This window comes from SAR86 cluster bacterium, assembly GCA_023703575.1.
Lineage (GTDB): Bacteria > Pseudomonadota > Gammaproteobacteria > Magnimaribacterales > Magnimaribacteraceae > Magnimaribacter.
The window spans coordinates 57,672-115,342 of sequence record CP097969.1; the positions used below are offsets into that span (position 1 = coordinate 57,672).

The window sequence follows — 57,671 nt, forward strand, 5'->3', positions numbered from 1 at the left end:
GATTAGCAATAGTTTTGGAGGCACCTCCTCTAATCAGTTCTGCCATATCAGGATTCTTTTTTTGAGGCATTATCGAAGAGCCTGTGCACACTTCGTCAGATAAATAGATATAACTATATTGGCTTGAAGACCAGATTATTATCTCCTCACAAATTCTTGAAAGATGAATTCCTACTATTGATAAACAAGAGGCTAACTCGAGAACAAAGTCTCTGTCACTCACTGCATCCATTGAATTTCTACTTATCTCTCCAAAGCCCAGCTTCTTAGCAAGAAACTTTCTATCTATATTGAATCTTGTTCCAGATAACGCAGCTGAACCTAATGGCATGACATCCATTCTTTTTTTTGCATCTTCTAACCTCGAATAATCTCTAGATAGCATTTCGAACCAGGCCATTAGGTGATGCCCAAAAGTCACAGGCTGTGCAATTTGAAGATGAGTTAGACCAGGCATCAAAGTATCGGTATTTTCGTCAGCTTTTTTTAATAAAGATTTTTGAAGTAAGATAGTTAAATTTAGGATCTCGTCTATTTGGTTCTTTAGAAATAGCCTTAAGTCTGTTGCTACTTGATCATTTCTAGATCTGCCCGTATGAATTTTTTTTGCGGCTGTACCAGCAATTTTTACAAGCTTTGCCTCAATATTCATATGAACATCTTCTAGGCTTGAATCCCAATCAAATTTATCGCGCTTTATCTCATCTAAAATCTTATTGAGACCTTTTTTTATTTTTTTAAGTTCAGAGGAATTTATTAAATTTGCCACATTTAGTATCTCGGCATATGCAATTGAACCTTGGATATCGACTTCAAAGAGTCTTTTGTCTATATCGATAGATGTAGAAAATGACTGAGCGAGATCATCAGTCCCAGATTTAAATCTACCTCCCCATAGAGGATTTATTTCTTTTTCTTTTTTTGCCATAACATTATTTTTTCAGTTTAATAACTGTGCATCACTAATATGTAATGCTTAGTATAAAGCGGAGAAAACTCCAAAACTAAACATTTCGAGTTTTAACTTTGAATTATCAGATTAGTATTTATATATTTCTGACTTGAAAGGCCCCTCTTCGGGTACATTGATATATTCGGCTTGATCAGAAGATAGTTTCGTCATGACTCCGCCAAATCCTTCTACCATATAAGAAGCTACCTCTTCATCCAATTTCTTAGGCAATACTTCAACTCGGATAAGCTCTTGTTTCTTTTCTTCATCATTAATTTGAGCAAATTTCTTTTCGTATAAATACATTTGAGCAAGTACTTGATTTGCAAAAGAGCCATCCATGATCCTTGACGGGTGCCCTGTTGCATTGCCTAGGTTAACAAGTCGTCCTTCTGACAGAAGAATAATGTAGTCTTCGCTATCCATATCAGGCATTTCTCCAGCTTTAGTATCTCTAAAGATCTTATGAACTTGCGGTTTTACCTCTTCCCACTGCCATTCATCACGCATGTATTGTGTATCTATCTCAGTATCAAAATGACCTATATTGCAAACCACTGCTCCATTTTTCAAAGCTTTAAGCATATGTTTATCACAAACTTTGTAGTTACCAGTTGTTGTGACAATTAGATCAGTATCCTCCAATAAAGCTTTATTTATTGAATCTTCAGAGTCATTATTAATTCCATCTATGTAAGGTGAAACAACCTCATAACCATCCATACAAGCTTGCATGGCACAAATTGGATCTATTTCAGTGACTCTAACCACCATCCCTTCTTGTTTAAGACTTTGTGCAGATCCTTTACCTACATCGCCATATCCAATTACCAGGGCTTTTCTACCAGCAAGAAACATATCTGTTCCTCTTTTTATACCATCATTTAAGCTATGCCTTGTACCATATTTATTGTCAGCCTTTGATTTGGTTACTGAGTCATTCACATTGATTGCAGGTACTTTCAACTCGCCTTTGTCGATCATCTCATTAAGTCTTAAGACGCCAGTAGTTGTCTCCTCTGTAATGCCATGGATATTTTCAAGAATTTCAGGATATTTATTATGAGCCATAGAAGTCAGGTCACCTCCATCATCAAGAATCATGTTTGCATCCCAAGGCTTTCCATCAGACAAAATTGTTTGTTCTATACACCAGTTAAACTCCTCTTCGGTTTGACCTTTCCAGGCAAATACTGGCACACCTGATTTAGCTATCGCTGCCGCCGCATGATCTTGAGTAGAAAAAATGTTACATCCAGACCATCTTACTTCTGCACCCAGTGCGGTTAAGGTTTCTATCAAAACGGCCGTCTGTATAGTCATATGGATGCACCCAAGAATTTTAGCGCCCTTGAGAGGTTGCTCATTTCCATATCTTTCTCTTAATTTCATTAAGGCAGGCATCTCAGACTGGGCTATGACTATCTCTTTTCTTCCCCAATCTGCTAATTCCATATCAGCTACTTTATAATCTTTATTACTCATAATATTTATCCTTTTAATGCTTCAACTTTATCTGTTTTTTCCCAAGTAAATGCAGCCTCTTCTCTTCCAAAGTGACCATAGGCTGCAGTGGATTGGTAAATCGGTCTTTTAAGATCAAGCATATTGATTAATTGCATAGGCCTCAGATCAAAATGTTCTCTAATTAGGTCAGAAATTTTTTCTTCATCAATTTTACTTGTTCCAAATGTGTTAACACTAATAGAGGTTGGTTCAGCAACGCCGATTGCATACGATACCTGAATCTCACATCTATCAGCCAAGCCAGCAGCTACGATGTTTTTTGCTACGTATCTTCCGGCATAAGCAGCAGATCTGTCTACTTTAGAAGGATCCTTTCCTGAAAAAGCGCCACCTCCGTGTCTGGCCATGCCTCCATAGGTATCAACGATTATTTTTCTTCCAGTGAGTCCACAGTCACCTACTGGACCACCTATTTCAAACCTTCCTGTAGGATTGATGAAATATTTTGTATCTTCATTTAACCAATTAGAAGGAAGAATTGGTTTGATGATTTCTTCCATGACACCTTCTTTTAGATCTTCTTGAGAAACGTTAGGATCATGCTGTGTTGAGAATACAACAGCAGAAATAGATTGAGGTTTGCCATCTTCACCGTAAACGAAACTAACTTGGCTTTTAGCGTCTGGTCTTAGCCAGGATAATTTATTACTTTTTCTAATAAAGGCTTGTTGCTCAACAAGTCTATGTGAGTAAGTAATTGGAGCTGGCATTAATACTTCTGTTTCATTTGTAGCATATCCAAACATTAAGCCTTGATCTCCAGCACCTTGCTCTAAATCCTCACCCTCACCTTCATTAACACCCTGGGCAATATCCTGAGATTGCTTACCGATGGCATTAACTACTTCACATGTGTTTCCATCACATCCAACATCTATGCTGTCATAGCCTATATCAAGAATGACTTTTCTTGTCAGAGCTTCTAGGTCTGGTTCAGATCTGCTTGTTATTTCTCCAGCGAGAACAACCAAGTTATCTTTGACTAAGGTTTCGCAGGCTACCCTTGATTCAGGATCATCTTTGAGCATTGCATCAAGAACAGCATCAGAAATTTGATCTGCCATTTTATCTGGATGTCCTTCTGAAACAGATTCAGAAGTAAATATTTTATATTCAGACATATTGTCTCCATTTACAAGGAGCGAGTATTTTACACAAAACCATTTTTTTTACTGAAAAAAACTGTGTTTTTATTAGTATTTCTATATACATAAAAAAATATTTCAGCGACAATAAGTTGCCCAAAAAAATGAGTAATATTTCAAGCTCCCAATCAGCAAATGCCCTTAGAATTTTGGCATTAGACTCTGTGAAACAGGCGAATTCTGGTCATTCCGGCATGCCTATGGGTATGGCAGATATCGCCGAAGTACTTTGGCAAAATCATTTAGTACATAATCCTACAAATCCTGACTGGTTTAATAGAGATAGATTTGTTTTGTCGAATGGTCACGGATCTATGCTTATATACGGACTTTTGCACCTTACAGGTTATGATATATCTATCCAGGATTTAAAAGATTTTAGACAGTTGCATTCAAAAACAGCAGGTCATCCGGAATTTGGAATAACTCCAGGCATAGAAACTACTACTGGTCCATTAGGACAAGGTATTTCTAATGCAGTAGGAATGGCCATAGCTGAAAAAACTCTTGCATCTAAATTCAACACTGAAAAACATAAAATCATTGATCATATGACTTATGTATTTACTGGAGACGGTTGTTTAATGGAAGGTATATCTCATGAAGCTTGTTCTTTAGCTGGAACTCTCGGACTTGGAAACTTAGTAATTTTATATGACGATAATGATATTTCCATAGATGGAAATGTAGAAGGATGGTTCACAGAGGATATCCCAAGGAGGTTTGAATCCTATGGATGGGAAGTTATACCGAATATCGACGGACATAATTTCGAAGAAATAGATCAGGCTATCATTAAAGCAAAATCTAATGATGAAAAGCCTACTCTGATATGTTGCAAGACGGTTATTGGAAAAGGATCGCCAAATATTTCAGGCACAGCGGCCGCACATGGAGCCATTTTAGACCCTGATGAGATTGATTTAACTAGAAAAGAATTAAATTGGCTCAGTGATCCTTTTGATATACCAAAAGAAGTGTATGAGGACTGGGACGCAAGAAATGCAGGAAATCAGAAAGAGGAAGACTGGAATAAAATATTTGAAGAATATGCTTCAGAAAATCCAGAATTATCTAGTGAATTAAAAAGGTTGATCGCAGGTGATTTACCAGATCGAATCGAGAATAGTATCTATACTTTCATTGAAGAAGTTCAAAAGGATCTACCCAAGATGGCAACAAGAGTTTCTTCTCAAAAAGTCTTGAATATTCTGGGTCCTCTCATTCCAGAATTATTAGGCGGATCAGCAGACCTTACAGGCTCAAATAATACAAATTGGGATGGAACTAAAGAAATTAGAGCGAATGATTTTTCTGGAAACTATATTAACTATGGCGTCAGAGAGTTCGGAATGACCGGTATTATGAATGGTTTAGTTTTGCATGGTGGTATAAAAGCCTACGGGGGAACTTTTTTAACATTCTTAGATTATGCTAGAAACGCAGTAAGAATGGCTGCTTTAATGAAGATACAGACAATACTTGTCTATTCTCATGATTCAATAGGAGTTGGAGAAGATGGCCCTACCCATCAACCTATTGAACATTTAACAAGCTTAAGGACTACTCCTAATCTAGAGACATGGAGGCCTTGCGATACTTCTGAAACAGCTATTTCTTGGCTAGCTGCTCTGGAAAATACTGATAAACCCACGGCACTAATACTGTCTAGACAAGGGCTTCCAAACTTCGAAAGAAGTAAAGAGCAAGTTGATTCTATTAAGAAAGGTGCCTACATAATTTGGGAGCCTGAAGTAGAACCTGAACTAATTTTCATCGCTACTGGTTCAGAAGTAGAGCTTGCAATGTCAGTGGCCGAGGAAGTGAAAGACAGGACTTCAGTTAGAGTTGTTTCGATGCCCTGTACAGAAAGATTTGATTCTCAATCGGAAGATTACAAAGAATCTATTCTTGGTAAAGGGATTAAAAGAGTTGCTATTGAGGCTTCACAATCTGACTGGTGGAGAAAATATGTTGGACTTGAAGGGGATGTTATAGGAATGGATTCCTTCGGTGAATCAGCTCCAGGAAATATACTTTTTGAGCATTTTGGATTTACGAAAGAACAAATTATTTCAAAACTCGGTCTGTAGAAATGCAATATAAAAGTCTTAACGAGGTAGACTTAAGCAACAAGACTGTTTTATTACGATCAGATCTTAATACTCCCATTGAAAATGGTTTAGTTACTAATAATGAACGGATCCTCAGATCACTACCGACCCTAAATTTTATTATTGATGCTGGTGCTAGATTAGTAATCATGAGTCATTTAGGCAGGCCAGAAGAGAATGACAAATTTCAAGAGGAATTTTCTCTATTACCGGTCGTTAATGAAATAGAGAACTTATTAAATAAAAAAATTATGTTTTATAACTTAGGTGAGTTCGAAAAATTAGATAAAATCCCAAAAATTTCAGTTATTGAAAATACTCGATTTTGTATTGGTGAGAAGTCTAATGATATAGATTTATCAAAGAGATTGGCCGGACTAGGAGATTTAATTGTAATGGATGCATTTGCCACTTCACATAGAGCTCATGCCTCTACTGCAGGTGTAATAACTTTTTCTAATGATGCATGTGCAGGTTTATTGTTAGATGAGGAATTAAATGCTTTATCGAGAGTAAAAGAAAACTCGAAAAATTCAGTAGCAATTCTTGGCGGTGCAAAAATATCTACTAAACTTACTCTTATAGATTCCCTATCTAAATCCATGGATAAGATTATCTTAGGAGGAGGAATAGCTAACACCCTCATAGCAGCAAAGGGCAATGAAGTTGGTAAGTCTTTAGTTGAAGAGTCGATGCTACCAGAAGCAGCAAAACTGTTAAAAAATCCTAAAATAATAGTTCCTCATCTCGTTATAGTTTCGGATAATCCTGACAACCCTGGCAGACTTACCTCTATAGATTCTATAGAAAAAAACGAAGCAATTTTTGATGTTTCACCTGAATCGTATGCGGATTTGGAGACAATTTTAATGAATGCGGGAACTATTCTGTGGAATGGCCCGCTTGGATTCTTTGAAAAGGAAAATTTTGATAAGGGTACAATAAAAATAGCTAAAATGATTTGTTCCTCAAAGGCCTTTTCAGTTGCCGGAGGAGGCGATACCATCGCTGCTGCACAAAAGGCTGGAGTCTTGGGCAAACTGGATTATGTTTCTACAGCAGGTGGGGCATTCTTAGAATTTATGGAAGGAAAAAAACTTCCTGGAGTTGAGGCTTTGATAAATAAAGTAAATTAAACTTATAAGTGGAGAGAAAAATGAATTTTAGTAGTTTAAGTGAAATAGCAAGTTACATAGTTTCAGATGGAAAAGGGATACTTGCTGCTGATGAAAGCAATCCTACGTGCACCAAACGATTTGATTCAATAGGAGTAGAGTCAACCGAGGATAATAGAAGAGACTATAGAGAGTTACTTTTTAGATCTGAAGGCATGAAAGGAAACATAGGAGGAGTAATATTATTTGATGAGACTATACGTCAAAATGCCGCTGATGGTACTTCATTGGTAGATATTATAACTAGCCAAGGTTCCATACCAGGTATCAAGGTTGATAAAGGTCTGCAACAAATAGGTGATACCGAGGAGAGTCTTACACAGGGATTAGAGGGTCTTGATGAAAGACTAAAAGAATACTATGAAATTGGTGCTAAGTTTACTAAGTGGAGAGCAGTTATTAGCATTGGAAAAGGCATGCCCTCCTCTGAGGCTATTTCGGCTAATATGGAAGCTCTTGCTGAATATGCAAAAATTGTTCAAAACAATAATATGGTTCCAATGGTAGAGCCTGAAGTATTGATGGATGGAAACCATTCAATAGATGATTGTTTCGAGGCAACTTCCCGTTGCTTAGATACTCTATTTGCTTGCCTTTTGGATAAAGAAGTAGATATAAAAGGAACTATTTTAAAACCTAATATGGTTACATCTGGATCTAATAATTCTGATAAGGCCAATGTTGAGAAGGTTGCACAAAAGACTATTGATTGTCTGAAGGCTTACGTACCTGATGACTTACCAGGCGTTACATTTTTATCAGGTGGACAGTCTGATATAGACGCCACCGCCCACTTGGATGCAATGAACAAGATCGGAGGATTTAATTGGAAACTAAGTTTCTCTTATGGGAGGGCACTTCAACAACCTGCACTAAAGGCCTGGATGGGTAAGAAAGAAAATGCAATTCTGGCTCAACAGGCCCTATCTCACAGAGCGTTGATGAATAAGCTTGCTTCTGAAGGCAAGTGGGATATTTCTCTAGAAAACTAATTGAAACTTCTCATTCAAAGAGTTTCAACTGCATCAGTTGAAGTTGATAATCAAATTGTCAGTTCAATTCAGCAAGGAGTTATGGCACTTGTAGGTTTTGATAAACACGATAACACGGAGAGTTTAGTATCTATGGCCGATAAGCTATTAAATTTTAAAATCTTCAATGATCATAATGGAAAAATATCTAGAAGTATCTTAGAGACAAATCATCAGTTATTAGTTGTTCCTCAAGTAACTTTGTCTGTTGCAACAAATAAGGGAAGCAAACCTAGTTTTTCAAAAGCAGCAGACCCCAAAAGAAGCTTTCATTTCTTTCAAGAGTTTATTGACATAATAAGAAGAAAGAAAATTGAATGTGAGATAGGTAGCTTTGGTTCAGACATGTCAGTACGGTTAGTAAATGACGGACCAGTTACATTTTGGTTTGAAAATTAATTCCAATTATTAACTCATTCTATCAAGTACCCTCGGTAGAGCTCTAATGTATTGTTTTACATCTGCTATTTTGCCAGTACTTACTCGAGACCAATTTACATAGTCTTGATATATTCCTCTAATAAGCACTTTTTCCTTTTCCATTTCTTTTCTAAATTCTTCTGCGTTCAAAGATCCAAGATCTACGTACATGAAATTGGTGCTTGTTGATAAGGGTTTCAGGCCATTTTCTTTAACAGCATCTTGCAGCATATCTCTCGCTTCGACGATTTTTTCCTTTGAGTATTTTAAAAATTTCTCATCATTATATGAAGCTATAGCGGCAGCTACTCCCGCCTGATTTAAGGAGTAATCACCTAAACCGAAAGAGGATATCTTCTCTATCATTTCCGGATCTGCAATCAAATAACCTACCCTCATTCCGGCAAGTCCGTAGATTTTAGAGAAAGTTCTTGCAACTACTACGTTGTAACCTTCTTTTATCAAAGGAATCATAGTATTTGCATCAGGATCATCTGTTAACTCGTTATAAGCCTCATCAATTAATACAATCGTTTTCTTTGATGCTTTTTTACAGAAAGACTTAAGTGCTTTTGGAGAGAGGGGAAGACCCGTAGGATTATTTGGATTCGTAACCTGAACCATCCCAGTAGTTGAAGTAATATTGTTATACATATTATCGAGGTCAATTGCTAAATCAGATGTTTTATCTAATCTTTTAATCCCATACTCACTATTCATACTCCCCATCTTTGATGTTGTGTCCCAAAAAAGGTCGGGACCTAATATATGTCCTTCTTGAGTAACTTTTGTTGCTAGCCATTGTAAAGGTGCACTAGAACCGGAGCCTATGATTATATGCTCTGGTGTAACATTATTCCTTTCGGCGATCATCTCCTTAAGTCTTGGTACTTCTTGCACATAGTAAGAGCCCATTTTTATGGCCTCTTCCATAGCTCTCAGAGCTAACGGACTTGGACCATATGGATTCTCATTAGCATTCAATTTCGCTACTCCAAATGCAGGACCATAACTAATATTTGATGCATTACTGGGTACTATCCTTGGAATACTGCCTATTACACTATTCGTTTTTGAACTCTGACCTATTACTGGTGAAGCTATAACTGAGCCAGCTGTAAATAAAGCTCCTTTCAATAATGTTCTTCTCGATATTGCATTATTTTTCATATTTTCTCCTGTTAAATTATTGACGAGGAAAGACTTGCTTTCCAAAACATTCCTGACGAGACAAAAAGCAAATAAAGACCAAAAAGTCTTTTTAATTTATTCTCTTCAAGATTATGAGCCCATTCGACTCCTATCGGTGCAGTTAAAATAGACACTAGACTTATTATCAATACAGCTGGAATATTAATAAAGCCCAGTGACCCAAAAGGGAGGTCTGTTTTGTTGAAGCCTAAAACGAGAAAACCTAAAGCACCAACTAAACCAATGATTAAACCAACACCTGAAGCGGTTGCGACTGCTTGATAAATTGGTCTTTTACAGATAGACATTGTTATTACGGTTATTGTACCGCCAGCAATTCCAAGTAGTGCAGAAAAACCTCCGAGGAATGAAACTAGACCGGCACGGGCAAACCCAACAGGCATATCTCTTTGTTTCATAGCAGTTTGGTCCAATATTTTGGGGAAGAGGAAGTAGATTCCATAGAATAGTACTCCCCAAGCAAATATTAAATATAATTCTTCAGCTTGAGAGTATGAAGCAATAAAAATTCCAATAACAACACCTACAACGAGCCATGGTGCCCATTCCTTCAAAACTGAAAAATCAACGGCACCTTTTTTATTGTGAGATATAAGTGCTCTTGCTGATGAAAATATAATACAAGCAAGAGAAGTTCCTACAGCCACAAATATTAGATTTTCAGATTCGATATCTAGTATCGTAAAAAGTAAGACAAGAGCAGGGACTACTGCAAATCCGCCGCCATTTCCAAAAAGGCCTGCTGTCAGCCCAGCCACGGCACCGGCAGTTATAAGTAAAACTATTAATCCAAAAATTTCCAAAGGTTGCTCCAAACACGCTTATATTGATGCAATCTACATGCCATAAATCTTTCTCTATATGAATTATTTAGGGTCATAAGAGTACCTTCTCGAAAAGAATGACCTTTTATGAGGCTATTTTGCAATCTATTCTCCTTCTTTTTTATCTTCTGTAACTGTTCTGCTTTCTAAAATTAATTTAGATATTAACAGGCCTAATTCAAAAAGAAGCCAAGCCGGCACTGCAAGCAAAGTTTGAGAAATTACATCTGGAGGAGTTATTAGCATTCCAACTACAAAGCATCCTACTATTATGTAAGGTCTTTTTTTAGATAAGCTTGCTGATGTAGATACGCCACTCCAAATTAAAAGAAATATTAAAATAGGGATTTCGAATGCAATCGCAAAAGCTAACATCATTCCTAGAACGAAACCTAGGTAACTATTAATATCTGTCATAACCAAAACACCTTCTGGAGCTGACGAAGTAAAGAAGCTAAAGACAATTGGTAAAATTAGAAAATAGGTAAAGACAATACCTAAATAGAAAAGTACGACACTTGAAAATAACAAAGAGAAGCTCAGATTCTTTTCTTGTTTGTACAAAGCTGGCGCTATGAACCCCCATATTTGAGAAAAAAAATAAGGCATGGAAATCATCAGTGAAACAAATAGAGTTAATTTTAGAGGCGCAAGGAATGGAGATGCTACTTCAGTTGCAATCATGGAAGAATTAGAAGGTAAGAATTTTTGTAAAGGCTCTGCCAAGAACTGATAAATGTCATTAGAAAAATAAATGAGTAAAATAAAACAACTAGCTATAGCTGCTATCGACTTAACAAGTCTGACTCTTAGTTCTGTTAGATGATCAACAAGAGAGGCTTCTTCCATAAGATTATCTTTCTTTAAGATCTTCTAATATTTCTTTATTTTTTTCATCAAGGAGGGCTTCTTCTAGGTTAAGAGTCTTTGATACTTCTTCCTTAGCATCGTTAAATTGATCTTTTATCTTTCTTACTGTAACAAATATATATTTTAAGACTTCGGGCAATTTTTCTGGACCTATTAGAATAATTCCAACAATGAAAATTATTAAAATTTCAAAAAAACCAACGTCGAACATTATTTTTTATCGTCTTCTTCATCAAGAGTTTTCCTAAAGCTTTTAATTGTGTTGGCTAAGTCCGAACCCAAATTTTTAATCCTTTTAGTGCCTCCAAATAGAAGTAACACGATTACCAAAATTATCAGTAATTGCCATATGCTAATTCCGCCTATACCCATTTATTTCTCCTTGTTTTTCTTTCTGGAACTCTTTTCTTTATGCCCTGATGTGCCAAGCCTATTATTTAGTTCCTCTAGAACATCGTCTATATGAATACCTTCATTTAAAAGTAAGACCATAGTATGAAACCATAAATCTGCGGTTTCATGAATTATTTTTTTATTCTTGTCGACCGTCACGTCATTTGTTGCTTCTAGCAGTTCGAGTGCCTCTTCGAGCACCTTTTCGTTAATTTTTACCTTGCCTTGATCCAAAAGAGATTTTACATACGAGTCTTTAGATATTGAGCCAACCCTTTTCTCCATTAAATTGAAGAGCTTTTTGAGTAAGTCTTGTTCGGTCATTTTAGGTAGCTATAAATAAGAATAAACAAATGATTAAAACTATCAGGATAATGCCATTATTTCTTCCTTGTATATAGATTTTTTGCATAAGCTGATTATGTCGTTCTTCATTTGCATTTTGATATTCTTCTAATTTTGAAACCTGTTCTATAGCCGTATCTGCTATTTCAGGAAATTTCCTAGCTTTCTCAAACCAACTTAAGGAATTTCTTTTAGCCCACTCAGTTAATTTCTTAGGGTTATACCTATCTGAAATCCAATTTTTTAAGAAAGGATTTGCTATAGACCAGAAATCTAAGGCTGGATAAAGTTGTTTACCTAAACCTTCAATATTCACTAATGTTTTCTGGAGAAGCATCAAGGATGGTTGCATCCTTAAATCAAATCTTCTGGCTGAATCAAATAAAAATAGAAGCATCTCACCAAAGTTTATTTTTTCCATCGGCTGATCAAAAATAGGTTCACATGCTGCCCTTATAGTATTTTCTAGGTCACTTAATCTCGTATTTGGATTCACCCATTTTGATTCAATTAATATGTTTGCAACTTCTTTAAAATCTCTTCCTATAACAGCAACTAACATTCTACCTATTTGATATTGCTCTTCTTCGCTTAGTGAACCAACAATTGCGTAGTCAACCGCAACATATGCGGGGTCAGACGGATTTTTGGCGTCAATGAATATATTGCCAGGATGCATATCAGCGTGGAAGAAGTTATCAATAAATACTTGTTTTAGAAAGATCTCAACACCTCTTTCTGCTACTAATCTTAAATCTACACCAAGATCATTAAGGATCTCTATACGATCCACAGGAATACCCTCAATTTTTTCCATGACCAGTAAATTCTCAGTGCAATAATCAAGATACACTTCAGGCACATAAAGGAGATTATTGCCCTCAAAGTTTCTTCTGGTTTGTTTTATATTCGATGACTCTAATCTCATATCAAGCTCTGCTAGAATTACAGCTTCGTATTCGTCCACTAATCTTGAAAGTTGCAATCTTTTCGCATCTTCAAATCGCCGCTCTGAAAATGCCGCAATTCTTTTCATAAGAGATACATCTGTTTGAATAGTTTTTTTTATTCCCGGTCTAACAACTTTAATCACAACTTCTTTGTTATTTTCTTTTAGTATTGCCGAATAAACCTGTGCTATTGATGCACCCGCTAAAGGTGTGGGGTTAAAGTCCTTAAAAATTGAAATAATTTCACAATTCATCTCTTTTTCAATAATCTCTATGGCCTGCTTATCAGAGAAGTGAGGCAGATCGTCTTGAAGGATTTTTAGACTCTTTGCAATTTCTCCTGGAACTACGTCTGGTCTTGTAGATAAAAGTTGACCAAACTTTATAAAGATAGGGCCTAATTCTTCTAATGCAAAGCGAAGTCTTTCTCCGGGCTCTTTTTTGGATTGATACAGACGCCAGGGAGATATAAAGAGAAGAAATGAAACGATTTTTGGTTTTGAGAATGTATCAACTTCCTTGTCTAGGCGAGCTTTTAGCAAAGTATGAATGATTTTAAAAAGTCTGAGAGAATCTCTAAACATCCAACATTCCTTTTTGGCCAGAATGAATTGCCACTATCCCATTAGTTAAATTTTCATATCTACATTTTGAAAAACCTGTCTCTTCCAACATTTTTTTTAATTCTTCTTGGGTAGGATGCATCCTTATTGATTCGGCTAGATATCTATAGCTTTCTTCAGTCTGTGCAATAATTTCTCCAATTTTTGGTATAACTTCGAAAGAGAAAAGATCGTATATTTCTCTAAAAACTTCATTTTGTGGTTTTGAGAATTCTAGGATAATTAGTTTCCCGCCTGGTTTTAATGCCTTGTAAATAGATCCAAGAGCAGTTTCTTTGTCAGTAACATTTCTAAGCCCAAATGCTATTGTGATTAGATCAAATGTATTGTCTTTAAATGGAAGAAATTGAGCATCTATTTGTGCAGGATGTACATCCTCTATCCCTTCATCAATTAATCGATTTCTTCCTTCATTTAGCATTGAAGCATTGATATCACTGAGAATTAAAGTGCCTTTCTCAGAAATCTTATCTCGCATAAGCTTAACCATATCTCCCGTGCCACCAGCAAGATCCAATACTACAAAGTGATCTTTGATCCCAGACGTCTCAATAGTTACTTTCTTCCAAAGTCTATGTATTCCAAAAGACATAAGATCATTCATAAGGTCATAGTTCTTTGAAACCGTATCAAAAACACTACCCACAAGATCTGCCTTCTTATCAGAATCAACTTCTTTAAAACCGAAGCTTGTTTTATTTTTACTCTTATCTTTCATGAAATATTTGTGTATTTTAGCTCACGCTGAACTAATTAACCTCTCTCCTAGACAATATTCGGTTTATAGACTTTATGTAAATATCTAGGCTTCTATTGAAATTTTCTATTTGTTTTTCATCGCTTGATTTAAAGACAAAACTAATGATTTCTTGAGCAAGTAATTCATTCTTATCAATCTTTTCTCTAAACTTTTCCTCTCCTAGTTCTTCTAGAGAATCTAGGTACGCCGACATTTTTGTTTCGTAATCGGGAGACTGATTATTTTTCAAAAGTTGAATAAACTCCTCTATCCATTCTTCTTGAAGATTAGACCATTCTTCTCTTACTTCGATGTGATTTTCCAATTTCAATTTTATTTTATCAATCTGATCATCTCTAAGTTTGATACCTACTCGATCAAATCCAGAAATATAGTTATCTATTAAGCTATAACCATTCTCTGATCTCTCTTTTTCCCTTTTCTCTCTTAGCTCTCTGAAATGAGATCCTATTTCATCTATTTGTACTTCATTTATTTCCTTCGTAAAGCTAATTATGGGTAATTTGAAATAGAAATTTGATCTTCTAAAAATTCCCTCTGCATCCCTATAGATAGAAACAATTTCTTTCTCGGGATTTTGTAAATTTATACTTTTTAATTTTTCTAGAATAACTTTTACTTTGCTGAGTTCATTTTCACTAAACCAATTTATAAATTCTGTTGATATAATTTCTATTTCTTCATCTTGCTCTCGTGAGAAATCAGCAAATTCCTTGAAATAATCAGCTAAATAGTTATCTAATCTCTCATAGACCCATGATCCTGCAATCGAGCATGAACTCATTGAGAAGATCGTCAGGAAAAGTAAACAATACTTGTAAATATTTCGAACCATCACTAGGGGTTATTGTAAATTGCAGTTAAAATTCTGTGGGAAATGACAGATAAAAAGAAATATCCTACCCTAGTTTGGCTAGATTTAGAAATGACGGGTTTAGACCCAGATTCGGAAAGAGTTATTGAAATTGCCACAGCGATTACTAGTCATGACCTATCAGAAATAATTGAAGGACCAAACCTCGTGATCCAGCAACCAATGGAGTTCATTGACAATATGGATGACTGGAATACTAATCAGCATACAAAATCTGGACTAGTTGAAAGCTTAAAAGTCACAAATATAACTATCGAAGAGGCACAGAAACAAACACTTGAATTTTTATCTATGCATGCCGAGAAAGGAAGATCGCCATTATGTGGCAACTCTATTTCTCATGATAGGCGTTTTTTAAGAAGATATATGCCAGAGCTAGATGCTTTTTTTCATTACAGAAACGTTGACGTTAGCTCAATAAAAGAACTCATTAAGAGATGGAATCCCGAGCTACTTGATGGTTTTAAGAAAAGTGGCGGACATCGAGCTATGGAAGATGTTCTTGAGTCCATTCAAGAGTTGAAGTTTTACCGAGATAAATTCTTTGTTCGATAAATTTATTTATCAGGCCCTTGAAAAGCAGGATTGGAAATAGGCATAATTTTTGCTGAATCACTCGAAGTTATTTTTGCTGTTCCCTTCTTATCCACTTCATCAATTCTCATTATACAATTTATAGGTATATAACTTCTTTGAACACCTTTGAATTCGTTTTTTAGTTTTTCTTCACTTGTATCCACAACTATTTGCGACTTTTGATCGAATATATATTCCTCGACTTCTATGAATCCATACATGTCACTTTGGTAAATGGCCTCAGCATAAACCTCATAGATTTCACCCAATTGAACAAATACTATTTTGTAGATTCCTTTTTTTGCCATTACAATCCCTGCCTTTTATAGATTTAAACTATAGTACTCTTTAAAGTTATTAAATATATATGGCCAAGAAACTTTTTATCAAGACCCACGGATGTCAAATGAATGAATATGACTCCGCAAGGATGCAAGATTTACTTGGTGATAGTCATGGATTTGAAACTACACAAAACGAGGACGAAGCAGACCTGATACTCTTAAATACCTGTTCAATTCGTGAAAAAGCACAAGAAAAAGTTTTTCATCAGTTAGGCAGATGGAAAAAATTAAAAGAAAAAAATCCCAATTTAAAAATAGGAGTTGGAGGTTGTGTAGCAAGCCAGGAAGGAGAGAACATAATAAAGAGAGCGCCCCAAGTTGATTTAGTTTTCGGTCCTCAAACAATCCACAGAGTTCCAGATCTTTATAAAAATATCACCGAAGCTAAGCCTGCTTCTGTGGATATAGCCTTTCCAAGGACAGAAAAATTTGATTATTTTCCAGAACAGAAAATTGATGGACCAACCGCATTTGTTTCAATCATGGAAGGCTGCAATAAATATTGTTCATTTTGTGTAGTACCTCACACAAGAGGTCATGAAATAAGTAGACCTATAGATGACATCCTCAAAGAAATTAGAGGATTGTCCTTGCAAGGTGTCAAAGAGATAAACTTACTTGGCCAAAATGTAAATTCATATCGAGATTCAAAGCTAAAGACAAAAGGACTGGGATTAACAAATTTAATCAGAGCCTCAGCTAAAATAGAAGGAATTCAAAGAATTCAATTTACAACTTCTCATCCTTTTGAGTTTGGTCAAGATCTAATTGATATTTATCTAGAAGTGCCAGAGTTAATTAGTTATGTTCATCTGCCTGTCCAAAGTGGGTCAAACTCTATTCTAGAAAAGATGAGACGCAGACACACCAGAGACGAATACTTGGAGATTATTGAAAAATTAAAAACCGTAAGAGAAGGCATTAGCATATCTTCTGACTTCATAGTTGGATTTCCTGGAGAAACAGAAAACGACTTCTTGGACACTTTGGATCTCGTTGATCGGGTTGGTTACGATGAATCTTTTAGTTTTATTTATAGCCCACGGCCTAATACAACAGCAAAAGATTTGGAGGATGATGTGCCTCTTGAAGAGAAGAAGAACAGGCTTTCAGTTCTACAGCATAAATTAGAAAACTCAGCATTGAATATAAGTAGAAAAATGGTCGGTGAGACAAGAAAATGTCTCGTCACAGGAGTTTCTAAAAAGAATCCTGGAGAGTTTCAGGCTCGTACTGAAAATAATAAAGTGGTTATCTTTTCATGCTCAGATCAATCAATGATTGGTAAAATAGTCGATATAGAAATCGTAGAAGCAAAAAATAAATCTTTACGAGGTGTAGCTGCATAGCTTTATCAAACTATTTAATGAAATTTCACTTAGAGCCTGTAAATCACGACAAAATAAGTGACTTATGTGGGCCTACTAATTCAATTCTTAAGCAAATAGAAGAAGAACTGGGAATAAAAATCTTAAACAGAGGTGCAAGCTTTAGAATCAAAGGAGAAACTTCAAACGCGCAGATAGCTAAAAACATCATTCTAAGAATTTATGATGATCTTGAAGAAAATAAAACTATTAGTTCAGAAGAAGTTCACTTATATTTAAGGAAAGGAATGAATGATTTAAAAAATATTAAAAAAGACACTTCGGCTAGACAGATAATTAAAACACCTAACCTGATAGTTGCAGCTAATTATGGTAGCCAAGAGCATTATGTTGAGACCATTAGAAAAAAGGTATTAACTTTTGGTATAGGACCCGCTGGTACAGGAAAGACATTTTTAGCCGTTGCTCTAGCCGTGGAGCAATTTACAAGAGGAGAAGTTGAAAAGATTTTGTTAGTGCGTCCTGCAGTGGAGGCCGGAGAAAAGCTTGGTTTTTTACCGGGTGACTTAAGCCAAAAAGTTGATCCTTACTTGAGACCTCTTTATGACGCGTTATTTCAGATGTTGGGCTACAAAGAAACTACTCAGCTAATAGAGCGGAATATAATTGAAGTTGTACCTTTGGCTTTTATGAGAGGTAGAACATTAAATAATTCCTTTATTATTCTTGATGAAAGTCAAAACGCAACAGTAGAGCAAATGAAAATGTTTCTTACAAGATTTGGTTTTGGTTCGAAAGTAGTTATCACGGGAGACATAACTCAAATAGACTTACCTAAAAACACACTCTCTGGTTTGGTCCATTCTTTAGAAGTATTAAAATCTGTCGATGATATTGGATTAGTAGAATTTGAATCAAAAGATGTTGTACGTCATGGTCTTGTTCAAAAAATTGTTGAGGCTTACGCTAAGTTTGCTAATTAAGTGATACCTTCCAGTTCCAATATTTTTATTTCTGGAGATCTTGAGGGACTGTCTTGCACCGAAGAGGATATATCAAGTTTAATTCAACTTTTAATCGACACAGAACCAAGCTTAGAAAGTTTATTTTTAAAAAAATCCGTAAATATTAGATTCATATCCAAAACTGAGATCAAGGAATTGAATTTTAGATTTCTTAATAAAGACAGGCCAACAAATGTTCTATCTTTCCCCACCCAAGAATCTAACCTCGATGATGAATTATTAGGAGATATTGCCATATGTCCTGAAATTATAAAAAGTGAAGCTATTGATCAAAATAAAGAAAACCAAAGTCATTTATCCCACATCATTCTTCACTCTTTACTTCATCTAACAGGACATGATCACTCAGATGACGGCTCTGCTGAGATTATGGAAAATATTGAAGTAGAAGCTTTAAAAAAAATAGGTATTGCGAATCCCTATTGAAACAAATTAAGATGTGAGTGTGTTTATGAAGTGAGGCGTTGATGAACGACGAACCCCCAAGTATTTTAGCTGAGTCTAGTGAGCTCGGCCTTAGGAAAAAAATAAAAGACAGAATAAAAGAAATTTATCAAAATTTCTCCTATAAACCCCAGAATAAACAAGAACTTGCCGGATCCATAAGAGATTCAAGCGAGAGAGGTGTACTTGAGAAAGGTACTTTGAATATGATCGAGGGAGCCCTTAGAGTCTCTACAGATCAAGTAAGGGACGTAATGATTCCCAGACCACAAGTAGTTTTTGTTGAAAGAAATGAGAAGCCGCAAGACTTCTTGCCTAGAGTTATTAAATCGAGTCACTCTAGATTTCCAGTTATAAACTCAGAAAATGACAAAATTGAAGGTATTTTATTAGCAAAAGACCTTCTTCCCTTCTTATCTTCTGAAGATTTAGATAACTTTGAACTTTCCAAGCTTATCAGACCTGCAATATTGATCCCTGAGAGCAAAAAATTGAATATATTACTTGATGAATTAAGAGCGGGAAGAAATCATATGGCCATTGTGCTTGACGAATATGGAGATATTACTGGAATTGTAACAATCGAAGATGTTTTAGAAGAAATTGTTGGTGAAATAGAAGACGAGCATGATAAAGACGCAGGAACTTTAATAAAAGAAATTGGTCAAGATGAATATCTTGTATCTGCACTCACTCCAATAGATGTTTTCAATGAAAATTTTGGTTCTTCTCTGAGTGACAAAGATTTTGATACTTTAGGCGGCATAGTGATGCATCATTTTGCGAGGTTTCCCAAGCCAAACGATGCTATCAATATAGAAGGTTGGCGGTTTATAATAAATTCACTGGAAAGAAGAAGGATCAAGAGAATTAAAGTCTCCAAAATAACTTAAATCTTCTTTCGCAAAAATTTCTCTGTATTAAAATATCGCTGATGCTCAAGAAGAGATTTCTTGCCCTTATTTGTGGTGTAATTTTTTCATTTGGTTTTGCACCATTTGACCTCTGGTTAATATCTGTTCTTTCAGTTGCAGTACTAGTTGGATTATTAAATAAATCTTCAAATAAAGAAGCATTCCTTCTCGGATATACATTTGGATTTGGTATGTGGTTATCTGGAATTTCCTGGTTGTATGTGAGTATTCACTATCATGGAAATATAGGAATTATAGGTTCATCTTTAATCATTCTTATTTTTATTTCTATCCTATCTTTATACTCAGGTTTTTTGTTTCTACTCAATAATGTGTTGGAATCATTAAGTCCAAAAAAAATAATTTTTCTCACTCTACCAATTGCATGGACTCTTTTGGAGTTCCTCAGATCCTACCTCTTCACAGGTTTTCCATGGTTGATTTCTGGCACAATGTTGGCAGATACCTTTATAGATGGTTACACACCAATTATTGGTGCTCAAGGTAATAGTTTCTTTCTTATTCTTCTATCAGTTTTGGTTTATAAACTTTATGAAAATATAACAGAAAATAGATCTGCCCTACTCCTTTCTACATTTTCGTTATTGATCCTCATGCCCTCTTATTTTCTTAAAACAGTTGAGTGGACTTCAGCTGAAAACAAGATTCAGGTAAGTCTTTATCAACCAAATTTAACCTTAGAGGATAAGTGGAGTCAGTTTGGAATCATTAAATCTCAAGGAATGATTGAAAAATCTATAGAAGATGCAAATGATGGTGATCTTATAGTCTTTCCTGAGACAGCATTGATATTATCTGAAAAAGATAATCAACCTTTTATGAATCGCATTAAAAGCAAAAGTTCTGAAAAAAATATAACACTTATAACTGGGATACTTGAAAGAGAGGATAATTATAGAGTTAGAAACAGGTTGCAAACACTTGGTACTATGGAAGACGTCTACGACAAGGTTAAACTAGTACCATTTGGCGAATTTATACCTCTAGAAAAGTATTTGGGAAGTTTTTTAGATATTATTGGCTTAAATTTAACAAATACATTACCTGGAGAAGCTGTTAGATCAATAGAAACTGGAAAATTAAGGATTTCACCAAGTATTTGTTATGAAATAGCTTTTGACGAACACATAAGGAAAACTGCTAAAGATAGCAACATTTTGCTGACAGTGAGCAATGATACCTGGTTTGGTAAATCGATTGGCCCTATTCAGCATCTAGAAATAGCTCAAAATAGAGCTTTAGAACATAAAAAACCTTTAATTAGGGCTACAAACAGCGGAATTAGTGCTTATGTATCAAAAAATGGAGAAATTATTGAGAGTCAAACTTATTTTGAAGATAAAACTTTGACCAGAAATATAACCCTCTATTCTGGACATACTTTTTACTCTAAGTATGGTAATTTACCTTTGTTAATATTTCTCATTTTATATGTGAGTTTTATGTCGTTTAAGAAACTTTTTAATACTAATATTAAATAAAAAGAACATATGTCACGTTATATTGTAATAAATCCTATAAAAATAATCTTTCTGTTAATCATAGCAGCATCATGTTCAACATTAGTGGAAGATAAAAACCTCAATAAAAACATAATCATGAAAAAAATACAATCCATAGACTCAAATTTTTCTAATTTAGACACCTTGCTATTTGTTGACATTGATACACAATCTCTTCTACATATAAAAAAAGGTACAGTTTTTAAAAAATATAGCATCTCTTCCTCTTATTATGGTACAGGTAGTACAGAGAACAGTTTAAAAACTCCTCTTGGAAGACATGAAATCTATAAGAAGATAGGTGATGGTCTGCCGAATAACGCTATTCTAAAAGGACGGGTCTGGAATGGAGCGATTGCAGATATTATTACAGAGCCTATAGATACTGATTTTGACCACGTTACTTCTAGGATCTTATGGTTAGATGGTCTTGAGCTTGGAAAAAATAAAGGAGAAGGTATAGATTCTAGAAATAGGTATATTTACATCCATGGAACAGCTGAAGAGGGATTAATAGGAAAACCTGCTTCTGATGGCTGCATAAGGATGTATAATGACGATGTAATAGAGCTTTTTGATCTAGTTGATGAAAAGGCACAAGTCTGGATTTATTAGATATTTAACTATGAAGAAATTTTTATTGTTCTCTCTCGTATTTTTTGGGTCTTATGCATTTTCATGTTCCAAAGTTTTGGATCATGAGATGAGGATTTTAGATTCGAACGAAACTTTGAATCTTTGCCAATATGAAAATAAAGTGGTTCTCGCTGTTAATGTTGCTAGTCGATGTGGTTTTACATATCAGTACGAAGCTCTTCAAAATCTATATACGAAGTATGGTAAGGATGAATTTGTAATATTGGGATTTCCATCAAGAGATTTCATGTATCAAGAATACAGCGATGAGTCCAAAGTAAAAGAGTTTTGTAGTACAGAATATGGTGTTACCTTTCCAATGTTTGCAACATCCCCCGTTAAAGGAAAAAAAGCAAATTCTTTTTTCAAAACTTTAGCTGACATTACAGGACAAACTCCTGGTTGGAATTTTCACAAGTATCTTATTTCAAAAGAAGGCGAAGTGTTAAGCTTTGATACTAAAGTAGAGCCTGATAGCCAGGAGCTAACATCTCAGATTTCTAAGCTCCTATAAATAAAGTAAGTATTTACTATCACTTAAATATAAGATTCTACTGAATTATTTCGATAGAAGAATCTGTCGAGCAAATGATGACATCTGCCTTTCTGTTTGCAAATATTCCGTTCTCCACGACGCCAGGAATATTATTTAATTCGGCCTCTAGATCATAAGGTATGTCTATAGGCAAGTTATGGATATCTATTATTTTATTTCCATTATCTGAAATAAAACCATTTCTAAAAATAGGCTTCCCCCCCATTTTCATGAGCTCTCTTGAAATAGCACTTCTTGCAATCTCTATTACTTCAATTGGCAGAGGAAATTTACCTAATAAATCTGTATATTTTGATTCGTCTACGATACAAACAAAGATGTCTGATGAATATGCAAGTATTTTTTCTCTTGTAAGAGCTCCACCACCCCCTTTTATCAATTCCTTTCTATCATTGTATTCATCTGCTCCATCAATATAAAAATCGATAGAGTGAACTTCATTTAGTGACAAGACTTCGTAAGAGCTATCTATTAATTTTTCCGAAGCATCTGAGCTGCACACAACACCTTTTATGTGCAATCTGGCTTTATTTAGTTCTTCTATGAAGAAATTAGTTGTAGTTCCCGTTCCAATTCCAATAACTGAGTCTTTCTTTATATCTTTCTCGATAAAACTAAAAGCTTCCTTTGCTGATTTTTCCTTTTTTAGGTCTTGATTCATATTATTGTAGATGTAATGAATATTATCACTGACTCAGTATAATAGCCTCCTTTTATAAAGCTTATCAAAGCAAAATTAATGAATTCTTCTAATTTAAAAAAGTATGTAGGTTTGATTGAGTCCTCAAACGTTTATGATGTGGCTCAAATTACTCCTGTAACAAAAGCAAATCAGCTCTCGAAGTTACTCAAAAATGAAGTTTTGCTTAAAAGAGAAGATCTTCAGCCTATTTTCTCTTTTAAAATCAGAGGAGCTTACAATAAATTATCAAAATTAAAGCAAAAAGGCATAAAAGGTCCCTTTATTGCAGCTTCAGCAGGAAATCATGCTCAAGGTGTTGCGTTTGGCGCTAAAAGCTTAGGATTAAAGGCATATATTGTCATGCCTATCACTACACCATCTATTAAAGTGAATTCAGTAAAAAACTACGGAGGTAAGGTTGTTTTGTATGGCGATAATTTCGACGAAGCTTTCCAACATGCGAAATTTCTAGCTAAAGAACAAGGATATATCTTCATACATCCATACGATGATAAAGATGTAATTGCTGGCCAAGGTACCATAGGTAAAGAGTTGATCGAACAGGTAGATAGTGAGATTGATGCTATTTTCGTCCCGGTTGGTGGCGGAGGACTGCTTGCCGGTCTTGGCACCTATGTTAAATCTGTCAGTCCTAAAACCAAGATTATAGGTGTTGAGCCAGAAGATGCTGCTTGTTTGAAGTTAGCTCTAGATAATAATAAGAGATTATCTTTACCTGAGGTTGGTTTATTTGCAGATGGCGTTGCAGTTAAACAAATAGGAAAGGAAACATTTTCTTTAATAAGAGACTGGATCGATGATATTGTGACCATCACAGTAGATGAGATGTGCGCATCTGTTCAAGATACTTTTCAAGAGACAAGAACAATCTCAGAGCCTGCGGGCGCTCTGGCTTTGGCAGGATTAAAAAAATATAGCCTTTCGAGAGGATTAAAGAATAAGACCCTAATTGCAATTAATTCTGGTTCAAATTTAAATTTTGATCGTTTGGGTCATATTGTAGAAAGAGTCCAATTTGGAGAGAGTAAAGAAGCACTCCTAAGTGTAAAGATACCAGAGGAGAAGGGGAGCTTCAGAAAATTTTGTAATCACCTGGGTAAAAGAAGTATTTCTGAATTTAATTACAGAGCAGAAGAAAGTGAAGAAGCTAATATATTTGTAGCATGCAGATTTAATGATAAGGAAGGTAAATTAAAGTTGGTAAAACATTTAAAGTCTAAAGGGTTTTCACCTAAGGATCTTTCAGAGAATGAAGTTGCAAAACTTCATATAAAGCATATGGTAGGTGGAAGGGCACCAAAAGAAGTTTTCAGTAAGGGTGAATATATCTTTAGAGTTCAATTCCCTGAACGTCCAGGAGCTTTGATAGATTTTTTGGATAAGTTGAGCGACAGATTCAATATAACATTATTCCATTATAGGAATCAGGGTGCAGCATATGGAAGAGTTCTAGTTGGCTTTGAGTCTAAGGAAAAGAATTATCCCAAATTATTAAAATATTTAAGTAATACCGGATTTAGATTTTGGGATGAAACACAAAATTCAGCCTACAAATCATTTTTAAAGTAGATTTCATTTAAATTTGTATATTGTCTTTTCCGTGATACACATATGCGCTTTTATATCATGATCTTCAGGAAGGCAATTTTCAATTTTCTGGAATTCATGCGCCAATATTATTAGTTCAATACTGGAAGAATCTATATCAGCTAACGAATAATCATAATAGCCTTTTCCCATGCCAATCCTATATCCTTTTTCGTCAAAACAAACGCAAGGGAGAAATATTATGTCTAGCTCATTTGGGTCAATTTCTGTATTCCCTATTGGTTCAGAAATCCCTAAATTGTTCTTTCTTAAACTAAGCTGACCATCTGTCTTAACGAATTTAAGCTTTTTAGAATTATCAATCATCTTGGGCAAATAGACTTCTGATCCAATGTCAGAAAGCATTAAAACTAGTTCATGAGTTGGGAGTTCTTTGCCAATTGACCAATAGCAAGACACTTTTTTATTTGCGTATAATTCTGAATTATTTCTTACTATAGATAATAAATTGATTTCAGCATTATGGACTTCATCAAAAGTAATACCATTTCTCAGTTCGATATATTCTTTTCTCAAATAGGATTTTTTGGTCATGGACAGTATTTCCCAGATTACCGTTGTTGATTACTGCCCTGAACCGTGAAGTTCAAGGCGGTGACTCCGTCAATTTATTAGGCTTCCCAATGTATGGGTATGCACAACAAAACCTTTCAGAATCTCCTATTATTTTTTTATCGGCTCGAGAGTAGTAATAACTATCGAATAATCCAGGAAACTGAAAAATTATAACTTACTTACTGAGCTTTAAAAGATAAACTTTTTAACTGTTTTTTAACCTCTAAGGTTAAATTATCAAGACCTTGATTAACGGATTCATCTTTACTCACATCAGACAAGTTTTTGAGGTATTCATTACTTATATTTAGTGCGGTTATAATTGCCGCTCTCTTCTCATCAAGACCAGATGATTCTTTTACCTCATTCAGTTTATTATCTAAAAATATTGCAGCTTTTTTTACTTCTTCTGATTCTTCTGGAGGACAGGCTATTTTATAACTTGCTCCTAGAATTTTTACAGTTGTAGTTTCTTTACTCATTAGCTTTTGTAGGACTGAATTATTTTCTTTATACCTTTCTTTGCTATATCTAGATTTTTTGAAAGCTTGTTATTCTCTTTTGATAACTCCAGATTCTTTTTAGATAGATGATCATTTACTTCTTTAAGTTGCTGACTAAGCTTAATAAGCTCGTTAACTTCTTTTTCTAAATTATCAAATTTATTTTCAGACATTTTCTAGTTTAAGTTTAACTTTGAACGTAATTTCTTGCTACCATGTTTCTTCATAAAATTGTTTATTGCTTGTTAATGCCATGAAAAATAACTTTTCTGAAAGAAGATCGAACCTAGCTCATAAAGTTTTGGATGATTCTGCAATTATCATTGCATCTGCCTCTGTAAAATCGAGAATCTCAGATACCGACTATGCTTACAGACAAGATAGCAATTTTTACTACTTATCTGGTTATGAAGAACCTGAATCCTTGATCTTGATAAGACCTAATCATGATAATGAGAAATTTATTATCTTTTGTAGAGATAGAGATCCACTAAGAGAGCAATGGGATGGCTTTCGAACTGGACAAGAAGGAGCAATATCAGAATATGGAGCTGATGCGTCCTATAGTATTAATTCTGTAGATCAATTGATGCCTGAACTTCTAAAGGGGTCTAAGAATATCTATTTCTCCATGAGTTCACCTTGTGGTATAGATTCTAAGATTAATCATTGGATTGAAGATATCAGAAAGAATATGAGAGCGGGGGCTGAACCTCCAGAAAATCTATTGTCATTAGATTCCATCCTGCATGAAATGAGACTTATCAAAGAAGATCATGAGTTGGATATCATGAAGCATGCTGCCGATATAACTACGGAAGCTCATATCAGAGCTATGCAAGCAGTAACTCCAGGTATGTTTGAGTACCAATTAGAAGCTGAGTATCTGTATGCATTTAATAAAAATGGTGCAAGATCTCCTGCTTATAATTCAATTGTTGGCGGAGGAAATAATTCTTGTATTTTGCATTATGTTGAAAATAATGCGGAATTGAAGGACGGAGATTTAGTTCTTGTTGATGCCGGATGTGAGTATCAGTATTACGCCTCGGATGTAACAAGAACATTCCCTGTAAATGGAAAATTTTCTCCCGAGCAAAAAGAGATCTATACGATAGTACTTGAGGCACATAAACAGTCTATAGAGCAAGCTCAACCTGGTAACAAGTGGAATTTGATGCATGAAAAATCAGTAGAAGTTCTTGTTGAAGGACTTTTGTCTCTAGGTTTATTGAATGGTTCTAAAGAAGAAAATATTGAAAAAGGTCTTTATTCAAAATTCTATATGCATCGAATTGGTCACTGGCTTGGTATGGATGTTCATGATGTAGGTGCTTATAAAAAAGATGGCGACTGGAGAGAACTAGAAAAAGGGATGGTTATGACAATAGAACCCGGAATTTATATTTTAGATTCTCTTGAAGATGTTGATGATAAGTGGAAGGGAATTGGTGTAAGGATAGAGGACAATATTGTAATTAATGATTCTGGCAATGAATTTCTCACACCTGATGTTCCGAGGACTATTGAAGAAGTTGAACAAACTGTTCAAGGTTAAGTGGACTATCAAGTATCTGTTGTAGGAGGAGGTATTTCTGGTGCCTTAGCGGCATTATATTTGGGTAAATCAAGGGTTAAGACTTGCTTAATTGATCGAGGAAAACCATCTCAAAGATTATCTAATCCATATATAGGAAAAACTACTTCTCTAAATCTATCTTCAATAGCATCGCTTAGAGATGTTGGGATATGGGAGGATATTAAGAAAAATGCTCAAGAATTTAATGAAATATATGTTTGGGATGCAGAGGGCTCATCTTCTGTTCAATTTAATGCAGAGGAAATTTCAAGAAATGACCTTGGTGTCATAGTCCATAATAATATTATCCTTGAGTCAATTTACAGCAAGTTAGAACAAATCTCCGAAGTCACACTAATTGAAGAAGAGTCTCTAAAAGAAATTAGTCAAGATCAGAATAAAATAGAATTAATATCTGATTCAGGTTTAAGGATTGTTTCTGAACTTCTTATAGGAGCGGATGGTTCACTTTCAAAAGTTAGAGATTTTAGCAGGATACCTATAAGAACATGGAGCTATGAACAGCTTGCGATTGTATCCTCAGTAACTACAGAAGTTCCGCTAGATAAGACAGCTTTTCAAATATTTACTGATACAGGCCCGATTGCTTTGTTGCCATTAATGGTTGGAGAAAATGTTGCCTCATTAATCTGGTCTACTGACGAAGCTTATGGAAAGAAACTCCTCGAATTAGATAATGATGAATTATGTAAAGAATTAAGATTAAAAACAGAGGGCAAATTTGGTGATATTTCTTTTAATGAAACGATCAATTCATTCCCATTGCATCAACTACATGCTAAAAAATTCTATAAAGGTAGAGCGGTCTTGATAGGAGATTCAGCTCATACGATCCATCCCTTGGCAGGTCAGGGTTTAAATTTGGGGATTGCAGATGCACAAGAGATCACTGAATTAGTCATATCAGCTAATAGATCTGGCAAGATTTTATATGATGAGGAGATGCTTAGATCTTATAGCAGAAGAAGGGAAACTGAAAGTTATAAGATGATAGCTCTGATGGAAGCCTTTAAGAGAGGTTTTGGATCTGAAAATCTCTTAGTAAAGCTGGGAAGAAGTTTTGCTTTTGATTTTGCTAATAAAACTAAGCCACTGAAACAGCGTTTAATAAAGGAAGCTGCAGGAATTATTTAATTTTTGCTTCTGTATAAATAACGTGTTTTCTGATGACTGGATCGAATTTTTTAATTTCCATTTTGTCAGGCATTGCAGACTTGTTCTTGTCAGTCGTATAAAAGTGGCCTGTACCAGCAGAGGATACTAATCTAATTTTTTCTCTCATATTTTTTCTCCTCTAGCTCTTATCTTAGCAAGCACAGTATCAATACCATTTTTATCGATGGTTCTTAACCCATTTGCAGAAACTGTAAGGCTTATATATCTATTTTCAGATTCTACCCAAAACCTATGTTTGTGAAGGTTTGGTTGAAAAGTTCTCTTATTTCTATTTTTCGCAAACGAGACATTATTTCCCGCTTGAGGTCTTTTTCCTGTTACTTGGCAAACTTTAGACATAATTTATTAAAAAATTCATTTATAGAGCCGCGTTTTATACCAGAAGCATTGACAGCAAGCAAGAATAAGCCGCTATAATCTGTTTTATATAGAGATTAATATTGAAATCATTAGCAAATAAAAATATTTTATTAGGCGTTACTGGTGGCATTGCTGCTTACAAATCTGCTGAAATTGTGAGGCATCTTAAGAAGTCTGGCGCATCAGTTAGAGTTGTAATGACTAAGTCTGCTGAAGAATTTATAACTCCTCTCACTTTACAAGCCTTATCAGGAAATAGAGTGTCTACTGAACTACTAGATACTGAATCTGAAGCGGCTATGGGACACATTGAGTTAGCAAAGTGGGCAGATGGAATACTAATTGCACCTGCAACTGCAAATACTATAGCTAGACTATCTTCCGGAAGGGGGGACGATCTCTTATCAACTGTTACACTTGCTTTTGATGGTCCAATATCTCTCGCCCCAGCCATGAACCAAGCGATGTGGAGAGATAATAGAACTCAAGATAATTTAAATAAATTAATTACCCAAGATTTTGGTATCTGTGGACCTGGTTCTGGTGAGCAAGCATGTGGAGACACTGGTCTTGGGCGAATGCTAGAACCACTAGAAATATTAGAGATATTTTCATCTTCTTTTGATAAGGGAGTCCTGTCTGGTAAAAATGTCCTTATTACGGCTGGGCCCACTCAAGAGCCAATTGATCCTGTGAGGTTTATCACAAATAGGAGTTCTGGAAAGATGGGATATAGTCTTGCTCATGCTGCAATTGAACAAGGTGCACAAGTTACTTTGATCAGCGGTCCAGTAAATATAGAGCCACCATCGAACTGTAATGTAATTGCAATTAACACTGCAAAAGAAATGTCGGATGCTGTGAAACATCATATCAAAGAGATGGATGTCTATATCGGAACAGCAGCTGTTTCGGATTATAGTCCTGCTGAAGTTAAAGATTCCAAAATAAAGAAAGCTGGAGATAACTCATCAATGATATTGGAGTTAAAAGAAAACGAAGATATTTTAAAGTTTGTAAGCGAGTTAGAAGATAGACCATATGTTGTAGGTTTTGCAGCTGAAACAGACAAACTTATAGAAAATGCTGAGAATAAACTTAAACATAAAAAACTGGACCTGATTGTGGCCAATGATGTGTCAGATAAATCTATAGGATTTGATTCAGAGGAGAATGAAGTTACTCTCATAACAAAAGAAGACAAGCAACTTCTCAAAAAACAAAATAAAAAAAAGATTTCAAAAAAAATAATAGAGTTCATATCGGGGAGAATTAATGAGCAAAATAACTAAACCAGAGAAGGTAGGATTCTCAAAAGAAAAACTAGAGCATATTGGAGAATCTATGCGTTCTCTTATTGAGGCTAAAAAAATTCCAGGCACTGTTACTTTGGTGGCTAGGAGAGGAGAGGTTGTTCATTTTGAAGCGAATGGCATGAGAGATATAGAGAGAAATTTACCTATGGAAACTGACACAATCCATAGAATTTATTCTCAATCTAAACCCGTAACGGGAGCTGCTTTAATGATGCTTTTTGAAGAAGGAAAGTTTCTTATGACCGATCCTATTGCTAAATATTTTCCAGAGTTCGGTGAAATGAAAGTTCATTTGAGTGGAGAGGGTGAAAATATGCAAACAGAAGCAGCATCTTCTCCTATAACTATCCAGCAACTTGCCTCCCACACCTCGGGATTGTCTTATTCCTTTATGCCGGGTCCAGTAGGCTCAATGTATGTCTCAGAAGAAATGGAAAGAGGTCTCGGTAATGTGCCTAGTGCAGGTGGTATCTTTTTCACAAGCGGAACCAAGCCAGCTTTTAATAGCTTAAGAGAGTGGGTTAGGGCGTTAGCTGAACTTCCTCTCGTTGCTCAACCCGGAACTATCTGGAATTACAGTGTCGGGATGGATGTTATGGGTGCATTAATTGAAGAACTTTCTGGACAGTCATTTGGAGAATTTTTAGAGGAAAGAATTTTTGGTCCTCTTGGTATGGAGGATACAGGTTTTATGGTTCCCGAAGAAAAGCTTGAGAGGTTTGCAGCTAACTATGGCCCAGTTCCAGGAAATATGATGTTAATGGACGATCCAAAAGAGTCAGGTTACAGAACTCCTCCTCAACTTGAATCTGGTGGCGGAGGTCTAGTCAGTACAGTAGGAGATTATCTAAAATTTGCACAGATGTTACTGAATAAAGGTGAGTACGAAGGTAAACGATACCTAGGTAAGAAGACTGTTGAATTTATGACGGCTAATCATATGGGAGATGAGAGCGCAGATGAGGGTTTAACAAATTTATTCAATATGCTAGGAAATGCCTATAAAGTGAGAGGTATGGGGTTTGGTGTTACCGGATCGGTAGTCGTCAATCCTGCTCTAGCTGGTTTACCTGTTTCAGAGGGTGTTTATAGTTGGGGTGGTGCAGCAAGTACACATTTTTGGATAGACCACAAAGAAGATCTCATTGGCATTGTTCATACGCAACTATTACCCGATGGAACTTATCCCGTAAGAGAACTAATGCAACTAGCTACTTATCAAGCAATTATTGATTAAAATTTATGTATAAAAAAAGACGCTTTATGCGTCTTTATTTAAAAAGTTTATTTATTTGTCTTCTGATGGATCTTCCTGATTAGGAGATTCTTCAACAGGGGTTTCTTCGCTTTGTGCTTCAACAACTGGTTCTTCAGTAACAACCTCTTCTTTAACAGCTTCCTCAACTACTGACTCTTCAACCGGTGCTTCATCCGCAACTGCTTCAGCTGCTGGAGTTTTAGTCTTGTTTCCAAAACGTTTTCTAAATTTATCAACCCTACCGCCGGTATCTACAAGTTTTTGTTTACCAGTATAAAAAGGATGTGAAGCAGACGAGATATCCAGAACACAATAAGGATATGTTTTTCCTTCATATTCTTTGGTCTGATCTGTGCTTAAAGTAGAACGAACAAGGTAATATTCATCAACACTTGTGTCATGAAATAGTACTTCTCTATATTCTGGGTGAATGTCTTTTTTCATTTATAAATCTTGTAAATAAAAATATGGTGGAGCACTATAACAGACAGGCAAAACAAGGCAAATGCATAATTTAAAAAACAATGACTGATAATTAGTTCATGAGTTCAGATTTAGTTGAAGTTCTCATACCTATTCCTTTGATGGAGAAATTTTCGTACCTACCTCCAAAAAGTAATTCAAATTTACTAAGACAAGGTTCAAGAGTTTTGGTACCTTTTGGAAAAAGAACAATGGTTGGAGTCGTCTGGAGTTTTTCTGAAAGAGATAAATCTTCAAAAAGGAAATATAAATATATTAAAGAGATTCTTGATGAGGTTCCTTTGTTAGATTCTAATTCAATCAAACTAGCCGAGTGGTCGTCACGTTATTATCATTATCCACTCGGAGAAATCATTTCTTATTTTTTTCCTCCCTCTTTAAGAAAAGGAAAAGAAGCAAAATTTAGAGAGAGTAAATATTTAGAATTAACTTCAAAAGGTTCTTTTTTGGAGGAAGAGACCCTCAAAAGAGCACCGAGTCAACAGAAACTTATTTCCATACTGAAAGACAAGAAAGAAATGACATTAAAATCTGCAAAGGCTTTTGGGATAAGTAATGCTGCAGTAAACGGTCTCATTGAGAAAGGATTTGTTAATAGGTTTTCAAGAGAGTTATCTCCTTATAAGAAATTAGAAAACAAAAAGTTATCTTCACCTAAACAACTTAACACGGAGCAACATAAAGCAGTCGATGCTGTTAAAAAAGCTAAGGATAAAAATATCACTTTTTTATTAGATGGAATTACAGGAAGTGGCAAGACTGAAGTTTACTTGCAAGCAATCCAGGGGATCATTAATGAAGGCAAACAAGCATTAATACTCATCCCAGAAATAGGACTTGCCCCTCAAGCTGAAGAAAGATTTCGAGAATATTTCGGAGATAGAGTGATGTCTTTTCATTCTGCCAAAAACGAGCGTGAAAAAGTTGACGCATGGTTGGGAGCATCTAGAGGTTTGGTTGATATAATCATTGGTACTCGTTCGAGTGTATTTTTGCCAATGAAGAACCTAGGCATCATCGTTATAGATGAAGAGCATGATCTATCATTCAAACAGATGGAGAAATTTCGTTACTCAGCAAGAGATATGGCTCTATATAGGGCTAAAATCGAGAAGATACCGGTTGTACTGGCATCAGCAACACCATCTTTGGAGACCCTTAAAAACGTACAAGAAGAAAAGTACAAAGTATTGAAGTTGAATAAAAGGGCAACTGGAGCAAGCTTACCAACATTTCATGCTGTAGATTTAAAAGGCAAGGAGCTCCATGAAGGCCTAAGTAAAGAGCTTTTAGAGTCCACTCAAACTGAACTTGATAAGGGTAATCAAGTATTAATATTTTTGAATAGAAGAGGTTACGCACCTTCAATGATTTGTAAGGTTTGTGGCTGGATTTCAAATTGCGATAGATGTGATGCACTTATGACAGTTCATAAGAACCCACTTAAATTACAGTGTCACCACTGTGAAGCGCAGAGACCTTATCCCACTAAGTGCCCATCATGTGAATCTGATGATTTCCTTACATATGGTTTCGGTACTGAAAGAGTAGAGGAGTTTCTAAGAGGTCACTTTCCCAATACAAAGACTCTAAGAATAGACAGTGACTCAACACGAAAGAAAGAGAGTCTTAATGAATATTTTGATGAAATTAAAAAAGGAGAACCTATGATATTGCTGGGTACACAACTTCTGGCAAAAGGTCATCATTTTCCCAATGTAACTTTAGTCGGAATAATCGATGCGGACTCAGGTTTATTTAGCGCAGACTTCAGAGGTAGTGAAAGAGTTGCCCAGCTCATGACACAAGTCGCTGGTAGGGCAGGAAGAGATAAAAAACCGGGAAGAGTAATTTTGCAATCTTATTGCCTTGATCATCCTCAAATAGAGGAAATTATCACTGGTAGTTATGAAAAGTTTGCAAAAAAATTACTAGAAGAAAGAAAAAGTTATAAGATCCCTCCATTTTCATTTCAAGCTAAAATTTTTGCAGAATCACCAAAAAGCCTAGTCAGTAGAGATTTCATTTTAAATTTATTGAATCAATCAAAAATAGAGAAACATATAAGTTCGAACGTTCGCATCGTAGGTCCTTTGCCATCAATCATGGAGAAAAAATCTGGTGTTTATAGGTGGGAGTTGAGTATTTTTTCAAGCAGCAGATCAAATTTACATAAATTTTTGGATATTATGCAGTCTAGGCTTTACGAACCTAAATTAACAAAGAAAGTTAGGTGGTCTATTGATATAGATCCGCTCTCATCAATTTAATCTTAATCCCGTAATTTCTTCGCTTATTTCCCAAAGCCTGGCGGCTTGCTTCGGATCTTTTGCTGCTGCTGAAACTTTTTCTATTTTACAGTCAACGAAATATTCTCCGGTTGTATCTTTGACTTCAGAAGAGCAGCATAAGTAGATCGAAGTTTCTGCTCCTTTATCTGTTTTTCTTGCAAAAGGCCTCGCTAAGAACATGAGAAAAGGCCATAGACCCTGATTATTATTTGATCCTATACCTGTGCTTACAAAGCCTGGATGCAAGCAATTAACCGTTACACCAAAACTTGAAAGCTTTTCAGAGAGAGATTTTGTAAATAATATATTTGCAAGCTTGGATTGCCCATAAACTTGCATGGGTCTGAAGGTTTTTTCTGACTGTAAATCTTCAAAATTCATATCTTTGACGAATTGATGAGCACCAGATGCAACATTTATAACTCTAGATCCGTTTGTGTTCTTAAGCTTTTCAGCCAATAACAGAGTAAAGGTAAAGTATGCTAGATGATTTACTGAAAAAACTTCCTCAAGGCCATCAATGGTTTCATTTCTTTCTCTATTCATTATGCCGGCGTTATTGAGCAGAATATCTAGAGGTTTCTCCATAGACAAAAATACCTCTGCCGCTTGTTTGACATCTGCTTGGGAAGATAGATCAGCTACTATCATGGTTGCCTCCCTTCCGGATTCCTTATGAAGTTGCTCTTTTAAACGGTCACCTTTTTCTGGGTTTCTAGCAATAAATATTATTTCGGCTCCCATCTTATTAAGTTCTTTTGCTGACTCTTCGCCGATTCCATTTGTTGCACCAGTTATTAAACAAACTTTATTTTCTAGGTTTTCATTCATTGTCATTGCCTTTAATTCTTCAACGTATTAGATTAGTTCTATGAGTTTATATGAAAAATATGTGCTGCCAAAATTTCTAAATTGTGCCTGCGGATCTAAACCGGTTTCTTACCAAAGAAAAAAAGTTGTTCCTCATGCCGAGGGGAAGGTCTTAGAGATAGGAATTGGGTCTGGTCTCAATTTACCTTTTTATGATAAATCTAAAATTGAAGAAATATGGGGGTTAGATCCCTCTGAAGAACTCAGTAAAATGGCGAAAGAAGTTGCTATACAAGAAGGGATAGATGTTAAATTTGTTTCTTCAGGTGCGGAAGAAATGCCATTACCAGATAACTATTTTGATACCGTATTAGTTACTTACACGATGTGCACTATTCCAGAAGTACATAGAGCCAATACTGAAATCAAAAGAGTGCTTAAGAATGAAGGCAAAATGATTTTTTGTGAACATGGCGAAGCTCCAGATGAGAATATAAAGAAGTGGCAAAAAAGAATTAATCCATTCTGGGGACTAATTGCGGGTGGTTGTAATATCGATCGAAAGATTCCAGATCTAATACAAGAATCAGGCTTTGACATAATTGAGATGGAGGAGATGTATATCCCAAGTACTCCTAAGATTGCTGGATATAATTATTGGGGATATGCAGAAAGCAAATAATGAGATTAGGGTGGATACTTGTAAGTATTTTCTTTTTAGTCGTCTTAATCCAATCAAAAAATATATTAACCTTTGTTGGTATTGAGCTAGGTGTTTATTTTTCATTCAAAGAGCAAGATAAGAACTCAAATGGATCTATAGAACGAGAAGAATGGGCTAAGGGGATATTTTCTCTAGTTGACTCTAATCGTAATAACTCAATTAGTAAGAGTGAACTCAGAGATTTTATAAGTGATTACTCTAGAGAGTTTTCTTGGGTAAATGAAGTTAATGAGAAGTTTGATTTACCGGAAAAATTAAAAAAAGGCACTTTTAGAAGCGCTTCAATGAGTACTCCTGTCGGTTATTACATTTATATTCCCGATGAGTACTTTGAAGATTCTAAAAGAAGATTTAGATCGGTCTATTATCTGCATGGTGGTAGACCAGGAAACGAGGCTAGATCGGTATTTATCTCAAATTATTTGGAAGTTTTAATGTCCAAAAATACCATCGATCCTGCTTTATATGTCTTTGTAAACGGAGGAGAATTAAGCCATTACAACTCAATAGAAAAGAATTCTTTTGGAGAGGATATTTTTATTAATGAACTTATTCCTCATATTGATAAAAATTATAGAACTATCTCTGAAAGGAACGCGCGCGGTCTTGAAGGTTTTTCCCAAGGAGGAAGGGGAGCTACTCGTTATATGTTCAAGTATCCAGAACTTTTTGGTACCGTTGCAGCTGGAGGCGCTTCTTATATGATGGAAAAGCTAATTCAAGGAAATAATGGTATTGAAGATGATCCACGAGATAACGATGAAGCAATTTATTACGTTGGAGAAGGGAATGATGCTTGGTCTCTTGCAAAGGCACATAAACATTCTGGGAAAAGTACGCCTAAACTTCTACTTTGGTCAGGAAAAGATGATATGAATTTTAAAAGCATAGAGGAATATAGTGCATATCTGGATAAATTACTCTTAGAACACAATTTTTTGGCCATCGAAGGAATAGATCATAATCCTTTCTTATTTTATGAAAAGGCAGGGGAAGAATTAATGCGATTTCATCAGGAGAATTAAATGAAAATCAAATTTTTATTATTAGTGATGCTGTGCTCATTAAATATGATGAGTGAGCATAGGACATTGATTCATGGCGGATTAGAGAGAGACTATATTATCCATGTTCCCTCAAATATAAATCAAGATTCTCCACTAGTAATTGTCATACATGGGTATACAAGTAGTGCTGAAACTATTATGACTTATTCTGGCATGAACGATGTAGCAAACAGGGAGGGTTTCATTGCTGTTTATCCTCAAGGAACAGTTGGTAGTGATGGTAATACATTTTTTAATGTAGGCTATGATTTTCACTCTGACTCAACTGTAGATGATGTCTCCTATATTAGATATCTAGTTAATTCCCTTTCAAAAGAATTCAATCTTAAAAGGCAAAAGGCTTTTGCAACAGGAATGTCTAACGGAGGTGATATGGCATACTTATTGGCCTGCACATCTTCTGATTTATTTGAAGCTGTAGCTTCAGTCACGGGAGTCATCATGAAACAAACAATGGATAACTGTAAGATGAACAATCCAGTGCCGATATTTGATATTCATGGCACGGCTGATGACATTTCTTTTTTTGATGGTGATATAAATAATGTCAGTGGTTGGGGTGCATATTATGGCTTACCAGAAACCATAAACTTTTTTGTTGAAAAATATCAATTGGATCAGAAATCTGAAGAATTAATATTAAGTGAGGATGACGGAGCAGCCAATAATGTGTTTTTTGAAAGATATTGGACTGAAGGTGTTGAAACTGAAATATGGATGTACAAGATAGAAGGTGGTGGACACATTTGGCCAGGAGCAGGATTAAAACTATCTTGGTGGAGTAATCCAATTCTCCGGTATTATTTCGGTTCTGGAGAAAACGAGATAATTGCTTCAGAGGCGGTATGGAAGTTTTTTAGGAAATATCTTTAATTTGTTTGATCCTCTTCTTCCCATTCAAACTTAGGTAGTGTGTGAATAGCATCTGAAAGTTTTTGAGCCCATGTATCTGACATTTCTTTAAAATAGGGTGACTTGAGTTTATACCTTCCTTGATAGTCTAGATGTATTTGATCTTTTTTATAAACCACAAAATCTATTGGTGGCCCTACCGTAAGGTCACTCCTCATAGTTGAATCGAGGGAAAGAAGGGCGACTCTAGCTGAATCTCCAATAGGAGTATTCTTGTTGATCATCCTATCTAGGATTGGTTTTCCATACTTTGTCTCGCCTATTTGAAGATAGGGTTGTTCATTGGAGACATAAATGAAATTCCCTTCAGGATAAATTAGCAATAAATTAGGCTCTTGATCTTTAATTTGACCTCCTAAAATAAAAAATGATCCCATCAAAGAGGATTGATTCTGCACTTCCAAAGATTGGTTAGAACTAGAAACGCTAAGTCTTCCAATATACTGAGCGGCAGCCTCAATATCCTCACATAAATTCAGATTGATCTCAGGATTATCTGAATTGAGATCCTTTTCGAGTTGATGATAAACCGCTTGCGAAGTTGCAAGATTTCCTGCTGTGAGTATTACAAAGGCCCTGTCACCTACATTGTAGGTAAACATTTTTGAATAGGTATTTACATTATCCAAACCTGCATTAGTTCTGGAATCGGAAGCAAATACCAATCCTTCATTTACTTTTATTGCTAGACAGTAAGACATATAATTTCTCAAAAAAAGCATGCAATACTTATGCCATTTTAATCTTTTTAGAATTTCATGTCATTTTTTGTATTTAGAGTCTAATAAAAGGGGTTTACAAAATTCCCTTTAAATTCTTCGACCCTTTTCAAACTGCAAATAGCACCTAAAAAGTGCATTATTTACGATAAAGAACCAAAATGTTTTGGCTTACTTGTTGCATGTATTAATGCGTGGCTATTTCATGGAAAAACTATCCAACTTCACCCTTTTTTGATGAATACTTAAATACATCGCAAAGGTTCAGAACTCATACAAAGAAAATAGGTAAATTTCTTGGATCACTGAGTCCAAATGACTTAAATGAAATAAATAATGCCACCGAGTCAGCTATCAAATCTATGGGAATTTCCTTTCGCATTTATTCTGAGGAGTATGTAGAAGGACAAGACAGGTCTTGGCCATTAGATTTCATCCCAAGAATTATCAGAAAAAAAGAATGGGATAAAGTGGAGAAAGGTTTAGAGCAAAGAGTAAAAGCTTTAAATCTCTTTATAGAAGATTGCTACAACGATCAGAAATTTCTAAAAGAAAGCGACATGGATGAATCTCTCATAACTGAATCTCCTGCATTTAAAGAATACTGTATGGGAATGAAACTGAAACACAGTTCATGGTCTAGTATCTGCGGTTCTGATCTGATCAAAGATAAGGACGGAATTTTCTATGTATTAGAAGATAACCTCAGAGTACCATCAGGGGTAAGTTACATGCTCGAGAATAGAACCGTTATGAAAAGAGTTTTTCCAGATCTTTTTCAACATTATGGAGTAATGCCGGTTGGTGCTTATCCAACAAAGCTCTATGAGACACTTGTATCTCTGAGTTACTCAAGAAGCCGTCAACCAGAAATGGTTCTCCTTACTCCTGGCATTTACAACTCAGCATATTATGAACACTCATATCTTGCTCAGCAAATGGGTATAGATCTGGTACAAGGAACAGATTTGGTAGTTTTAAAAGATAACTTCGTTTACAAAAAAACTATAGAAGGTTTAGTAAGGGTTGATGTCATATATAGGAGAATTGATGATGACTTTTTAGATCCCTCGAGAGGCAATAAAGATTCTGTATTGGGCGTTGAAGGCTTAATTGAATCATGGAGAAAAAAACATGTTTCCATAATAAATGCGCCAGGCTGTGGAATAGCTGACGATAAAGCAGTTTACTCTTTCGTGCCTGAGATGATCAAATTTTATTTGAAGGAAGAACCAATTATAGAAAACCTTAAAACTTATTTAATGAGTGATAAAGAAAGTTTTGAATTAATAAAAGATAGATTTAAGGAATTTGTAATCAAACCTGTAGCCGAGTCTGGTGGTTATGGTATAGTCATTGGGAAGAGCGCTTCCAAAAAGGAAAAAGAAGAGACACTGAAGTTAATAAGAAAAGATCCACGCAATTACATTGCACAACCGCTTGCGCTGTTATCTACCACCCCAACTTATGATAAAGGTTCAATAGAGCCCAGACATTTAGATTTAAGACCATTTATTTTAACTGGTGAAAAAAGTTATGTGACGGTAGGCGGGTTGACTCGGGTGGCTTTAAAAAAAGGCTCTACTGTGGTCAATTCTTCTCAAGGAGGCGGTAGTAAGGATACATGGATAGTAGATAAATAATTATGTTAAGTAGAGACGCAGAACACTTATATTGGCTTTCTAGGTATGTTGAAAGAGTTGAAAATACAGCTAGATTGATAAATGTTAATTCTGAGCTGATGTTGGATTTTCCCGGTGACAAAACACTTGGATGGCAATCTATAATTGAGACACTTGATAATGTTGATATTTACCAAAGAAGGTATATGACTTTTAAAGAAGCTAATGTAATAAATTTCCTATGTTATGAAGAAGCAAATCCTAACTCAATTAAAAATTCTCTTATCAAAGCGGCATATAACGTCAAAGAAACAAGAGACTATCTTCCCCAATCTGCAACAGAGCAAGTTAATAATCTTTTAAATGAATTTAACCGAGGTACTTTGAAAGCAAGAAGAGGACAGCCAAAAGATTTGTATAAACTTATTGAAGGATCTCAAAGATTTTTCGGCATAATCAATGATAATTTTTCTACTGGATTAGTTTTTGAGTTCATCAGGTTAGGAAGGTATATTGAACGTGTAGATATGATCTCCAGAACTCTTGATACATTATGCGTCTCAAAGAAAAATTCTCAGACACATGACTTCTCAACTCTTGAATGGGCAAGCATGCTAAGAAATCTCTCTGCCCAAGGTGCTTATAGAGAAGAGGCAAAAGGTGAAATTGAAAGAGGCAGTGTTCTCAGATTCCTCTTTAAAAATAGAGGGTTCCCTAGATCATTGAATACCTGTCTTAGAGAGATAGACAAATGCGTCGCTGTGTTACCAAATAATAGTTTATTGAAAGAAGAAGTTTATAAAGTTATAGAACGAATTATGTCATCAAGAGTTGAGAGTTATGACGACGATAAGCTCCATACCTTCTTGGACAACCTTCAAGGTAAGATTTCTAATCTTGACCAAAGAATTCATAAAAGCTGGTTTCACCTGCATGCTTAATCTAAGCAGTTAAAGACACTAAAATTTCTCTATTCTTTACTCCTGAAAATGGTTTCCTACCATGCATCACCCTATGATTATCAATCAACAAGATATCCTTTTCCTTCCAATTTCTTAGAAGAGTTAATGACTCTGCTAAGCTAGAAATCATTTGAAGACTTGAGTTGCAAATTTCTTCACCATTACCGAACCTTACGGGCGAAATATCATTATCTTTATTTTTTTTCCATCCTAAAGATGCCGCTAGAACTTGATTAAAGAATGATTTCTCTCCATTTTTAAGTTCTTTTATAGCTTTTAAAGTTTTTGTCGTAACCGATAAGTTATCTTCTTCAAGCCAATGCCAAGAATACCCAAGTTCTTTTAATTTGAGCTCGGCCTCTTCCTTAAAGCTAACACCTAGAGTTTTTTGCCAACTCCTTCCTTGTCCTGAGACTAATTCGTCTCCATTCGACATGATAGAATTATAAATAACCCCATTTTTTTCAAATTTGGATATTAAATTTGCATCTACTTTTAGAAGCTCGGCATAAAGATAATCAGACCTACATAAAGGAGTTTCTCCTCCATACTGAGAAGCAGATCTGCAAAAAAAGAATATATATTTAGGATATCGGGGAGTCTGTGCCATTTCGTGGTGGAGAAATATTTCAATCTCACTCGGCGCTTCATTTGCTGTAAAAACTTTATCAGTTTTATTTATTCTAACTGCATTCGATAGAGATTCTTCATAAGTAAACGTATCGTATTTGAAAGCAGAAACAAAGAGATCAAAATCCTCAGCACTTTTTACTGGAAGGTCACTAAAGAGAACTGCTCCATATTCATCAAGTTGAGATTCAATAGAAACCTTATTTTCATGAATCCATTTCTCAGTAGAAGACATTGTTATCAATTTTGTATCTTCTTGTATTTCTTTTAAGAAATCTTTTTTATTCATAAATTGGAAAGAAAGTATTGAAAGCATCCTCACAAAATATGCCTGGATCGTTATATCTTTTATTTACATTGAGGGCTGATATTTTATCTATGATGGATTGTTGTAGTTTTACACTGGAAGCAGCTAAATTTTCTTTCATACGTATTTCATTAGTGCTTTTAACTACAATGGAAGTACCCCTATTCAAGCCCCATCCCAAAATTAACTGAGCTGGCGTTATACCGATATCTTTAGAAATAGACTGAACAATTTTATTCTTTAAAATTGATTCACTTTCTTCAGCGCCACCCAGTTCCTCATAGGATATAGATCCTAAAGGAGAAAAAGCTGTAACTTCTAACCCGTAGTCTTTAGCTAATCGTATAAGTTTTTCTTGAGTAAGATATGGATGAGATTCTATTTGGAGAATTTCTGGTTTAGTTTCACAGTAGTTCATAAGATCATGCAGTAAACCGGAAGAGTAATTACAAACACCTATATGCTTGGTCAAATTATCTTCTTTTAATGATTCCATGGCGTGCCAAGTTTCAGATAGTGGAACTCTAGATGAAATCATTTTAGGCTCATGGCTATCAGGATCATTGAACCATTCGGGTGGATATCTATTCTCGAAAGGTACAAACTTCAAAGAAATAGGAAAATGAATCATATACAGATCAAGATAATCTAATTGAAGATCTTGCAGCGTTTTTTCTAGAGCCGGTTGAACATGATCGGGATGGTGATAGGTATTCCATAGCTTAGATGTTATCCATAGCTCTTCTCTCGTACACAAACCTTTTTCTAAAGCCGCCTTAATTCCTTGGCCGACCTCCTTTTCATTACCATAGTCAGAAGCTGAATCTAAGTGCCTGTAACCTAATTCTATTGCTTTAAAAACTGTATTAGAACATACATCTTTTGGGACTTTCCAAAGCCCAAAGCCCACTTGTGGCATGTCTTTTATTGATCTGTATTTCATATTTTAATTTAAGAAATCTTCCAAGAAAACGGGACTACCTGTTTGAATGGATTCTTGCGCAGCTAAGCCAAGAATAATCGAATCAAGACCATTTTGGCAATCTACAAGTGGTTTCTTTTTATTTTTAATACAATCTATTAACTCCAAATGTTCGATATAACTAGCACCATGATGAAAACCTACTTCTTTCACTCTAGGATCATCTTTAACTAATATAGTCTCAAGTGAATAATTTTTCCTATTGGTCAATAATAGTTCATTGCCAGGAATATATGTTTCTAACTTACCTTTATCCCCCGTAAGTACAATCTCTTGTTCATATTTTCCCGCTTCTGCAAACATACACAAATCAAGCATAGCTCTTTGTCCATCCTGATAGTCTATGATCACAAAAGAATTATCAATTATGTCCGGAGTTTTTCCATCATATTTTTCATCCAAATGGTTTACATCCTGACCTCCAGAAGCATAAACTTTTATAGGTTTACTCGGGACTATTAGATTCATCAAATCAAAGAAATGACAACATTTTTCAACTAGTGTCCCACCAGTATTTTCATTAAAACGATTCCAATTACCTACTTTTTTTAGAAATGGAAATCTATGCTCTCTAATTGATAGCATTCTTATGTCACCTATCTTTTCGATATGATTAATCAAAGATTGAATAGGCGCCATAAATCTGTATTCAAGGCCAATCCAAACCAAACCCTCATGTTTTTTACTTTTCCTCAGAACTTCTAAGCCGTCTGGAAGGTTTGTGCACATGGGTTTTTCAAGTAATACATGTTTATCTGTTTTGAACAGCTCTCTCATAACTTCAATATGAGTAAAGTTTGGACTAGCGATCACAATGACATCAATATTTTTTTGAACCAAGAGCTCTTTATAGTCTTCATATAACCGAATTTTGAATTTATCTCCACAAGCCCTACGGGCCCATATCCTAGATTCCTCATTAGGATCGGCAATTGCAACTATTCTTACATCAGGTATTTTTTTGAGATTACGGATGTGTTCGCAACCCATCATCCCAGTGCCTATGATTCCATAATTTAATTTCATAAATATTCGATTCTTCTAAACATTTCTACATTAGGTATCTATACTGAGTGCGCCTCAACCTTAACAGTAAATATAATAAATATCTTTAGTAAATATTGAGCAAATTAGAAAAATTTGAAGTTGATTGTTTGGTCATAGGAGGAGGAGTCTCCGGAATAGCTATCGCAAGAGAGCTTTCTTCAAGATTTGAAGATATTTTCCTCATTGAACGGAATCTTCACATAGCACAAGAAACCTCTAGCAGAAACTCCGAAGTTATACATGCTGGTATGTATTATGATCATGGTTCGCTCAAATCAAAACTCTGCTTGAAAGGTAAAGAATTACTATATAAATATTTGCAGGAGAGGAAGATTGAGTTCAATCGTTGTGGAAAATATATCTTATCTTCAAATGATGAGGAATCAGAAACCTTAAACAGTATTTATGAGAATGGCCTGATTTGTGGGGTAAATGATTTAACTTATGATAATTCTTTAAAGTCTAAATATCCTTTCTTAAATTACAAAGAAGCTATATTTTCTCCTTCCACCGGAATTTTTGATAGTCATTCCTTCATTCATTCTTTAAGTAGAGATTTTCAGAGCTTGGGTGGGAATATACTGCTAGGCAATGAAACATTAAATGTGGAGCAATCTTCCAAAGGCTATGAAGTTTACATACAGGATAAAAATACAGAAAACCAATTTGTTGTTATTACTAATATTCTTGTAAATTCTGCAGGACTTAATGCGGTTCACATTGCGAATCTTGTTAATGAAGGAAACACTTATCAAGAAGAATTTGTAAAAGGTGAATATTATATTTATCAAGGTAAAGAAAAATTAGAGAATCTGATTTATCCAACTCCATCTGAAAATAGTTTAGGCCTTCACGCAACAATAGACCTTGGCAAAGGTATCAGATTCGGGCCTTCTGCATATGTGGTGGATGAGATTGACTATAATCTCTCTTCACATCGAAAATCTAGTTTTCTTGAGGCGGTTCAGTCTTATTGGCCCAGCATCCAGGCTGAAGATCTTACTCCTGGTTACTCTGGGATAAGACCTAAACTCAAGGGAATAAAAGACTTTATTATAGATTCCGGCACAGTAAATGATAACCAGTATGTAAATGTTCTTGGTTACGCTTCTCCTGGCTTAACCTCTTCTCTAGCGTTGGGAATTGAAGTATCAAACTTAATAGAATAGTTGTCATCTAAGGCCATTACCAAGTTTTGTATTAGACCATAGGATTTCGTTATCCCTAGCGCTCACAAATTGATAATTAGCACTATTATTATTTACTATCATTTTTAGATACCCCGGAGTCTCTATATTGAATTTACCCGAGTCTACTTCAGCGGGCGAGCCACCAGGAAGAGCGCCAGTAGCACTTATGAGTTGAAGAGTGTTTTTATGATCACCTTCATCTGCTAATACATGATTATGGCCTGTGATATAAATATCAAAAGTTCCAAAGACATAGTTTTCTAGAAACATTGCTAACTGCGGATTGGCCCTGTCTCTATCACCTGAACTAAATAAAGGGTGATGAGCTACTGCGATAGAAAAGTCACACATTTCTTGCAGTTTATCTACTTCATCTAGCAACCATCTAATCTGACTGCCTCTTTTATAAAAATAATATAGCTTGTCGAAAATAGTCGTATCCAGAACAAAAAAACATGTTCTTCCAAATTTTTTGGTATAGAAATTACTAGGATGATTAATAGATGGATAATTCTTTGCAACTTGAAGATATACACTTGGATCACCCTTATAATCATGGTTACCGACTGCTAAGTAAAAGGGAATTTCAGTTTCTAGAAATGGTTTGAAGGGCGTTAAAAAACTTTCTTGTAGTTCTGGATCATCTAATGATTGGACTCCAAGCTGTGTTATGTCGCCTAGATGCCAGACCATGGAACAATCAGAATTTGCCAGAGCTTTTACAACCATTTTTTGAGTTGGATTTACTTCCCCAGCATCTCCTACAAAACAGTAGATATTCTCTTCTGAAAGTATAGATTTACTTACTATCATTAGAATTACCAATAAGATTATTTTCAAAGATTTCCCGTTCATGATATCAATAACTCTCTTCTATCATCTTTTCCATTCTCTTTATATGAAATTTGAACATTAAAATCGGCAGAGGGAAGAGTTCCTTTACCATTTTTAGGCCACTCAAAGATTGAGACTGATTTAAGCTCTTTAAGGTATTCTTCTATGCCAATTTCTTCTAGTTCTATCGGTTCAGAGATTCTATAAAGATCAAAATGAAAAACTCTATATTTATCTGTTTCGTGTATTTCAACAATATTGTAGGTAGGACTTTTAACCAACTCTTTATAGTTAAAGCCTTTAAGAATTCCTTTGGTGAAAGTGGTTTTACCTGCTCCCAGTTCGCCTTCTAAAAATATAATTATTGATCTATCAGTTTTAATTTTACTAATTTCTTGTGCTAGCTCCTCTCCGGCTGCGATGGTTTCATTCTCATTTGAGGTAACCTTAACTCTAGTCATATTTCAGTAAATATCTTAACTCTTCAATAACATCACTTGGCGTCAGTCCAACTTCACCCAAATCAAATGAAGCTTGATCAGCTGCTTTGGCATGCAAGTCTACGCCTACTTCACAGGCTTCCTTTGGTGCTAGTCCTTGGGCTAACATTCCTGCAATGATACCCGTTAAGACGTCACCCATACCTCCTGATGCCATTCCTGGATTACCAGCATTGCAGACTCCCCATTGCTGAATCCCATTTTTTTTGTGACATATGACAGTTCCTGATCCTTTCAATACGACGGTTGCATCGAATTTTTTTTGAATCTTTGCTGAATAAGCAAATCTATCTGATTCAATAGTTTCTACATTTGTATTCAATAATGTAGCAGCCTCTCCAGGATGAGGGGTTAAGACCAAATGCCTCGGTAATTTACTAGATAGTTTTAATTTGGGTAAAAGATTTAGTGCATCGGCATCCATAATGACTACAACATCTCTTTTTTCAGCTTCCCAAAAAACTCTTTGTATCATTTGTTCTGACCAAGCTGTCTGCCCGAGACCTGGACCTATTGCAATTACAGTTGGTTTAATTAGATGCTCTTCTAAATCTTGTCCAGAATCTACTCCTTTCACCATCACTTCAGGGCATGAAACTAAGCTTGCATTAACATGTTCAGGCCTTGTAACTAAACTGGTTAATCCTGCACCTGAATAAACTGCTGCTTTTGAAGCGAGTAGACCAGCTCCACCCAAACCTCTATCCCCGCCTACTACAAGAACATGCCCAAAATTTCCTTTATGGGCATCTTGTTCTCTGTAAACCACCTTATCTAAATTTTCTTCAAAATTAATGATGGAACTTGTAGAAGTGACTTTAGAAAATAATTGTTTTGGTATTTCTAGATCAGAGTACATTACTTCTCCTGACACTTTTTTCCCAATTGAGGTAAAGCAACCTCTTTTTTGAGCAACAAAAGTTATAGTGATGTCTGCATAGACACAAATATCCTCTACATCCCCTGTATCTGGATCAACACCAGATGCTATATCTAGAGATACAACTGGCAATTTGGTACCCAATCTATTCAAGGCCAATATGGAGTCCTTAATATTCTTTCTTAGATTACCTTTTATGCCAGTTCCAATCAGCGCGTCTACTATGACCGCTTTCCTAGAAACTTTTAACTTTTCAATAGAATTGATAGAGATAATTCTGGCCTTGGACGCCTTCATTTTTTTAAATGCTTTGCTGGAAACTCCCTTAATTTCTTTAGAAGGACAACAAGTAACTATAGTCACATTCAGGCCAAACTCTTTTGCTAAGCTTCCTAAAAGAAAACCATCTCCAGAGTTTTTTCCTTTTGCGCAAAAGATAACCAATTCTTCTAGTGGTCCGAACTCCTTTAAAATTACATCTAATGCAAATTCAGCAGCCCTTTGCATAAGTGAATAACCTGATATTTCTTTTTCTTTTATTGCAAGATTATCAATTTTTTTTGTTTCTTTGGCGGTATAAAGTTTCATTCCTAGATTAATTCTTATTTTTTAATTATAACTCTAAGACATACTTTCCTTCAGCGATTGTAAAAGAAGATATAAACTAGATAATAGATAACAAGGATATAAAAGATATGAGTGATATTGAAATTAAACTTGAACCACAGGATGAGTTTAATCATCAACCCGATGAAGCCTCCAATTACAACGAAAGTATGTACTTCAATGTGTTTGACCACAATAAGAAAATGGGTGGCTGGTTTAGATTGGGCAATAGACCTAATGAGGGATATGCAGAGATGACTTGTTGTATATATCTTCCTGATGGAAGAATTGGTTTCATGTTTGGTAGGCCTGAAATAACAACAAATGAATTTTTTGACGCGGGAGGCATGAAGTTTGAGGTAATTAATCCCTTCAAGTCATTAAAAGTTCAATACAAAGGGAAGATATTACTATTAGACAATCCTAAAGATATGTTAAACCCTAGCAAAGCATTTAAAGAGAATCCAAGAGTTGAATGTGAAGCTGATATAAATATCAGCGGCATATCCCCTATGTTTGGAGGACAGGCAGTAAGAAAAGACGGGAGGCCTTTAGAAAGAGATCCTGAAAAAAGTTTTTCAAAAGCCCACTATGAACAACATACGTCTGGAAAAGGTGTTGTTAAAATAAACGGTGAAGAATGGACTATCGATGGCCTAGGGCTTAGAGATAAAAGCTGGGGTCCAAGATATTGGCAAGCAATTGAATGGTACAGATGGTTAACGATTAATATAAATGACGAGATAGGGTTTATGTTTAGTATTGTTCACCAGAGCGAAGATTCTGAAAGAAGAGGAGGGATTGTTCTGAAAGATGGCAAATATGAGATTGTTAAGGATTGCAAAATAGAGACTGAATATGATGATGATCATTTTCAAAAGACTTTTACGGCTTGGGCAGAAACTGATGAAAGTGAATATGAGGTTGAAGGTAAAGTTATTTCTTTGATTCCCCTCAGAAACAGAAGAAATACTCCTGCAGGAGATAGCCTTGTCACAAGAATTACTGAAGGAATGACTCAGTACACATACAAAGGTATTGTTGGCTATGGTATGTCTGAATATTTAGATCAAGTAATTGATGGTAAGCCTATTGGACCATGAAGATAAGTGTAGTTGACCAATCTCCTATTTTTTCTAATTCAAGTGCAGATCAAGCAATCAAAGATACTAGAGAGTTAGCTAAATATTGTGATTCTTTGGGATTGAACCGATTTTGGTTAGCTGAGCATCATGGGTCTTCTTCATTTGCTGGATGCTCACCTGAGATATTAATACCTAGTCTGGCATCAGAAACAGAATCGATTCGCATAGGCTCAGGAGGGGTTATGCTTATGCACTATAGTCCCTACAAAGTAGCAGAAAATTTTAGACTCTTAGAATCATTATTTCCAAATAGGATTGATTTGGGTCTTGGCAGGGCCCCAGGAAGTGATGCTTATCAGGCTGGTGCGCTTGCTTATGGCTCAAAGACGACTGGACCAGAATTTTTTCCAACAAAGATGAATGATTTAAAGTCCTTTCTAGAGGGAAGTGTTTCATCTACAAAATCTTTTGAGTCAGTTAATGTTACTCCGGGGCTAGGTGAATTACCCGAAGTTTGGCTATTGGTATCCTCAAGACAGGGAGCAGAATATGCCGCCCATTTTGGTTTACCTATGGCACTGGCATATTTTATTGATCCTTCATGCATAGACCTCGCAGATGTTTATCGAGATAACTTTCAGCCATCCATTTTTGCAGATAAACCAAAAATAAGTGTGGGCGTATTTTCTATCTGTGCTGACACAGATAAGGAAGCAGAAGAATTATCTTTAAGTGCAGCTGCATGGAGACTTAATTCTCAAAAAGGGATTTTTGGAGCATTCCCAACTTTGGAAGAAGCAAAGGACTCTATTAATGGCGATCTTGCGAGAACAAATGATAATAGAACTTTTGTAGGTACCGCACAGACTATAAGAGAGAAGCTTCAACCAATTTTGAACAAAGTTGAACCTGAAGAGCTAAAAATCATCACTATATGTGAACCCTTTTCTGCCAGAGTGAGATCCTATGATCTAATTAAACAATCATTTGCTCTTAACTAACTCAATAAATTTAATATAAATGGAACTATTTAAATCTCGTCTTTTGAGTGAAGGCAGTATTTGGCATATAGGGAGTCTTAGCGCAGTCTATTTATCTCAAGGACTCTCTGGAGGCACTTTATTTGCCTTAACAACATATCTTGTATCTATCGGTGCTTCCGTAAAAGATATCTCATTATTGTTATCTATAACAATGGTTCCGTGGACACTAAAAGTATTTCTTGGGCCAATTATTGATTCATTTACTTTAAGTAGATTCGGTAGAAGAAGATTTTGGATATTGATCAGTCAGGTTGCAATGATGTTAGCTGTCTCACCTTTAATCTTTATTGAGGTGACGCAAGTTAACTTCATCCTTATAAGTTTATTGACGCTTCACAACACGTTTGTAGCAATATCAGATATTGCTATAGATGCCCTTGCTGCAGATAGTTTGCGTAAAGATCAAATGGCTAATGCAAATGGTTTCATGTGGGGGAGCAAGACCTTAGGTAGAGGTTTTGGGATGGCTTTGGCCACTTCTATTTTTTATGGGTATGGAGTTAACGAAGGATTCTTAGTCTTGATTTTATTGATGTCCTTAGCTTTCCTATTTCCGATTTTTTCAAAGGAGCTTTCCCATAAGGCTGGGCAGCAAGAGCAGTCCTATAAAGATCGACTTACACTTAATGAATTACTTAAAGGAGTTAACCAAAGCTTATTAAATAGAAGTGCATTTGCAGCAATAACATTTATGCTTTTCTCAAACATCGGATATGGAATATTTGATGTAATTTACAACGAATTCTATATTAAAGTTCTGGGTTGGACTGGAGAGGATATAGGCTCTTTGCGGCCCTATGGCATGTGGTTAGGAGGATTGATAGGTTTATCTGCAGGTTTATTAACTATCTATATTTCAAAAAGATTTCTTCTACTATTTTTTATTACCGGACAAGCTTTTATCTTTCTCGCGGTAAGTAGTTTTAGCACTGAGACTTCTGATCTGATTTCATCAATAGCTATCATAGGTGTAGATGCAGTTGACGCAGGATGGTCAGTTCTAATATTTTCTATTTTAATATATAAATGGAACTATTTAAATCTCGTCTTTTGAGTGAAGGCAGTATTTGGCATATAGGGAGTCTTAGCGCAGTCTATTTATCTCAAGGACTCTCTGGAGGCACTTTATTTGCCTTAACAACATATCTTGTATCTATCGGTGCTTCCGTAAAAGATATCTCATTATTGTTATCTATAACAATGGTTCCGTGGACACTAAAAGTATTTCTTGGGCCAATTATTGATTCATTTACTTTAAGTAGATTCGGTAGAAGAAGATTTTGGATATTGATCAGTCAGGTTGCAATGATGTTAGCTGTCTCACCTTTAATCTTTATTGAGGTGACGCAAGTTAACTTCATCCTTATAAGTTTATTGACGCTTCACAACACGTTTGTAGCAATATCAGATATTGCTATAGATGCCCTTGCTGCAGATAGTTTGCGTAAAGATCAAATGGCTAATGCAAATGGTTTCATGTGGGGGAGCAAGACCTTAGGTAGAGGTTTTGGGATGGCTTTGGCCACTTCTATTTTTTATGGGTATGGAGTTAATGAAGGATTCTTAGTCTTGATTTTATTGATGTCCTTAGCTTTCCTATTTCCGATTTTTTCAAAGGAGCTTTCCCATAAGGCTGGGCAGCAAGAGCAGTCCTATAAAGATCGACTTACACTTAATGAATTACTTAAAGGAGTTAACCAAAGCTTATTAAATAGAAGTGCATTTGCAGCAATAACATTTATGCTTTTCTCAAACATCGGATATGGAATATTTGATGTAATTTACAACGAATTCTATATTAAAGTTCTGGGTTGGACTGGAGAGGATATAGGCTCTTTGCGGCCCTATGGCATGTGGTTAGGAGGATTGATAGGTTTATCTGCAGGTTTATTAACTATCTATATTTCAAAAAGATTTCTTCTACTATTTTTTATTACCGGACAAGCTTTTATCTTTCTCGCGGTAAGTAGTTTTAGTGCTGAGACTTCTGATCTGATTTCATCAATAGCTATCATAGGTGTAGATGCAGTTGACGCAGGATGGTCAGTTCTAATATTTTCTATTTTAATGGCACTTTGTACTTCAAATACCAGCGCGACTAACTTTGGGATTTTTATGGGTTTTGGGAATATATCCATGTTGATAGGAAACAACATCGCTCCCCTAATTTTAGGTTCAGGAGATTATAGCTTTGCTTTTATAATTGCTGCTTTAACGCTAATTCCTTGTTGGCTTTGTGGTTACTATTTAACTAAGACTTAATCAAATTTTCTTTTATCAAATCTTACAAGTAGATTTGGGAATAGAAAGAAATCAATAATTAGCGCGAAAACAAAAGCGAGTATAGAAAACTGGGCAAAATTATGCACTGGAAGAAAGCTTACAAGATGCAGAACTGAGAAGCCTAGAGCTAGAATGACTGTCATAGCTATTAAAGCAAAGCCAACCGCCTCAAAGGCATATAGCACTGCATCTTCTGGACTCTTATTCAGTTCTTGCCTTGCTAAATCATATTTACTGAGAAGGTGTACTGTGAAGTCAACGATGATACCCAAAGTAGAACCCATTCCAACTGCGACCATGAAATCTATTTGACCGTCTATGATTGCCCAGATACCGAAAGCACTCGCAATTGGAAGGATATTAGGAAAAGATGAAAGAAATCCAAAATAAGCTGATCTAAAGAAAAATCCTATTACAGTTATGATTAAGGCCATACCTATAGTCACACCAATCAATAAAGAGTTCACTACGGCTTCCATCAAGTAGACAAAAATAACTCTGAATCCAGCAGGCTTTGAAATCGTGCTTTCAAGATTGTTATCCTTAAGATATGTAGAAACCTTTTTATCAAATACAAGATATTCTTTAGAGGTCATTTCTCTTAATGTTGCAGCTATCCTAGTAGAGCCTCTATCTTGGCTTATCGAGGTATTAAGATCCAGCCCCATAGGAAGAGACATTTCATAGAAGAAGAGGTATTGAGAGGATAACTCTTGATCTTCAGGTATAACTTTCATCTCTAAATCATCTCCATGCATGCTTTTGTTGAGTGATTTCATTGTTCTTGCTAGAGATGTAACATGAGTAACTTCATTTTGTTTCTCTAGCCACATGGAAAAATTATCAAGGCTTTCAAGAAATTCTGGATTTGAAACACTGCCATTATCAGACGTAGCCTTGAAACTAATGGGGAAGCTTGCTCCAAGCTTTTTATCTAGCCATAAAACATCGGGTCCAAAGCTAGTGTATTTCTCTGAATACATTTGAGTAGGATTCATATCTAACTTATTCATAGGAATTAATAAAATCATTAGTAAGCTAGACAAAGGAATTATCAAAAGAAAAGCCTTTTTATTTGACAGACTAAAAATTGCAATCTTTCTAGACAAGTTAACTTGTTGTTGAGTTGATTTCGGAATTTTTACGTTTAAAAATGATATGAGAGGAGCGATAAAAAAGATTGTGTAAAAGAATGCAAATAAAACACCAATAGAAATGCCATTACCGAGATCCCTTAAAGGCTCCACATCAAGAGCATTGAATGACAAAAATCCAATACAAGTAGTAACTGTAGTCAGAAAAAGAGGTTGAAGATTCAATTCTAAACTTTTTATCATTGAGTTTTTACTAGTTTCTCCTCTGTTGCGTTCCTGAAAATAGATCGCAAAAAGATGAATGCAGTCAGCTAGTGCAAGGGTAATAATTAAAACTGGGTAAGTAATTACCATTTGATTAAGCGCATTACCCAAAAGACCGACTGAACCGAAGGTTGATCCAATTGTGAGGATGATGACTCCAAAGGTCGAAAAAACTGCAGCAAGACTCCTTAGTACAAATAATATAGACAAGAAAATAACTAAAAACATTAGACTCATGACCGGTGGTATTTCTGCCTCAAGCATTTTTGGATCCATATATTCCTGATAAGGATTGCCTAATATTCTTATGTCTAGTTCAGGATTTTCTTTCTTAGCCTTATCAAGATATTCCAGAACATAATCAATAGTCACTTCTAGGTTTGCCTCCTTATTGGGCTGAGGGGGATCTATAACTAGGTTTATGATTGAAGTCCTCTTATCTTTAGAGATTACCGAGCCATATATAGCTTCCTCGCCTTCTACTAATAAGGATTTTTCCTTTATTTCCTGATCGGTTAGAAGAAGAGCATTTTCAATGAAAGGCTCTACTAATAAATCATCATCAACTGATCGAACATAAGAAAAGTTTGTAAGGCTATCGACCCTCACTGAAAATGGAGTCGTCCATGACAATTCAGTAAGTTTTTCTATTACATTTAAAGTTTCTTTCTTGAAAATTGTCTCTTTCCCTCCACTTATCGCGATAATTAAACTATCAGTTGGAAGAAACGTATCATCTATATCTTCCTTTAACTCGGTAGCAGGATGTCCTTTCGGGAAAAATGTTTCTAAATCAGGATTGAATGTTAATTTAGATAGACCCTGAGATAATCCTAAGAATAATGCGATGCAAAGAACTATTGATAATTTCCTATATTCGATTATCAATCTAGCTAACACCTTTTTATTCATACCTATTAATCACCCATGTAATATATAAGTTCAAATCTCAAGAAATCGTCCTCTTTATAAGCCTGAAAAAGTTTGAATTCTTCATTATCCTCATTTGTATCATCGAAATAAAATCCTTCAATAGATATGGAACAACATATGCCCAACCTTCTAGATGCTTCCAATAGAAATCCTAGTTCTTCGGATTTTTCATCATAGATTATCCCCGATAATATTTGAGTATCGGATGTATCATTAATTGTAAGTCTTGTACCTATTACTGCTGGCGAGCTTGGGAGTCGATCATCATGATTTGCCTCTACAATCCATCCTAGATCAAGTCTAGAACCAAAAATACCCACTTGCGTGTACTCAAAACCATATGTTGCAGCTGTAAATCTATCCTCCTGACCGGACCTAGAGATAATTTCTGATTTAATAGCAAAGCTTCCCAATAAATATTGGAATTCAAATCCCGTTTGATCAATCACCTCATAAAGAGGAACTAACTCTTTCAGATTTTCATTCGTTAGAATAAACCTAGGTTCTCTTGAAGTTCCAGAGAAGTGAGAAATTGCTACTTCCAGTTGATCAAAATAATTGCTCCACCTAAAGGCAAAATCCATTCTTTTATTTTTTGCAGCGGATAAGTAATGAGGTCTATCAGTATCAACGATCATCGGCTGTCTGAGTCTTCCGTCATAACCTGAGAAAGTCCTTTCCCGAAAACCAAGCAAAGCATAGAAATCTATTAGGCCCCAATTTTCTTCGAATGACACCTTAACCATAGGTTGACCGAGTTTATCCTCGCCATCTAAACTTTCAACAGCATCAGTTTGATTGATTATATCTACTCTATGAGTTGTTTCTGTTACACCCCAAAATTCTTTACTTACCCCATATTTGATTTCTTTATCTTCTAGAATGTTTATTAGGTATAGCTCTTGTATGTCGACTAAGTTTCTCTCGGTGTCTATATTGTCTTTCCTTAACTTTGGTTTAAAGTGGAAAATGGAATCTTCGTTCTCATGAAATATTTCAGGTGATAATGTGAATGAGGAATGATTTTTTTCTTGTCCTTGAAGGCCAGAATTAAAGAAATATCTATTATCAAAAGAGTACTCTCCAATAATCTCTGCGTGAAGGGCAGGGCATAGGAAAGCAATAAATACTCCGAGAAATTTATAAGACATTTATCTAGATCTTTTAAGACTATTTTGAGTGAAATCTCTATCTGTAAAGCCATTATTAAGCTTCACATTTTCAAATAAAAGGATAGAACTTTTTCCATTTTGATGGTTAATCATTTCCACTTTATGCGGTTGCCAAAAGAAACCTTCATATAATTTATATTCTTCAAATTTTTGTGTTTTCAGATGAAAAGATTTTCGATCAAAAAGATGTATCTTGTGAACTAGATAATTTTCTTGATCAATCCATACCAGCTGTTTTGTATATCCTGAATAAGGATCTAGTGGTGTTCTTTCAATAACAAAGCATTTGAGGTTTAAATAATCCTCTTCTCCAATGAATTTATATTCGTATTTTTCCACCTCCTGGAAAGAGAAATCTTCAAAGGAGAACTCACTTCCTAAAAATGGGCCAGATTTATTTTTTGAGGCGATCCTCTTTACTCTTTTTAATGCAGGCAAATAAAGCCATTGATCGTCTGATTTAACCTTGTGTGCATAAGACAAAATTGCAACTCCTTTAACATCTCTGGGACTTTCAAATATTGCTATTGATTTATCTCCATCTCCTGGAACTTCTAATCTTTTGAACCTTAATTTTCTTGTGACTACATCACCTTTTCTATTGATTAAGTTCATGGTCATATCTGATGAACTATCTATAAATCCACTATTATTTTGGTCACTGAGTATAGCAATTTCTAAGGCATCATTAGCATAGGTAGGATTAGAAACGGAGAGGACTATTGCGGAGAATATAAAAATTTTTTTTCCAAGATTTACTAAAGACATTACTTTCCTTTTATATGTTACTAAAGATACTTTTTTTGAATGCTTGAGAAATCTAGTGTACCAAATCCTTCATCCATCATCTCCTCATAAAGCTGCATAGCAAGTTTGCCCATAGGGGTAGTTGATTTTGATCCCAGAGCTAATTCTGATGCTAATTTAAGATCCTTAAGCATTAAGGAATTTAAGAATCCACCTGAATAATTCTCACTAGAAGGAGCTGTCTCCATGACTCCTGGATAGGGATTATATTTTTCCAGAGACCAATTTCCTCCTGAACTATTCTTCATGATTTCAGAAAGAACTACTGGATCTAATCCATTATTAACGCCTAAAGCGATAGTTTCGGCAGTGCCACACATATGGACAGCCAACAACATATTATTACAGAGCTTGGCAATCTGGCCAGAACCTGATTCACCTGCATAAAATATTTTATCTCCCATGATTTTAAAAAGACTTAAACCTTTCTCTAGATCGGCCTGGCTTCCACCTACAATAAATGTAAGATTTCCCAATTCAGCTCCCTTCACACCCCCCGACACTGGAGCATCAAGCATTGAAATACCATAATTTTTTGCTATCGTGGAAATTTTCTTACTTATTTCAGGACTGATAGTGGATGATTCAATAATAAGTGTTCGCTTATTAATAACTTCAAGCAAATTATCCTCTAAAAATATTTTTTCTACTGAACTACCGTTTGGTAGCATTGTAATGAGAGCATCTATATCTTCTAAAACACTTTTAGAGTCTTGTTTAATCGACATTCCTAAATTTTCAGCTTGTTTAAGGGCTTTTTCGGATAAGTCAAATGCATTAACCT

Annotated in this window: 58 protein-coding genes, 1 other RNA gene and 2 pseudogenes (2 of these 61 cut by a window edge); 28 read left to right on the plus strand and 33 right to left on the minus strand. The window is 35.4% G+C overall.

What is annotated here, in order from left to right; genetic code table 11:
• The 3 genes from argH to metK form a co-directional block, all read right to left on the minus strand.
• Nucleotides 1-928, minus strand: the 5' portion of a protein-coding gene (argH, locus tag M9C83_00305) for an argininosuccinate lyase (GenBank protein ID URQ66676.1). It extends 479 nt beyond the left edge of the window; only the first 928 of its 1,407 coding nucleotides appear in the window; its start codon is at nt 926-928; its stop codon lies beyond the left edge, outside the window.
• Between the two features lie 111 nt (nt 929-1,039).
• Nucleotides 1,040-2,437 (minus strand): adenosylhomocysteinase, encoded by a 1,398-nt coding sequence (gene ahcY, locus M9C83_00310; protein ID URQ66677.1) that lies wholly within the window; start codon nt 2,435-2,437, stop codon nt 1,040-1,042.
• Between the two features lie 5 nt (nt 2,438-2,442).
• On the minus strand, nt 2,443-3,600 hold the full coding sequence (metK, locus tag M9C83_00315; protein URQ66678.1) for a methionine adenosyltransferase: 1,158 nt from the start codon (nt 3,598-3,600) through the stop codon (nt 2,443-2,445).
• A 128-nt stretch (nt 3,601-3,728) separates the two neighbouring features.
• Here metK and tkt point away from each other — a divergent pair, with 128 nt between their 5' ends.
• The 4 genes from tkt to dtd are packed head-to-tail and all read left to right on the plus strand — an operon-like array spanning nt 3,729 to nt 8,343.
• Nucleotides 3,729-5,717, plus strand: coding sequence for a transketolase (gene tkt / locus M9C83_00320; protein URQ66679.1), 1,989 nt, complete (start codon nt 3,729-3,731; stop codon nt 5,715-5,717).
• Nucleotides 5,718-5,719: 2 nt separating this feature from the next.
• Entirely contained in the window at nt 5,720-6,874 is a 1,155-nt protein-coding gene (locus M9C83_00325; protein ID URQ66680.1) for a phosphoglycerate kinase, read from the plus strand.
• A 20-nt stretch (nt 6,875-6,894) separates the two neighbouring features.
• The gene (locus M9C83_00330) at nt 6,895-7,905 is read left to right on the plus strand and encodes a fructose-bisphosphate aldolase class I (GenBank protein ID URQ66681.1); all 1,011 of its coding nucleotides are present in this window, start codon (nt 6,895-6,897) and stop codon (nt 7,903-7,905) included.
• Nucleotides 7,906-8,343: a D-aminoacyl-tRNA deacylase gene (dtd, locus tag M9C83_00335; GenBank protein ID URQ66682.1), complete on the plus strand. Its 438-nt coding sequence runs from the start codon at nt 7,906-7,908 to the stop codon at nt 8,341-8,343.
• 9 nt (nt 8,344-8,352) lie between these two features.
• Here dtd and M9C83_00340 read toward each other — a convergent pair whose 3' ends face one another.
• The 9 genes and pseudogenes from M9C83_00340 to M9C83_00380 all read right to left on the minus strand — a co-directional run bounded on the left by M9C83_00340 (nt 8,353) and on the right by M9C83_00380 (nt 15,125).
• The gene (locus tag M9C83_00340; GenBank protein ID URQ66683.1) at nt 8,353-9,534 is read right to left on the minus strand and encodes a histidinol-phosphate aminotransferase family protein; all 1,182 of its coding nucleotides are present in this window, start codon (nt 9,532-9,534) and stop codon (nt 8,353-8,355) included.
• A gap of 11 nt (nt 9,535-9,545) precedes the next feature.
• Nucleotides 9,546-10,379, minus strand: a complete 834-nt coding sequence (locus M9C83_00345) for a sulfite exporter TauE/SafE family protein (protein ID URQ66684.1) — start codon at nt 10,377-10,379, stop codon at nt 9,546-9,548.
• Between the two features lie 126 nt (nt 10,380-10,505).
• Nucleotides 10,506-11,249, minus strand: coding sequence for a twin-arginine translocase subunit TatC (gene tatC, locus M9C83_00350; GenBank protein URQ66685.1), 744 nt, complete (start codon nt 11,247-11,249; stop codon nt 10,506-10,508).
• Between the two features lie 4 nt (nt 11,250-11,253).
• Nucleotides 11,254-11,481, minus strand: a complete 228-nt coding sequence (gene tatB / locus M9C83_00355; GenBank protein ID URQ66686.1) for a Sec-independent protein translocase protein TatB — start codon at nt 11,479-11,481, stop codon at nt 11,254-11,256.
• Nucleotides 11,482-11,501: 20 nt separating this feature from the next.
• Nucleotides 11,502-11,642: pseudogene (gene tatA / locus M9C83_00360) on the minus strand (twin-arginine translocase TatA/TatE family subunit).
• Entirely contained in the window at nt 11,643-11,987 is a 345-nt protein-coding gene (locus tag M9C83_00365) for a phosphoribosyl-ATP diphosphatase (protein URQ66687.1), read from the minus strand.
• A 1-nt stretch (nt 11,988) separates the two neighbouring features.
• On the minus strand, nt 11,989-13,542 hold the full coding sequence (gene ubiB, locus M9C83_00370) for a 2-polyprenylphenol 6-hydroxylase (GenBank protein URQ66688.1): 1,554 nt from the start codon (nt 13,540-13,542) through the stop codon (nt 11,989-11,991).
• The gene (ubiE, locus tag M9C83_00375) at nt 13,535-14,299 is read right to left on the minus strand and encodes a bifunctional demethylmenaquinone methyltransferase/2-methoxy-6-polyprenyl-1,4-benzoquinol methylase UbiE (GenBank protein ID URQ66689.1); all 765 of its coding nucleotides are present in this window, start codon (nt 14,297-14,299) and stop codon (nt 13,535-13,537) included. Before ubiE ends, ubiB begins: the two co-directional genes overlap by 8 nt.
• A gap of 31 nt (nt 14,300-14,330) precedes the next feature.
• Nucleotides 14,331-15,125: a hypothetical protein gene (locus M9C83_00380; GenBank protein ID URQ66690.1), complete on the minus strand. Its 795-nt coding sequence runs from the start codon at nt 15,123-15,125 to the stop codon at nt 14,331-14,333.
• 93 nt (nt 15,126-15,218) lie between these two features.
• On the opposite strand from M9C83_00380, the gene orn reads away from it, so the two are divergent.
• Nucleotides 15,219-15,770 carry an oligoribonuclease gene (gene orn, locus M9C83_00385; protein ID URQ66691.1) on the plus strand — a complete coding sequence of 184 codons (552 nt, stop codon included), beginning with the start codon at nt 15,219-15,221 and terminating at the stop codon, nt 15,768-15,770.
• A 2-nt stretch (nt 15,771-15,772) separates the two neighbouring features.
• On the opposite strand, the gene M9C83_00390 is transcribed toward orn, so the two are convergent.
• Complete coding sequence (locus M9C83_00390; GenBank protein URQ66692.1) at nt 15,773-16,099, minus strand: DUF1820 family protein; 327 nt, start codon at nt 16,097-16,099, stop codon at nt 15,773-15,775.
• Between the two features lie 59 nt (nt 16,100-16,158).
• On the opposite strand from M9C83_00390, the gene miaB reads away from it, so the two are divergent.
• From miaB to M9C83_00425, 7 genes are read left to right on the plus strand one after another with little or no spacing between them, the layout of a single operon-like run.
• On the plus strand, nt 16,159-17,484 hold the full coding sequence (gene miaB / locus M9C83_00395) for a tRNA (N6-isopentenyl adenosine(37)-C2)-methylthiotransferase MiaB (GenBank protein URQ66693.1): 1,326 nt from the start codon (nt 16,159-16,161) through the stop codon (nt 17,482-17,484).
• A gap of 17 nt (nt 17,485-17,501) precedes the next feature.
• Nucleotides 17,502-18,446 carry a PhoH family protein gene (locus M9C83_00400; GenBank protein ID URQ66694.1) on the plus strand — a complete coding sequence of 315 codons (945 nt, stop codon included), beginning with the start codon at nt 17,502-17,504 and terminating at the stop codon, nt 18,444-18,446.
• Nucleotides 18,447-18,914, plus strand: coding sequence for an rRNA maturation RNase YbeY (ybeY, locus tag M9C83_00405; protein URQ66695.1), 468 nt, complete (start codon nt 18,447-18,449; stop codon nt 18,912-18,914).
• A 41-nt stretch (nt 18,915-18,955) separates the two neighbouring features.
• Nucleotides 18,956-19,825 (plus strand): CBS domain-containing protein, encoded by an 870-nt coding sequence (locus M9C83_00410; GenBank protein URQ66696.1) that lies wholly within the window; start codon nt 18,956-18,958, stop codon nt 19,823-19,825.
• 41 nt (nt 19,826-19,866) lie between these two features.
• Nucleotides 19,867-21,348, plus strand: coding sequence for an apolipoprotein N-acyltransferase (gene lnt / locus M9C83_00415; GenBank protein URQ66697.1), 1,482 nt, complete (start codon nt 19,867-19,869; stop codon nt 21,346-21,348).
• A gap of 9 nt (nt 21,349-21,357) precedes the next feature.
• Nucleotides 21,358-21,984, plus strand: coding sequence for a L,D-transpeptidase (locus tag M9C83_00420; GenBank protein URQ66698.1), 627 nt, complete (start codon nt 21,358-21,360; stop codon nt 21,982-21,984).
• 10 nt (nt 21,985-21,994) lie between these two features.
• Nucleotides 21,995-22,519, plus strand: coding sequence for a glutathione peroxidase (locus M9C83_00425; GenBank protein ID URQ66699.1), 525 nt, complete (start codon nt 21,995-21,997; stop codon nt 22,517-22,519).
• Nucleotides 22,520-22,556: 37 nt separating this feature from the next.
• Here the strand turns inward: M9C83_00425 and rpiA are convergent, their stop codons facing one another.
• Nucleotides 22,557-23,222, minus strand: a complete 666-nt coding sequence (gene rpiA / locus M9C83_00430) for a ribose-5-phosphate isomerase RpiA (GenBank protein URQ66700.1) — start codon at nt 23,220-23,222, stop codon at nt 22,557-22,559.
• A 78-nt stretch (nt 23,223-23,300) separates the two neighbouring features.
• Here rpiA and ilvA point away from each other — a divergent pair, with 78 nt between their 5' ends.
• Nucleotides 23,301-24,833, plus strand: a complete 1,533-nt coding sequence (ilvA, locus tag M9C83_00435; GenBank protein ID URQ66701.1) for a threonine ammonia-lyase, biosynthetic — start codon at nt 23,301-23,303, stop codon at nt 24,831-24,833.
• 3 nt (nt 24,834-24,836) lie between these two features.
• On the opposite strand, the gene M9C83_00440 is transcribed toward ilvA, so the two are convergent.
• The 4 genes from M9C83_00440 to M9C83_00455 form a co-directional block, all read right to left on the minus strand.
• Nucleotides 24,837-25,406, minus strand: coding sequence for a 5-formyltetrahydrofolate cyclo-ligase (locus M9C83_00440; protein URQ66702.1), 570 nt, complete (start codon nt 25,404-25,406; stop codon nt 24,837-24,839).
• Between the two features lie 5 nt (nt 25,407-25,411).
• Nucleotides 25,412-25,589, minus strand: a non-coding RNA gene (ssrS, locus tag M9C83_00445) — 6S RNA.
• A gap of 17 nt (nt 25,590-25,606) precedes the next feature.
• Nucleotides 25,607-25,909, minus strand: coding sequence for a cell division protein ZapA (locus M9C83_00450; protein URQ66703.1), 303 nt, complete (start codon nt 25,907-25,909; stop codon nt 25,607-25,609).
• Nucleotides 25,909-26,103 (minus strand): hypothetical protein, encoded by a 195-nt coding sequence (locus tag M9C83_00455; GenBank protein URQ66704.1) that lies wholly within the window; start codon nt 26,101-26,103, stop codon nt 25,909-25,911. Before M9C83_00455 ends, M9C83_00450 begins: the two co-directional genes overlap by 1 nt.
• Before the next feature lie 80 nt (nt 26,104-26,183).
• Between M9C83_00455 and pepP the strand changes: the two genes are divergently transcribed.
• On the plus strand, nt 26,184-27,488 hold the full coding sequence (pepP, locus tag M9C83_00460; protein URQ66705.1) for a Xaa-Pro aminopeptidase: 1,305 nt from the start codon (nt 26,184-26,186) through the stop codon (nt 27,486-27,488).
• The gene (locus M9C83_00465; GenBank protein ID URQ66706.1) at nt 27,489-28,664 is read left to right on the plus strand and encodes an FAD-dependent monooxygenase; all 1,176 of its coding nucleotides are present in this window, start codon (nt 27,489-27,491) and stop codon (nt 28,662-28,664) included.
• Here the strand turns inward: M9C83_00465 and rpmG are convergent.
• Together rpmG and rpmB are read right to left on the minus strand one after the other, a co-directional pair.
• The gene (gene rpmG, locus M9C83_00470) at nt 28,657-28,812 is read right to left on the minus strand and encodes a 50S ribosomal protein L33 (GenBank protein URQ66707.1); all 156 of its coding nucleotides are present in this window, start codon (nt 28,810-28,812) and stop codon (nt 28,657-28,659) included. The genes M9C83_00465 and rpmG overlap by 8 nt on opposite strands.
• On the minus strand, nt 28,809-29,045 hold the full coding sequence (gene rpmB / locus M9C83_00475; GenBank protein URQ66708.1) for a 50S ribosomal protein L28: 237 nt from the start codon (nt 29,043-29,045) through the stop codon (nt 28,809-28,811). The genes rpmG and rpmB overlap by 4 nt, the downstream gene beginning before the upstream one ends.
• A 101-nt stretch (nt 29,046-29,146) precedes the next feature.
• Between rpmB and coaBC the strand changes: the two genes are divergently transcribed.
• Both coaBC and M9C83_00485 read left to right on the plus strand, forming a co-directional pair.
• Nucleotides 29,147-30,358: a bifunctional phosphopantothenoylcysteine decarboxylase/phosphopantothenate--cysteine ligase CoaBC gene (coaBC, locus tag M9C83_00480; GenBank protein URQ66709.1), complete on the plus strand. Its 1,212-nt coding sequence runs from the start codon at nt 29,147-29,149 to the stop codon at nt 30,356-30,358.
• Nucleotides 30,342-31,619, plus strand: coding sequence for a beta-lactamase family protein (locus M9C83_00485; protein ID URQ66710.1), 1,278 nt, complete (start codon nt 30,342-30,344; stop codon nt 31,617-31,619). The genes coaBC and M9C83_00485 overlap by 17 nt, the downstream gene beginning before the upstream one ends.
• A 231-nt stretch (nt 31,620-31,850) precedes the next feature.
• Here the strand turns inward: M9C83_00485 and M9C83_00490 are convergent.
• Nucleotides 31,851-32,084, minus strand: a pseudogene (locus M9C83_00490) (type B 50S ribosomal protein L31).
• A gap of 98 nt (nt 32,085-32,182) precedes the next feature.
• Between M9C83_00490 and M9C83_00495 the strand changes: the two are divergent.
• Nucleotides 32,183-34,393, plus strand: coding sequence for a primosomal protein N' (locus M9C83_00495; GenBank protein ID URQ66711.1), 2,211 nt, complete (start codon nt 32,183-32,185; stop codon nt 34,391-34,393).
• On the opposite strand, the gene M9C83_00500 is transcribed toward M9C83_00495, so the two are convergent.
• Nucleotides 34,385-35,245, minus strand: a complete 861-nt coding sequence (locus M9C83_00500) for an SDR family oxidoreductase (protein URQ66712.1) — start codon at nt 35,243-35,245, stop codon at nt 34,385-34,387. The genes M9C83_00495 and M9C83_00500 overlap by 9 nt on opposite strands.
• 40 nt (nt 35,246-35,285) lie before the next feature.
• On the opposite strand from M9C83_00500, the gene M9C83_00505 reads away from it, so the two are divergent.
• The 3 genes from M9C83_00505 to M9C83_00515 are packed head-to-tail and all read left to right on the plus strand — an operon-like array spanning nt 35,286 to nt 37,888.
• A complete protein-coding gene (locus tag M9C83_00505) occupies nt 35,286-35,906 on the plus strand; it encodes a class I SAM-dependent methyltransferase (GenBank protein URQ66713.1) in 621 nt (206 codons plus the stop codon).
• Entirely contained in the window at nt 35,906-36,973 is a 1,068-nt protein-coding gene (locus tag M9C83_00510) for an alpha/beta hydrolase-fold protein (protein URQ66714.1), read from the plus strand. The genes M9C83_00505 and M9C83_00510 overlap by 1 nt, the downstream gene beginning before the upstream one ends.
• Complete coding sequence (locus tag M9C83_00515; protein URQ66715.1) at nt 36,974-37,888, plus strand: prolyl oligopeptidase family serine peptidase; 915 nt, start codon at nt 36,974-36,976, stop codon at nt 37,886-37,888.
• On the opposite strand, the gene M9C83_00520 is transcribed toward M9C83_00515, so the two are convergent.
• A complete protein-coding gene (locus M9C83_00520) occupies nt 37,885-38,628 on the minus strand; it encodes a hypothetical protein (protein URQ66716.1) in 744 nt (247 codons plus the stop codon). The genes M9C83_00515 and M9C83_00520 overlap by 4 nt on opposite strands.
• 212 nt (nt 38,629-38,840) lie before the next feature.
• Between M9C83_00520 and M9C83_00525 the strand changes: the two genes are divergently transcribed.
• Together M9C83_00525 and M9C83_00530 are read left to right on the plus strand one after the other, a co-directional pair.
• Nucleotides 38,841-40,289, plus strand: coding sequence for a circularly permuted type 2 ATP-grasp protein (locus M9C83_00525; protein URQ66717.1), 1,449 nt, complete (start codon nt 38,841-38,843; stop codon nt 40,287-40,289).
• Between the two features lie 2 nt (nt 40,290-40,291).
• Nucleotides 40,292-41,209, plus strand: a complete 918-nt coding sequence (locus tag M9C83_00530) for an alpha-E domain-containing protein (protein ID URQ66718.1) — start codon at nt 40,292-40,294, stop codon at nt 41,207-41,209.
• 1 nt (nt 41,210) lies between these two features.
• On the opposite strand, the gene M9C83_00535 is transcribed toward M9C83_00530, so the two are convergent.
• From M9C83_00535 to M9C83_00545, 3 genes are read right to left on the minus strand one after another with little or no spacing between them, the layout of a single operon-like run.
• The gene (locus tag M9C83_00535; GenBank protein URQ66719.1) at nt 41,211-42,149 is read right to left on the minus strand and encodes a TauD/TfdA family dioxygenase; all 939 of its coding nucleotides are present in this window, start codon (nt 42,147-42,149) and stop codon (nt 41,211-41,213) included.
• On the minus strand, nt 42,142-43,110 hold the full coding sequence (locus M9C83_00540) for an aldo/keto reductase (protein ID URQ66720.1): 969 nt from the start codon (nt 43,108-43,110) through the stop codon (nt 42,142-42,144). The genes M9C83_00535 and M9C83_00540 overlap by 8 nt, the downstream gene beginning before the upstream one ends.
• Nucleotides 43,111-43,113: 3 nt before the next feature.
• Nucleotides 43,114-44,175, minus strand: a complete 1,062-nt coding sequence (locus M9C83_00545) for a Gfo/Idh/MocA family oxidoreductase (GenBank protein ID URQ66721.1) — start codon at nt 44,173-44,175, stop codon at nt 43,114-43,116.
• Between the two features lie 95 nt (nt 44,176-44,270).
• Here M9C83_00545 and M9C83_00550 point away from each other — a divergent pair, with 95 nt between their 5' ends.
• Entirely contained in the window at nt 44,271-45,365 is a 1,095-nt protein-coding gene (locus tag M9C83_00550; protein URQ66722.1) for an NAD(P)/FAD-dependent oxidoreductase, read from the plus strand.
• Nucleotides 45,366-45,368: 3 nt separating this feature from the next.
• On the opposite strand, the gene M9C83_00555 is transcribed toward M9C83_00550, so the two are convergent.
• The 3 genes from M9C83_00555 to M9C83_00565 are packed head-to-tail and all read right to left on the minus strand — an operon-like array spanning nt 45,369 to nt 48,188.
• Nucleotides 45,369-46,199, minus strand: coding sequence for a metallophosphoesterase (locus tag M9C83_00555; protein ID URQ66723.1), 831 nt, complete (start codon nt 46,197-46,199; stop codon nt 45,369-45,371).
• Nucleotides 46,200-46,237: 38 nt separating this feature from the next.
• A complete protein-coding gene (tsaE, locus tag M9C83_00560; protein URQ66724.1) occupies nt 46,238-46,681 on the minus strand; it encodes a tRNA (adenosine(37)-N6)-threonylcarbamoyltransferase complex ATPase subunit type 1 TsaE in 444 nt (147 codons plus the stop codon).
• Nucleotides 46,674-48,188, minus strand: coding sequence for an NAD(P)H-hydrate dehydratase (locus tag M9C83_00565; protein URQ66725.1), 1,515 nt, complete (start codon nt 48,186-48,188; stop codon nt 46,674-46,676). The genes tsaE and M9C83_00565 overlap by 8 nt, the downstream gene beginning before the upstream one ends.
• 107 nt (nt 48,189-48,295) lie before the next feature.
• Here M9C83_00565 and M9C83_00570 point away from each other — a divergent pair, with 107 nt between their 5' ends.
• The 4 genes from M9C83_00570 to M9C83_00585 are packed head-to-tail and all read left to right on the plus strand — an operon-like array spanning nt 48,296 to nt 52,596.
• On the plus strand, nt 48,296-49,309 hold the full coding sequence (locus tag M9C83_00570; GenBank protein ID URQ66726.1) for a hypothetical protein: 1,014 nt from the start codon (nt 48,296-48,298) through the stop codon (nt 49,307-49,309).
• Nucleotides 49,306-50,292, plus strand: coding sequence for an LLM class flavin-dependent oxidoreductase (locus M9C83_00575; protein ID URQ66727.1), 987 nt, complete (start codon nt 49,306-49,308; stop codon nt 50,290-50,292). Before M9C83_00570 ends, M9C83_00575 begins: the two co-directional genes overlap by 4 nt.
• Nucleotides 50,293-50,311: 19 nt before the next feature.
• Nucleotides 50,312-51,388, plus strand: a complete 1,077-nt coding sequence (locus M9C83_00580) for an MFS transporter (protein URQ66728.1) — start codon at nt 50,312-50,314, stop codon at nt 51,386-51,388.
• Nucleotides 51,361-52,596 carry an MFS transporter gene (locus tag M9C83_00585; GenBank protein ID URQ66729.1) on the plus strand — a complete coding sequence of 412 codons (1,236 nt, stop codon included), beginning with the start codon at nt 51,361-51,363 and terminating at the stop codon, nt 52,594-52,596. Before M9C83_00580 ends, M9C83_00585 begins: the two co-directional genes overlap by 28 nt.
• Here M9C83_00585 and M9C83_00590 read toward each other — a convergent pair.
• The 4 genes in view from M9C83_00590 to mmsB are tightly spaced (at most 20 nt apart) and all read right to left on the minus strand, a layout consistent with a single transcriptional unit that may run on beyond the window.
• Entirely contained in the window at nt 52,593-54,887 is a 2,295-nt protein-coding gene (locus M9C83_00590) for an MMPL family transporter (protein ID URQ66730.1), read from the minus strand. The two genes, M9C83_00585 and M9C83_00590, sit on opposite strands and share 4 nt — an antisense overlap.
• Before the next feature lie 5 nt (nt 54,888-54,892).
• Complete coding sequence (locus M9C83_00595; GenBank protein URQ66731.1) at nt 54,893-56,059, minus strand: hypothetical protein; 1,167 nt, start codon at nt 56,057-56,059, stop codon at nt 54,893-54,895.
• The gene (locus M9C83_00600) at nt 56,060-56,848 is read right to left on the minus strand and encodes an outer membrane lipoprotein-sorting protein (protein URQ66732.1); all 789 of its coding nucleotides are present in this window, start codon (nt 56,846-56,848) and stop codon (nt 56,060-56,062) included.
• Nucleotides 56,849-56,868: 20 nt separating this feature from the next.
• Nucleotides 56,869-57,671, minus strand: partial view of a 3-hydroxyisobutyrate dehydrogenase gene (gene mmsB, locus M9C83_00605; protein URQ66733.1) — the 3' portion only. Its footprint extends 76 nt past the window's final position; the window shows 803 of its 879 coding nt (coding positions 77-879); its start codon lies off the right edge, out of view; its stop codon occupies nt 56,869-56,871.

Coding starts and splice junctions, on each gene's coding strand:
- ilvA (URQ66701.1), top strand. CDS start 23,301: ATGAATTCTTCTAATTTAAAAAAGTATGTAGGTTTGATTGAGTCCTCA.
- M9C83_00340 (URQ66683.1), bottom strand. CDS start 9,534: ATGAAAAATAATGCAATATCGAGAAGAACATTATTGAAAGGAGCTTTA.
- M9C83_00505 (URQ66713.1), top strand. CDS start 35,286: ATGAGTTTATATGAAAAATATGTGCTGCCAAAATTTCTAAATTGTGCC.
- M9C83_00600 (URQ66732.1), bottom strand. CDS start 56,848: ATGTCTTTAGTAAATCTTGGAAAAAAAATTTTTATATTCTCCGCAATA.
- M9C83_00555 (URQ66723.1), bottom strand. CDS start 46,199: ATGATAGTAAGTAAATCTATACTTTCAGAAGAGAATATCTACTGTTTT.
- M9C83_00450 (URQ66703.1), bottom strand. CDS start 25,909: ATGAGTAAAGAAACTACAACTGTAAAAATTCTAGGAGCAAGTTATAAA.
- M9C83_00545 (URQ66721.1), bottom strand. CDS start 44,175: ATGAAATTAAATTATGGAATCATAGGCACTGGGATGATGGGTTGCGAA.
- M9C83_00540 (URQ66720.1), bottom strand. CDS start 43,110: ATGAAATACAGATCAATAAAAGACATGCCACAAGTGGGCTTTGGGCTT.
- M9C83_00485 (URQ66710.1), top strand. CDS start 30,342: ATGAGCAAAATAACTAAACCAGAGAAGGTAGGATTCTCAAAAGAAAAA.
- M9C83_00380 (URQ66690.1), bottom strand. CDS start 15,125: ATGAGTTCATGCTCGATTGCAGGATCATGGGTCTATGAGAGATTAGAT.
- rpiA (URQ66700.1), bottom strand. CDS start 23,222: ATGAATCAAGACCTAAAAAAGGAAAAATCAGCAAAGGAAGCTTTTAGT.
- M9C83_00495 (URQ66711.1), top strand. CDS start 32,183: ATGAGTTCAGATTTAGTTGAAGTTCTCATACCTATTCCTTTGATGGAG.
- M9C83_00595 (URQ66731.1), bottom strand. CDS start 56,059: ATGTCTTATAAATTTCTCGGAGTATTTATTGCTTTCCTATGCCCTGCC.
- M9C83_00530 (URQ66718.1), top strand. CDS start 40,292: ATGTTAAGTAGAGACGCAGAACACTTATATTGGCTTTCTAGGTATGTT.
- pepP (URQ66705.1), top strand. CDS start 26,184: ATGAAAAATAACTTTTCTGAAAGAAGATCGAACCTAGCTCATAAAGTT.
- M9C83_00500 (URQ66712.1), bottom strand. CDS start 35,245: ATGAATGAAAACCTAGAAAATAAAGTTTGTTTAATAACTGGTGCAACA.
- M9C83_00425 (URQ66699.1), top strand. CDS start 21,995: ATGAAGAAATTTTTATTGTTCTCTCTCGTATTTTTTGGGTCTTATGCA.
- rpmB (URQ66708.1), bottom strand. CDS start 29,045: ATGTCTAAAGTTTGCCAAGTAACAGGAAAAAGACCTCAAGCGGGAAAT.
- M9C83_00390 (URQ66692.1), bottom strand. CDS start 16,099: ATGGCAAAAAAAGGAATCTACAAAATAGTATTTGTTCAATTGGGTGAA.
- M9C83_00440 (URQ66702.1), bottom strand. CDS start 25,406: ATGACCAAAAAATCCTATTTGAGAAAAGAATATATCGAACTGAGAAAT.
- miaB (URQ66693.1), top strand. CDS start 16,159: ATGGCCAAGAAACTTTTTATCAAGACCCACGGATGTCAAATGAATGAA.
- tsaE (URQ66724.1), bottom strand. CDS start 46,681: ATGACTAGAGTTAAGGTTACCTCAAATGAGAATGAAACCATCGCAGCC.
- M9C83_00585 (URQ66729.1), top strand. CDS start 51,361: ATGGAACTATTTAAATCTCGTCTTTTGAGTGAAGGCAGTATTTGGCAT.
- M9C83_00570 (URQ66726.1), top strand. CDS start 48,296: ATGAGTGATATTGAAATTAAACTTGAACCACAGGATGAGTTTAATCAT.
- ubiB (URQ66688.1), bottom strand. CDS start 13,542: ATGTTTAGAGATTCTCTCAGACTTTTTAAAATCATTCATACTTTGCTA.
- M9C83_00365 (URQ66687.1), bottom strand. CDS start 11,987: ATGACCGAACAAGACTTACTCAAAAAGCTCTTCAATTTAATGGAGAAA.
- lnt (URQ66697.1), top strand. CDS start 19,867: ATGCTCAAGAAGAGATTTCTTGCCCTTATTTGTGGTGTAATTTTTTCA.
- M9C83_00325 (URQ66680.1), top strand. CDS start 5,720: ATGCAATATAAAAGTCTTAACGAGGTAGACTTAAGCAACAAGACTGTT.
- orn (URQ66691.1), top strand. CDS start 15,219: ATGACAGATAAAAAGAAATATCCTACCCTAGTTTGGCTAGATTTAGAA.
- rpmG (URQ66707.1), bottom strand. CDS start 28,812: ATGAGAGAAAAAATTAGATTAGTATCCTCTGCTGGTACAGGCCACTTT.
- M9C83_00515 (URQ66715.1), top strand. CDS start 36,974: ATGAAAATCAAATTTTTATTATTAGTGATGCTGTGCTCATTAAATATG.
- tatB (URQ66686.1), bottom strand. CDS start 11,481: ATGTTCGACGTTGGTTTTTTTGAAATTTTAATAATTTTCATTGTTGGA.
- tkt (URQ66679.1), top strand. CDS start 3,729: ATGAGTAATATTTCAAGCTCCCAATCAGCAAATGCCCTTAGAATTTTG.
- M9C83_00400 (URQ66694.1), top strand. CDS start 17,502: ATGAAATTTCACTTAGAGCCTGTAAATCACGACAAAATAAGTGACTTA.
- M9C83_00455 (URQ66704.1), bottom strand. CDS start 26,103: ATGTCTGAAAATAAATTTGATAATTTAGAAAAAGAAGTTAACGAGCTT.
- M9C83_00535 (URQ66719.1), bottom strand. CDS start 42,149: ATGAATAAAAAAGATTTCTTAAAAGAAATACAAGAAGATACAAAATTG.
- ubiE (URQ66689.1), bottom strand. CDS start 14,299: ATGAAAGATAAGAGTAAAAATAAAACAAGCTTCGGTTTTAAAGAAGTT.
- M9C83_00510 (URQ66714.1), top strand. CDS start 35,906: ATGAGATTAGGGTGGATACTTGTAAGTATTTTCTTTTTAGTCGTCTTA.
- M9C83_00330 (URQ66681.1), top strand. CDS start 6,895: ATGAATTTTAGTAGTTTAAGTGAAATAGCAAGTTACATAGTTTCAGAT.
- M9C83_00590 (URQ66730.1), bottom strand. CDS start 54,887: ATGAATAAAAAGGTGTTAGCTAGATTGATAATCGAATATAGGAAATTA.
- ahcY (URQ66677.1), bottom strand. CDS start 2,437: ATGAGTAATAAAGATTATAAAGTAGCTGATATGGAATTAGCAGATTGG.
- tatC (URQ66685.1), bottom strand. CDS start 11,249: ATGGAAGAAGCCTCTCTTGTTGATCATCTAACAGAACTAAGAGTCAGA.
- M9C83_00575 (URQ66727.1), top strand. CDS start 49,306: ATGAAGATAAGTGTAGTTGACCAATCTCCTATTTTTTCTAATTCAAGT.
- metK (URQ66678.1), bottom strand. CDS start 3,600: ATGTCTGAATATAAAATATTTACTTCTGAATCTGTTTCAGAAGGACAT.
- M9C83_00410 (URQ66696.1), top strand. CDS start 18,956: ATGAACGACGAACCCCCAAGTATTTTAGCTGAGTCTAGTGAGCTCGGC.
- M9C83_00565 (URQ66725.1), bottom strand. CDS start 48,188: ATGAAACTTTATACCGCCAAAGAAACAAAAAAAATTGATAATCTTGCA.
- M9C83_00420 (URQ66698.1), top strand. CDS start 21,358: ATGTCACGTTATATTGTAATAAATCCTATAAAAATAATCTTTCTGTTA.
- M9C83_00580 (URQ66728.1), top strand. CDS start 50,312: ATGGAACTATTTAAATCTCGTCTTTTGAGTGAAGGCAGTATTTGGCAT.
- M9C83_00520 (URQ66716.1), bottom strand. CDS start 38,628: ATGTCTTACTGTCTAGCAATAAAAGTAAATGAAGGATTGGTATTTGCT.